This window comes from Ralstonia sp. UNC404CL21Col, from assembly GCF_000620465.1.
Classification (GTDB): domain Bacteria; phylum Pseudomonadota; class Gammaproteobacteria; order Burkholderiales; family Burkholderiaceae; genus Ralstonia; species Ralstonia flatus.
This window is the reverse complement of sequence record NZ_JIBE01000008.1, coordinates 57,672-113,303: the sequence shown is the minus strand read 5'-3', so window position 1 is coordinate 113,303 and position 55,632 is coordinate 57,672. Positions and strand designations below refer to the sequence as shown.

The following is a 55,632-nucleotide window of genomic DNA, read 5'->3' as shown; positions in this document are numbered from 1 at the left end:
TCCGCCTCATGATGTCTTCCACTCCCTTCCCGCCTTCCAACCCGCCGGGCCAAGCTGAAACCGTCGTCCTCGAGGCGGGCCAGACCGCGCAGGTGCGGCGCCCGACCGCGCGGTTCATGTTCGCGCATCCGGCACGCATCCTCGCGTTGGGCTTCGGCTCGGGCCTGTCGCCTATCCTGCCCGGCACGGTCGGCACGCTCTACGCGTGGCTGATCTACGTGGTGCTGGCTCCCTGGATTTCAGGGCCGATTTGGCTGCTGATCGCGGCGGTTGGCTTCGTGATCGGTATCTGGGCATGCGCCCGCACCGCGCGCGACCTTGGCGTGGCAGACCACGGCGCCATGGTGTGGGACGAAATGGTGGCGTTTTGGATCGTGCTGGCGTTTGTCACGCCCACCACGCTGGGCGGGCAGTTCGCCGCCTTCCTGTGGTTCCGCTTCTTCGATATGGTCAAGCCGGCACCCATCCGGTATTACGACCGCACGCTCAAGGGCTTCGGCGTGCGCGGCGGCTACGGCGTGATGGTCGATGACATTCTGGCGGCGTCCTACACGCTGCTGGTGTTCGCGCTGTGGCGCTCGTTTTGACGTTTGACGACCGAAGCTTCAAAGGTATCGCAATGGCTGAATCCCGCGCCCTGGCCCAACTGGCCGAACTCGTCGCTGACACGCTGCACAAGCGCAGCCTGATGATGGCGTCCGCTGAATCGTGCACAGGCGGGCTGGTGTCCGCCGCCATTACCGACGTATCGGGATCGTCCGCGTGGTTTGAACGGGGCTTCGTCGTCTATTCCAACGAAGCGAAATCGCAGATGTTGGGCGTGCCGGCGGCGCTGATCCGCGAACATGGCGCCGTCAGCGAACCCGTGGCGCACGCCATGGCCGAGGGCGCGGTGCTCAACAGCCGCGCGCAAGTGGCGGTGGCGATTACCGGCGTGGCGGGCCCGACCGGTGGCACGCCCGACAAGCCCGTCGGCATGGTCTGCTTTGGGTGGAGCAACCGCCTGCAAACCCGCGTGGAAACGCGCCACTTCAAAGGCGACCGCAAACAGGTCCGCCTGCAGGCTGCCGAGCACGCCCTGCGCGGCCTGCTCGACTTCCTCGACTCAGCAGAGTCTTGACTTAGATTTCGCTGGGATGATCCGGCCGGCGACGATCTCCGTGATCGTGTTCCGGCTGGTGCTCGTGGTCGTGCTCGTGGCGACGGTCGCGATCATGATCGCGCCGCGTCGTCTCGTGCTGGTGGGTGTCGTCGCGCTCTTTCTCGACCTTGCGGTCTGGGTCCTTGCCGGTCTCTTCCCGATGCGTGCCGGCGACGGGGCGGTGCGGATGCGTGATCATGGCGTCCTCGCTCTCGCCGCAACCGGACCGACAGTGCGATCAGTTGCGGAACTGGTTGATCTGGTTGCGTGTGGCCTCGGCCACGCGGCGGGCCGCATCGGCGAAATCGCTGTCGGTGCTGGCGTAGAGAATGGCCCGCGACGAGTTGATCATCATGCCCGTGCCGTCGGCCGTGCGGCCTGCGCGGACCGTGGCTTCAACGTCGCCACCCTGGGCGCCAACACCCGGAATCAGCAGCGGCATGTCGCCGACAATCTCGCGCACCTTGGCAATCTCTTCCGGGAAGGTCGCGCCCACCACCAGGCCCATCTGGCCGCTGGTGTTCCATACGTCGCGCGCACGTTCTGCCACGACCTGGTAGACGGGCCGGCCGTCGGTTTCCAGAAACTGCACATCGCTGCCGCCAGCGTTGGAGGTGCGGCACAGCACGATGACGCCCTTGTCGGCATGCGCCAGATACGGCTGCATCGAGTCGAAACCCATGTACGGGCTGACGGTGATGGCATCGGCCTGGTAGCGCTCGAAAGCTTCCTTGGCGTAGTGCTCGGCGGTCGAGCCGATGTCGCCGCGCTTGGCATCGAGAATGACGGGGATACCCGGATAGGCTTCGTGAATGTAGCTGATGAGCTGCTCGAGCTGATCTTCGGCGCGCTGCGAGGCGAAGTAGGCGATCTGCGGCTTGAAGGCGCAGACCAGATCGGCGGTGGCGTCCACAATGGCGCGGCAGAACGAGAAGATTGCTCCGCCCGTGCCGGTCAGCGATGCCGGCAGGCGTGCCGGGTCAGGATCGAGGCCAACGCACAGCAGGGAGTTGTTGCGTTGCCAGGCGGCAGCGAGTTGTTCGGTAAATCGCATGGTGTCGGGAATGTGAGGGCGACCGGATGGCCGCAAGACTTGTCTGCATTTTACCCGTCGGGCGGCCCGGTGGCGGCATCTTCCGGACGTGGCGCCGGCCCCACGCGTGCGCACCAAGCCATCGCTTGTGGCTGAACCCGCCGCCTCTTTAGGCTACACTCGGCGCGATTTTTCGCCGCCCGTTCAACACCTGCTTCAAGGAAACATCCATGATCAACCTGTTCGTCGTGCAAAAAGGTCGTCTCGCGCAGGAACAGGTCGAAGAACGCAGCGAACTGCTGCAGCACAAGCCGATCTGGATCGACGTGATCGACCCCGACGACGAAGAACTGGCGTGGATCAAGGAAGCCTATGGCGTGGTCCTCCCGGAACTCGAGCAATTGGGGGACCTGGAGGCTTCCGCCCGCTACTTTGAAGGCGAAGACGGCCACATCCACATCCGCACCGATTTCCTGCTCGACGAAGAAACCACCTCGCGCAACGTGCGCGTGGCCTTCGTGCTGACCAAGGATGTGCTCTTCTCCATCCACGACGAAGATCTGCCCGCGTTCCGGCTGGTGCGCATGCGTGCGCGGCTGCGCCCGGGCTCGGTGCGCAACGCCAAGGATGTGCTGATGGATCTGTACGCCACCGACGCGGAATACTCGGCGGACTCCATCGAAGAAGTTTACGAACGTCTCGAAGACGCCAGCAAGCGCGTGCTGGCCGACGAGGTGACCGATGCCGCCGCCGCCGATGTGCTGGAGATCATCGCGCGCGTGGAAGACTTGAACGGCCGAATCCGCCGCAACGTGATGGATACGCGCCGCGCCGTGTCGTTCCTGCTGCGCAGCCAGTTGCTCTCGGCCGATCAGCAAGACGAAGCGCGCCAGGTGCTGCGCGACATCGATTCCATCGAGAACCACACGGCGTTTCTGTCGGACAAGGTCAACTTCCTGATGGATGCCACGGTCGGCTTCATCAACATCAACCAGAACAAGATCATCAAGCTGTTCTCGGTGGTGTCGGTGGCGCTGATGCCGCCCACGCTGATCGCCTCGATCTACGGCATGAACTTCAAGGTGATGCCGGAGCTGGACTGGGCTGAAGGCTACCCGTACGCGATCGTGATGATGGTGGTGTCGGCGGCGATTCCGCTGGTGTACTTCCGCCGCAAGGGCTGGCTGAAGTAGCCCTGCGCCAGGTCAATCCGGCAGCGTGGCCGAGCCCATGCGGTTGGCGATCACGGTGGCCTTGCGCGTGAAGTTTACGTGCACGTTGGCGCAATAGCTCTTCTTGTCGAAGCACTTCGGCGCCGGCAGCGCCGCCGCCAGTCGCGCTGCCTGACCTACCGTGAGTTGCGAGGCCGGCCGCTTGAAGTAATGCTGCGCTGCTGCTTCCGCGCCGAACACGCCCTCGCCCCACTCCACCGAGTTCAGATAGATCTCGAGAATGCGCTCCTTGTCGAGCCAGAACTCGAGCATCCACGTGATGACCAGTTCTTCGCCCTTGCGCAGGTAGTGGCGTTCGCCCGAGAGGAACAGGTTCTTGGCCAGTTGCTGCGTGATGGTCGAGCCGCCCGCGACCACGTGGCCGCGCCGCTTGTTCTTCTCCCACGCGTCGAGCATGGCGTCGACTTCCCAGCCGCTGTGCGAGACGAAATCGGCGTCTTCGCTGGCGATGACCGCGCGTTTGAGGTTGCGCGAGATCTGGTCGTAATTGACCCAGCGGTGGTCGACTTTGCAGGTGAAGACATTGGCACCGCACAGGCGCATGCGCTCGGCGCGCATGAAACTCGTGGACGACGGATCGAACACCTGCCAGCTCGCGATGGCAGCGAAGAAGTACAGGTTGAGCGCGACCACGCCCGCAACGAAGCAGCCGATCACGTAGCCGAACCAACGCATCATCGCAGGGCTGCGCTCCAGGTTCAGCGGGGCGCGCGTGCCGCGACTGCGGCTTCGCCCTGCAGCCCTTCGCGCATGGCGAGCAGCACGGGAGCGGTGTCCGGGCGCACGTCGCGCCAGACGAAGAACGATTCCGCCGCCTGCTCCACCAGCATGCCCAGGCCGTCCCATGCGCGGGCCCCGTTGCGCCGGGCAAACTCCATGAACACCGTCGGCCGCTGGCCGTACATCATGTCGTAGGCCAGCGCGTTGGGGCCGAACACGGTGGTCGGGATTGGCGGCACTTCGGCCTGCAGGCTGCTCGCCGTGGCGTTGATGATGACGTCGAAAACATCGTCCGCAGCAAGCTCGTCATAGCCGCCGCCCACGAGTTCGACCTCGTGCAGCTTCGCCGAGACCTCGAAGCGATCAACCAGCTTGTTGGCGCGATCCGCCGTGCGGTTGGCGAGGAACACGCGCGCCGGCTTGTGCTCCAGCAACGGCAGCAGCACGCCGCGCGCAGCACCGCCGGCGCCGAGCAGCAGCACGCGTTCGCCTGCGAGCGCGTTGCCGATGTTGTGGGTGATGTCGCGCATCAGGCCGACGCCGTCGGTGTTGTCGCCAAAGATCTCTTCGCCGTCGAACTTGAGCGTGTTGACCGCACCGGCCGATTCCGCCCGCAACGACAACGACGTCGACATGGCATACGCATCGAGCTTGAACGGCACGGTCACGTTGAGCCCGCGTCCGCCTTCGCGCACGAACGTCATCACGGTTTCGTCAAACGCAATCAGCTCGGCGTAGATGCGGTCGTAGCGGATGAGCTGCCCCGTCTGCTGCGCAAACGCGGCATGGATGGTGGGCGACTTGCTGTGCGCGATCGGGTTGCCGATCACACCATAGCGATCTGTGGGCGGCGCGCTCGCAGCTGCGAGGATGGCCTCTTGAAACGACGACGGCATGGGCGACGAAATCAGCGGGTCTGCAGGTGGGTTTCCAGACCTGCGCGGGTGAACTTGAACGTGGCGACCACATCCTGGATGTCGACGCGCTTGCGCATCTCGGCCGGGAAGCCGCCAAACGGTGAAGACGAACGCACGATGGCCACGGCCTGGCGATCCAGCGCGGGGTTGCCCGAGCTTTTGGCGATCTCGATGCCTTCGATCTTGTAGCCGTCCTGGTTGTAGCCGAGCTGGCCATCGCGGTTGATGCTGATCACGACGATCAACTCGCCATACAGCGGGCGGCCGTTCTGGCTCGGGAAGTTTGCGGTGCCGCGGGCTTCGATCTTGCGGCGCACGGCATCGTAGTAGCGGGCGTAATCGACCTGACGCGCGCTGGCGGCCGTCAGCACATTGCGGCGCGGGCGCTTGGCGTAGTTCTCCAGGTTGCGGTCGATCTCGGCTTGCAGGCGGGCGATTTCGTCTTGCGTGGTGCGGTCGTCGGTACCGTTGGTGGGCGACGGCTGCGGACGCTCGCCGGGCTTGACCTGACGATCGTTGACCAACGGCGCACGCTCGGTCGATTGCGTAAGCAGGCGGCGCTGCTCCTGCTCGAGATATTCGACGCGGCGCTCCGTGAGCTTGATGGCGTCGCCGGTCTGCTCATTGGTGTCGGCGGGCAGCGGCGTGGTGGCGCGCTGCTGGTCGTATTCGCCACCGCCGTTCAGGTTGACCTGCGCCACGGCCGTCGCCTTGGACGGCGCCGTCGAAGATTTGGCGTTGACGAGCACCACATCGAGGCCCGGATCTTCGCGCTTGATATCGAACGCCTCGGGCGCCACCACACGCACGAACAGCAGCAAGACATGCACGGCCAACGACACCACCAGAGCCTTGGTGAGCGTGCTGCTGCCGGACCAGTCCGGACGGTTTGCGAGGGCGGCCATGGGGCGATTCCTGGTCGATGCGCGAAGAATGAAGGTCAGACTGCGATTGTAGTTAGGCAGCGGTAGGCGTTCCACCGGTCTCGCCGTCCTGCGGCGGCGGCGCCACAGCAGCGCCGGCTTCGGCGCGCGCCTCTTCCCCATCAGCGGCCGGTTGTGGTTCAGCGGGCACATCGGCTTCGGTCTCTGCCTCGGCCAGTTCTTCTTCGATGGCCTCCGCTTCAGCTTGCGCGTCCGCAGCCGGGGCGAGAATCTCGACCACGCGGCACGACACTTCCAGGCTGATCTCGTCGGTCTCCAGGATATCGAGCACAACATGCGTGCCGCGCGCCGTTTGGGCCAGCTCGGGCACCTTCGTCACCAGCGGAATGTCGGCGAAGCGCACGGCGCCTTCCTTGAGCACCACGGCCTGCATGCGCGTGCGGTTTTCCTGCTTGAGCCAGCGCAGGCACCAGTAGCGCTCCATGGTCGACTGGTGGTCGGCGTAGGCGGCGTAGGTGGCTTCGAAGTCGGCAACGGCGGCCAGCAGGTCGGCATCTTTGGGCTTGAACGGTGCAATCAGCTTGGCCGTCACGCCGTGCTGTGCCACCGCTGCGATCTGCCATTGATTCACCAGATCGACATAGCGGCGCAGCGGCGAGGTGCTCCACGCGTACTGCGCCACGCCCAGACCTTCATGCGGCGCCGGATACGTCTGCATGCGCGTGCGGTGCATCCCCCACGCCTTCTGCGTGCGGTAGATGCCCGGCACACCGGCGTCAGCCAGCATGCGGCCCCACGTGCTGTTGGCCAGGATCATCAGCTCGGCCACGATCTTGTCCAGCGGCGAACCGCGTTTGCGCTGTTCGATCCGCACGCGCTCGCCACCGCCTTCCTCCTCGGGAATCGGATCGATGTAGAACGAGTAATCGCCCTTCTGCGCGCCCTCCGGCTTCAGGCCGCTGGCGATGCGGGCCTGCTGGCGGCCGTCATACAACGCGCACACAAACGGCCACAGCACCGCCAGCTCGGCCTTGAACGGATAGTCGCCCGAGCCATCGGCGAGCGCGTCGGCGGTGATCACATCGTCGAGCAGGTTGTGGCGCAGGTTGGCGGCCACGGTCACGGATTCGCAGCGCGTTTCGCTGGCGGTGACCGCCCACGTGGCGCGGTCGACCGTCACATACAGCGACAGCGCCGGGCATGCGCGCCCTTCCTGCAGCGTGTAACGGTCCACCACCGACTCCGGCAGCATCGTGATCTTGTCGCCGGGGAAATACACGGTGGACAAACGCTGACGCGCAATCACGTCCAGCGGTTCGCCGCGCTGGATGCCAAAGCCCGGCGCGGCAATATGGATGCCAATGCGCACGGTGGCGTCATCAATGGGCGTGACGGAGATGGCGTCGTCGATTTCCGTGGTGGTCACGTCGTCGATCGAGAAAGCGCGCACGTCGGCGGCCGGCAGCTCCATCACCGGTTCCGGCACGGTCACGTCCGGGAAGCCGGTGCCCTTCGGGAAACATTCCGAGAGGAAGCGGGCCTCGTGCAGCGCGCGGGCGTTGGCGATGCCGCCGACCGCCACCATCAGGCGCATCGGCGACAGGCCCAGCGCGGTGCACGCCGCATCGAGCGCCTTGTATTCGAGGCTGTTCTTGTCCGGCTTGAACAGCAGTTGCAGCGTCTTGCCGCGGAAGGCCTCGGGCAGGCGCATCGCTTTCAGCTCGGCTTCGTATTCGGCCTGCAGGGCGGCTTGCTGCTTCTTGCGCTCCAAACCTGCAAGCGCGGCCTTCAGCTGATCTTCGGGCGCGCGCTGATAGCGGCCGCGGCCCTTGCGGCGGAAGTAGATCGGCGAGCCATGCAGCGCGATGGCCAGCGCGGCCTGCTGCGTGGCATTGGCGCCGGCGCCAAAATATTCGCCGGCCAAATCGGTAAAGCCGAATTCTTCGGCCGAAGCGCATTCCCAGAGGAAATCCAGGTCGATCTCTGCCGACAGCGCCTGGGCCGCCTGCGACAACTCGCCGGCGGACGGCTGCGCGAATTGCAGCAACACGTCGCGCGACTTGACCTTGGTGCGCTTGGCGCTCGGCAACTCGACCTGATAGGCCTCGCCCTGTTGGGACAAGACGGTGCCCGCGCGGATCTCGCCGCCTTCTTCAAACAGCAACTGCATGGATTTGTATGGATTGCGGCACTCGCACGAGCGAGCGTCACTTTGAATGAGGTGGAATGGCCGCGCCGCCCGACGTTACAACGTCACGCGCGGCGATCAAAAGTTGGGGGCGATGATACCGCACTGGCCCGCCGCCCGGCCCGCGAAAATACGCTTAGCGCGGCGGGTCGAAGTCAGCCAGCGCGGGCAGGAAAACCTCCGTCACCAGCATCGCGCTTGCACCGCGCCGGAACACCGACCGGCGGGCCGGCAGCCGTGACGTGCCGGAGACAGGCGGATCGCCCAGCGCGTCGTGCGCGCGGCGCACCAGCGGGTGGCGCGCGTCCAGCAAGGCAAATTCGAAGTCTCCGCGCTGCACACGCGGATCGGCAAACAGAGAATGCCCCAGCGGCTGCGTCCCCAGCGCTTTGAGGAACGGCCAGTCGAGCGCCACGCTGCGCGGGTGGACGATGGTGTGGGCATACACCACCGGAATCTCGTCGCAGATCAGCAAAACTTCGCGGACGAGCGTCTCGGCGGCACGTGACATGCCAAGGCAACGCCACTCGTCGCGTAACGGCATCGCGCGCTGCTGGCCGAGCAATTGGACGCGAAAGCGCGACGATGCCGCACGAAGCCGTGCCGTCAGCGAGTCTGCGCCCAGGGCCCAACGCGCCCAATGCCGGTCATAAACGACAGCCGGGGGCAACGCGCTGCGCCACAGGCTGCGCGGATACGACGGTGAATCGGTCATGCGGCGTCGAATGGATGTGCGGCCAGCAAATCCGCAGGAATACCGCAAAAGACGAGCACTTCGTCCATGTAATGCGCAAAATCGCTGATGCCGTGGTCGCTGCCGTCGATGACGTGGGTGGCCGCCTGCGGGAAATGAGCAAGCATTTCGCGGTAGTCGAGCACCTCGTCACGCGTCGCCGCGAGCAGGTAATAACGCTCGGGTTGCGTGATAGCGGGGACGGCGAGCGCGCGCAGCTCGTCCAGATGGCGCGGCTCGACGCGGATCGTGCCGCCGCCATGCCAGAGCGGCTGCTCCCCGACATATTTGGCGAGATCCCGCTCCGGACGGGTGGCTGGATTGAGCATCGCCGCGCGGAGCCCGTGGCGTTCTGCCAGCCAGGTCGCATAAAAGCCCCCCAGGGAGGAGCCAATGAGCACCGGTTGCGTGCCGTCGCGCTGGCTCAATTCGGCAATCAGCGCCTCGGTTTCCGTCATTGCCTCGCGCGGCGAGACGGGCAATGCCGGGCAAACGTACTGATCCGCCAGCCCGACGGAAGCCATCCGCTTGCCCAGCAACTGGGCTTTGAACGAGCGCGGCGACGAACGGAATCCGTGCAGATAAACAATGGATGCCGACATATCGGATCAGTTTGCCGCGTTGCCCTGCTCTGCCAACGCGTCGAGCAGCTTCTGGTGGACACCGCCGAAGCCGCCATTGCTCATGACAAGCACATGGTCGCCCGGGCGAGCCGCAGCGGTGACAGCGTCCACCAACGCGGTCAGGTCAGAGAACGTGTTTGCACGCGCGCCCAACGGCGCCAACGCGCCAGCCAAGTCCCAGCCGATGGCATCGCGGCCGTTGGCGGCGCCGTAAGCGAAGACTTGGTCCGCGCCGGACAGACTCTCGGGAAGCGCTTGCTTCATCACACCGAGCTTCATGGTGTTGGAACGCGGCTCCAGCACAGCAAGAATGCGGCCTTGGCCGACATGCCGGCGCAGCCCATCGATCGTGGTCCGAATGGCCGTGGGGTGGTGGGCGAAATCGTCGTAGACCGTGACGCCGTTGACCGTGCCGCGCACTTCCATCCGGCGTTTCACATTTTCGAAACGGGCCAGGCTTTCAATGGCTTGGGCGGGTGGCACACCAACGTGGCGTGCAGCGGCAATGGCGGCGACGGCATTCATACGGTTATGGTCGCCCTGCAGCGCCCAGCGGACGCGACCCTGCGCTTGGCCGTTGAAAACAACGTCAAAGCTGTCGTCCTCGCCAAGGTTGGCGATTTTCCAGCCTTCGCCGTCTTCTGTGCCGAATCGCTCGACTTCGGACCAGCATCCGCGCTCAAGTACGCGGGTGAGGCTGTCTTCGCGACCATTGACGAGCAGCCGCCCTTGGCCGGGCACGGTACGCACAAGATGGTGGAATTGCGTTTCGATCGCAGCGAGATCCAGGAAGATGTCGGCGTGATCGAATTCCAGGTTATTCAATATGGCCGTGCGAGGGCGGTAATGGACGAACTTGCTGCGTTTGTCGAAGAAGGCGGTGTCGTACTCGTCGGCCTCAATGACGAAGAAGTCGGATTCGGTCAGCCGCGCCGACAGCCCGAAGTTGCGCGGCACGCCACCCACCAGGAAGCTCGGATTGTAGCCGGCGTCCTGCAGAATCCAGGCGAGCATCGACGTGGTTGTCGTCTTGCCGTGCGTGCCGGCGACGGCGAGCACCCATTTCTGGCGCAGCACATTGTCCCCCAGCCATTGCGGGCCCGAAATGTAGGGCAGATTGCGATCCAGGATAGCTTCCATCAGCGGATTGCCCCGGGAGATCACGTTGCCGATCACGTACAGATCGGCGCCGACGGAGAGTTGCTCCGGGTCGAAACCTTCAATCAGTTCGATGCCCTGCGCTTCAAGCTGGGTGCTCATCGGCGGGTAGACGTTGGCGTCGCAACCGGTGACGCGGTGACCAGCCTGGCGGGCGATCAGGGCAATGCCGCCCATGAAGGTGCCGCAGATTCCAAGGATGTGGATATGCATGGGTGCCGTCTCAACTTCGTAGCGCCGCATTGTACCTGCGGCTTCGGGCCGGTCCGCGCGCTTCAGTAAAATAGAGCCATGTCAAAACGCCCCACCCTCGATCCCGCCCGCGTGCGGGAGGAAATTGCCGTCACCGCCGCCCGCATGATCGCGGAAGACGGTGCCGATTACGCCACCGCCAAACGCAAGGCCGCGCGCCACGTGCTTGGCACGGAATCCCGCGCGCCGGGGGAATGGCTGCCGGACAACGAACAGGTCGAGACGGAAGTCCGCGAATATCAGGCGCTGTTCCAGGCCGAATCCCAGCCGCGGGTGCTGGCGTTGCTGCGCCGCATTGCGCTGCTGTTGATGGAAGGGCTGGCCGTCCACAACCCATATCTTGCGGGCGCCGTCTTCAATGGCACCGCGAGCGAGCACTCGGACATCCACCTGCAGGTCTTCTGTGACAGCCCCAAGGATGTGGCGATCTTCCTGCTCAACGCCGGCGTGGAGTTCGACACCACGGAAAGCGCCCACTTCGCCGGCCGCGACGAGGTGGAAACGCTCAGCTTCCTGTGGCGGGGCCAATGGCCCGCCGGGCCCGAATCCCGCGAACTCGCGCGCGAACTGCGCGCTGAAACGGGCACGCCGGTCGGCGTCCATATTGCCCTCTATGACATGAACGATGTGCGCGGTGCGCGGCGCGCCGACGCCACCGGCAAGACGCAGCGGGGCGACGCCGCCGCCGTGCGTGCCCTCCTGTCGCAGGGGTGATCCGCCGACAGGAGTACAATCCGCCACGCTTCGCCTCTGTCTATATATAGAGACCCCCGCCAACCATGTCGCGCCGCACCACCTTGATTGCCCTGTTGATCGCCGGCCTGATTGCCGCGGCGGCGGGCGTCTATTTCGGACATCGCGCCACCGAGCCAAAAACCCCCGCAAGCAGCGCCGTGGCTGCGTTTTACGACAGCAAGCTGCCCGACGCCAATGGGGCGCCGCTGGATCTGGCAGCGTTTCGCGGCCAGCCGGTGGTGATCAATTTCTGGGCGCCGTGGTGCGGTCCTTGCGTGGAGGAAATGCCTGAACTGTCTGCCCTGGCGCAGGAACAGAAGTCCAAGGCAAAGTTCGTCGGCATCGGCATTGACTCGGCCGCCAATATCCAGACGTTCCTGGGTAAGGTCCACGTCACATATCCGGTCGCGGTGGCAGGCTTTGGCGGGACGGAACTGGGGCGGCAGTTCGGCAACGACGTCGGCGGCCTGCCGTTTACTGTGATCCTTAATTCACAAGGCGAAATCACTTTCCGGAAGATGGGCCGGGTGCACGCCGATGAACTGCGAGCAGCCCTGCAGCGCACGTGAATATGGAAAACGTCATATGACGTTCATGTGCACGCAACTCCCCTTCTTCTTCGGCAAAAGCGCAGACCGGACGCACAAGATCGGTGAAAACACCGATTTGTTGAGAGTTTTTCAGCAAAAACTAGACAAAGCATTCTAAGTTGCTGTAAATTGCGCCCAACTTCGCTCAACCGGTCAAACCGTGGCTGATAAACCCATCGCCAAAGCGCTTCGCAACGTGCTCGTGCTGCACGGCCCGAACCTCAATTTGCTGGGGACGCGCGAGCCGGAAGTCTATGGTGCAACGACCCTCGCCGACATCAATGCCGCCTTGGCCGAACGCGCCACAGCGCGCGGCGTGACGTTGGCGCACTTCCAGTCGAACCACGAAGGGGCGCTGGTGGATCGCATCCATGCCGCCAAGAGCGAAGGCGTTGAATTCATCATCATCAATCCGGCCGCCTACACCCACACGAGTGTGGCGCTGCGCGATGCGCTGGCCGGCGTGGTGATCCCGTATATCGAAGTCCACTTGTCCAACGTGCATCGCCGCGAGCCGTTCCGCCACCATTCGTACCTGGCGGACCAGGCCGTGGGCGTGATTTGCGGGCTGGGCTGGCGCGGCTATCTGGCGGCGCTGGACTTCGCAATCGATCAACACGGCGGCTGATCAGCCGTCTTCTTCCTTTTATTTCAACCACTTAACCAACGCAACGACGCCAGCGCCTGGAGCGCCTTTGACCGATGCGCGGCTGAAGAGCCATTCGCGCGCATCGACCGCCCAGACCGCCGACGCTGCAGGAGAACGCTCATGGATTTGCGCAAGCTGAAAACGCTGATCGACCTGGTGGCCGAATCGGGCATTTCGGAACTCGAAGTGACCGAGGGCGAAGGCAAGGTCCGCATCGTCAAATCGGCACCGCAAGTGGTGGCCCCGATGCAATATGCGCCGATGCAGATGCAGGCCGCACCGGCTGTCAGCGCGCCCGCCGCAGCAGCGCCGGCCGCGGTTGGCGCCGAAGCAGCGTCGCCCGCCCTGCCGGCTGGCCACATCGTGACGTCGCCGATGGTCGGTACGTTCTACCGCTCGCCGTCGCCGGGCGCAGCGGAGTTCGTCAAGGTGGGCGACACCGTCAAGGAAGGCCAGACGATCTGCATCATCGAAGCGATGAAGCTGCTCAACGAGATCGAAGCGGACAAGGCCGGCGTCATCAAGGAAATCCTGATCGAAAACGGCCAGGCTGTGGAATACGGCCAACCGCTGTTCGTGATCGGCTGATCTCCCGGCATCCGACCCTCATCGTGCGGCGCGCAGCGTGCCGCATCCGAGCGCGAGCCGGCGCACAAGGGCTGCCACTGAGCGCAGCCCGGCCACAGCGCCCTCGCCTCTCCTTTTTGTAGCGAGAACACGATGTTCGACAAGATCCTGATCGCGAATCGCGGCGAGATCGCTCTTCGCATCCAGCGCGCCTGCCGCGAACTCGGCATCAAGACCGTGGTGGTCTATTCCGAGGCGGACAAGGAAGCCAAATACGTCAAGCTGGCCGACGAAGCCGTGTGTATCGGCCCGGCACCGTCGCCGCTGTCGTACCTCAACATGCCGGCCATCATCTCAGCCGCCGAGGTGACCGACGCCCAAGCCATCCACCCCGGCTACGGCTTCCTGTCGGAAAACGCCGACTTTGCCGAGCGTGTGGAGCAATCCGGCTTCACCTTCATCGGCCCGACGCCCGAATCGATCCGCCTGATGGGCGACAAGGTCTCGGCCAAGCAGGCGATGATCAAGTCCGGCGTGCCGTGCGTGCCGGGCTCGGAAGGCGCTCTCTCGGACGACCCGAAGGAAATCCTGGCAACGGCCAAGAAGGTCGGCTATCCGGTGATCATCAAGGCCGCTGGCGGTGGCGGTGGCCGTGGCATGCGCGTGGTGCACACCGAGGCCGCGCTGATCAACGCCGTCAACATGACGCGCGAAGAAGCCGGCCGCGCCTTCGGCAATCCGGAAGTCTATATGGAGAAGTTCCTGGAGCATCCGCGCCACGTGGAAATCCAGGTTCTGGCCGACCAGCACCGCAACGCCATCTGGCTGGGCGAGCGCGACTGCTCCATGCAGCGCCGCCACCAGAAGGTGATCGAGGAAGCGCCGGCACCGCACATTCCGCGCCGCCTGATCGAACGCATTGGCGACCGCTGCGCCGAGGCCTGCAAGAAGATCGGCTACCGCGGCGCCGGCACGTTCGAGTTCCTGTATGAGAACGGCGAGTTCTACTTCATCGAAATGAACACGCGCGTGCAGGTCGAACACCCGGTCACGGAAATGATCACGGGCGTCGACATCGTGCAGGAGCAGATTCGCGTGGCGGCCGGCGAAAAGCTGCGCTTCCGTCAGAAAGACATCACGCTCAAGGGCCACGCCATCGAGTGCCGCATCAACGCGGAAGATCCGTTCAAGTTCACGCCGTCGCCGGGCCGCATCACGTCGTGGCACGTGCCGGGTGGCCCGGGCGTCCGCGTGGATTCGCACGCCTACAACGGCTACTTCGTGCCGCCCAATTACGACTCGATGATTGGCAAGGTCATCACGTACGGCGCCACGCGCGAGCAGGCCATCGCCCGCATGCGCATCGCCCTGTCGGAAATGGTGGTGGAAGGCATCCAGACCAACGTGCCGCTGCACCGCGACCTGATGCTCGACGCCAACTTCGTTGAAGGCGGCACCGACATCCACTACCTGGAGCACCGTCTGGCGCAACAGGAAGTGGCCAAGGGTGGCGGCAAGTGACGTACCGCGAATGCGTGCTCGAAGTGGCGCGTGACGACGCTGAAGCGTTGTCCGAAGCCCTGTTTGATCTCGGCGCGCTGTCGGTCTCGGTGGAAGACGCCGATGCCGACACGCCTGAAGAGCAACCGCTCTTTGGCGAGCCCGGCCACGAACCGACACGCCTGGCGTGGAACCGCTCGCGCGTGGTTGCGCTGCTCGCCGACGATGCCGATCCGGCGTTGCTGGTGGCAGCCGCAGCCAACGAGATCAACCTCTCGCCGCTGCCCGCGTACACCGTGCGCGAAGTCGAAGAGCAGGACTGGGTGCGCGTGACGCAATCGCAGTTCGAGCCGATCCATATTGGTGAGCACATCTGGGTCGTGCCGTCCTGGCACGACGCGCCGGAACCCGACGCCGTGGTGCTGGAACTGGACCCCGGCCTCGCGTTCGGCACCGGCAGCCACCCGACCACGCGCCTGTGCATGGAATGGCTGGAACAGCACGTGCAACCTGGCGAACGCACCCTCGACTACGGTTGCGGCTCAGGCATTCTGGCCATCGTCGCCAAGAAGCTCGGCGCCGGAGAAACCGTCGGTGTCGACATCGACCCGAATGCGGTCGAAGCCTCGCGCTACAACGCCGAGCGCAACCACGTCGAAGCCACGTTTGCCCTGCCCGACGACGCACCGGAAGGCACGTTCGATCTGGTCGTCGCCAACATCCTGTCGAACCCGCTCAAGCTGATGTCGGCCATGCTGTGTGCCCGCGTGCGCCCGGGCGGCCGGTTGATCCTGTCTGGCGTGCTCGAGCGCCAAGCCGAAGAAGTGGCGGCCGCGTATGCCTCCGCCATTCCGCTCACGGTGTGGCGTGCACGTGACGGCTGGGTCTGCCTGCATGGTGTGAAGCCCGCGTAATTCCACGGTATTGCGCGCCGGCGCCCCCTGCAAAGGTCGACGCTGGCGCCGCTGTCTGCAATACTCGCGCGGTCGGCTTTTTTCTCCTCGTCCCGCATGGCAACTGCGCCACAAGCTGCGCCACGTTTGGCTGCCCGCTGTCCCAACTGTCAAACCGCGTTCCGCGTTGTCGCCGATCAACTGCGGCTGCGCGGCGGGCTCGTTCGTTGCGGGCGCTGCAATCACGTCTTCGATGGCCGCGATCATCTGATCGAACTAGGCGCCGTAGTCACGCCTGCGGCGCCGACGGCCGAGGCACCGCAGCCTCCGCAATCGCCGGAACCCGCCGCCCGCGTTGCCCCACTCGCCCCGTCAGCCGCTCCTGAACCCGAAGCGCCCGCAGCATCTCCGGCTGCGGAGGACGACCACGGCTTCGGCATGACGCTGATCTGGGAAGAAGACGTTCCTGAAGAAGGCGTCGCGGAAGTCCATCTGGGGGAAGTTGAAGGCGCAACACCGGTGCCTGACGTGCCATCCACCGCACCCGACACGCGTCCACTCCCCGACGAAGTACCGATCGAGCCCGAGGTAGAGCCAGCCGCTGAACCGACGCAGGAAACACGACCGCCGGAACCGCCAGCGCCGCCCGCCGATCCATTCCACGGCCTGCCGCCCATTCGCGACCTCGACGACGAGGAAGACGCGTTCGCGGCAGCCGTACCCAAGCAGCCGTCAGCTGACTTGCCGGTGGAACCGGCAATCACGCCCGCGGCGGCTCCGGCGGCTCCGGCAGTGACGACCGCCGCGGCGGCAGCGGTCTCGGCCCCTGCAAAGCTAGAGGCGGAGAAGCACGACTCGGTCTGGATGCGTCACGAAACCGATCCGCATACGCTTTTTGCACCGGTGCCGCGCCGTCATGGCCTCGCACGCCGCACGCAAGCCGAGCCGGCGGGCCCGACGCCGCAGCGCACGGTGACTGGCGCGCCGCGTCCGCGCAAGGTGCGGGGGCCGAACCACGGTGTGTCTGCCGCGACGCTGGATTTCTTGCGCGCCGCGCAAGCCCGCGAGCAAACACGCAAAACGACGGGACGCCGCGCACTGGCGCGCGTTGCGATCGGGCTGCTCGCGGTGGCGGCCGTGCTGCAACTGCTCTTCCTGGCACGGGCCGAGATCGCGCGCCGCGTGCCCTCCACACGGCCGATGTTGGAGGCGATGTGCCAACCGTTGCATTGCACGATTGCGCCACCGCGTGACCTCGATGCACTGCAGATCGAATCGTCGCAACTGCAGCGGCAGGAAGGCGACGCGTCCGACCAGTACGTGCTGACGGCTACGCTGCGCAACCGCGCCGGCGGCCCCATCGCCCTGCCCGCCATCGAACTCGTCACGACCGATCTGCAAGACCAGCTGCTCTCGCGCCGCGCGCTGCTGCCCAGCGACTACCTCAACCCGAGCGACAGTGCATACAGCAAGTCAGGGCTGCCCGCCCGCGCTGAACTACCGATTCGGGTACGATTCCAGTCCCAGCGCCCGACGGCCAACTACCGGGTCCTGATTTTTTACCCCTGAGTTTTCATCCTGGCTTAGAGCCGCTAACAAGAACCTGCCGGCCCGGCGTGCCGACGCAGATGCCACGAGGATCTTGTTAGCGGCTTTTCCCCAACACGCATCAAAGGAAGGAGTAACACCATGGCAAACGTGACCCTTGGCGGCAACCCGATCGAAGTCGGCGGCCAATTCCCGACCGCAGGCTCGAAGGCCCCGGCATTCACGCTGGTCGGCGCAGACCTGAAAGACGTCTCGCTCGCTGACTTTGCCGGCAAGCGCAAGGTTCTGAACATCGTGCCGAGCCTGGACACCCCGGTGTGCGCCACCTCCACGCGCAAGTTCAACGAAGCCGCCGCCAAGCTGGATAACACGGTCGTGCTGTCCATCTCCGCCGACCTGCCGTTCGCAGCTGGCCGCTTCTGCACCACCGAAGGCATCGCAAACGTGAAGCCGCTGTCGACCTTCCGCGACAAGGGTTTCAAGCAAGCCTACGGCGTCGACATCACGTCGGGCCCGCTGGCTGGCGTGACCGCCCGCGCCGTGGTCGTGCTCGACGCCAACGACACCGTCCTGTACTCGCAACTCGTGCCCGAGATCAAGGACGAGCCGAACTACGACGCGGCCCTGGCTGCGCTGAAGTAAGCTGAACTGACTGCATCGAGACCGGCTTCCGGTCTCTCGTTCATCACACGGCCGTCCACTGGGCGGCCGTGTCATATCTGGAGTGCTTCAATATGGCCAGCGTGATCTGCGGCTCGGTTGCCTACGACACCATCATGACGTTCGACGGACACTTCCGCGAACACATCCTGCCCGACAAAATCCACATCCTGAACGTCTCGTTTCTGGTGCCGACCATGCGCCGCGAGTTCGGTGGCTGCGCAGGCAACATCGCCTACACGCTGAAGATGCTCGGCGGCGAGCCCATCATCATGGGCACCGTCGGCCAGGATGCGGGCCCGTATCTGGACTACCTGAAAAAGCTCGGCATCTCGACCGCGCATATCACGGAGGTGCCGGACACGTTCACCGCGCAAGCGATGATCACGACCGACCGCGACAACAACCAGATCACCGCCTTCCACCCTGGCGCGATGAGCCATTCGAGCATCAATTCGGTCAAGAATGCCCTGCCGGCAAGGCTCGGCCTGGTGGGCCCAGACAGCCGCGAAGGCATGCTGCACCACGCCACCCAATTTGCCGAATCGGGCGTGCCTTTCATCTTCGATTTGGGCCAGGCAATGCCGCTGTTTGACGGCGCCGACCTGCGCCACTTCGTTGAACTCGCCAGCTACGTGGTGGTCAATGACTACGAAGCGCAGGTCATGCTGTCACGCACGGGCTACAGTGCGGCAGAACTTGCGCAGCGCGTCGAGGCTTACATCGTCACGCGCGGGGAAGAAGGGGCGGAGATTTACGCCGGCGGCAAGCAGTACACTATTCCGGTCGTGCCGGCCGAACGTGTGGTCGACCCGACCGGTTGCGGCGACGCCTTCCGCGGCGGCCTGCTCTACGGCATCGAAAATGGCCTGGACTGGGATACCACCGGCCGCCTCGCCAGCCTGATGGGCTCACTCAAGATCGCTTGCCAAGGCCCGCAGAATTACGGCCTGCCCGTCGACGAGATTGCGCGACGCTTTGAATCCGCTTTCGGGTACCGGTATCAATAAGGAACGAACATGAAACCCATCTATCGCATCGGCGCCGCGACTCTGCTGGTCGCCGCCCTTGGCCTGCAAGGCTGCGCCATGGGCACCAACTCCAACAGCGCCTATACCTCGGGGCAGGCGCAACGTGAGCAGACCGTGCGCTTCGGTACGGTAGATTCCGTGCGCAATGTCGTGATCGATCGTGAGCAGACCGGCGTTGGCACCATTGCCGGCGGCGCGATCGGCGGCATCGGTTCGGCTGCAGCCATCGGGCGCGGCAACGGCTCGGTGGCGGCGGGTGTGCTCGGTGCGATTCTCGGTGGCGTTGCAGGCAGCGCGCTCGAAGGTCAGATGAACAAGCGGCCTGGCCTCGAAATCACCGTCAAGCTCGACAACGGCGAATACCGCGCCATCACGCAGGATGCCGACGAGGCGTTCCGCCCTGGCGAGCGCGTGCGCCTGCTGTCATCGGGCGGCGTGACGCGCGTCACGCACTGATCAAACGCGCTCGGCTGATACGCCGAGGGGTTCATCGGAAAACCGCATCGGCACCGCGCCGGTGCGGTTTTTTTATGCTCGCGAGAAACGTATGCGCAACGCGCGGGCAAGAAAAAGCCCGCCGGGGCGTGAGCCGATCGGCGGGCGGTGCAAGACACCAAGGCCTTGCGGACCGGATACGCAGTATCCGATCAGGTGGGCGCGACCTGCGCGCCGCTGTGGTCCCGGAGGATCACCGTCGTCAGAATGACTTACGGACGGTTGCCGGTCGGGAACGGCCATGCCGCAGCCGGGTTCAGCGCGGTCTTGGCAGCGGGTGCAGCAGGTGCAGCGGCCGGAGCAGCAGCGGGCTTGGCGACAGCCTTCTTGGCCGGAGCCTTCTTCGCAGCAGGCTTGGCGGCAGCCTTCTTGGCAGCCGGGGCCTTCTTCGCTGCAGCCTTCTTCGCAGCAGGCTTGGCAGCAGCCTTCTTGGCAGCCGGGGCCTTCTTCGCTGCAACCTTCTTCACTGCGGCTTTCTTGGCCGGAGCCTTCTTGGCTGCAACCTTCTTCACTGCAGCTTTCTTGGCCGGGGCCTTCTTGGCTGCAACCTTCTTCACTGCAGCTTTCTTGGCCGGAGCCTTCTTGGCTGCAACCTTCTTCACTGCGGCCTTCTTGGCGGGTGCCTTCTTGGCAGCGACCTTCTTAGCTGCAACCTTCTTGGCCGGGGCCTTCTTAGCGGCCGGAGCAGCCTTCTTTGCAGCAGCCTTCTTGGCGGCCGGAGCCTTCTTTGCAGCGGCCTTCTTGGCCGGGGCCTTGGCGGCCGGTTTCTTCTTAGCAGCAGTTGCCATGGGAAACTCCTTCAAGATTGGGTATCGAACTATCGAGATTGAGCAACCCGACCGGCCCGATCCCACGATGCATTGGCACCGCCAGACCAACCGAGCGAGCGATTCATCGGCGCGCCACCAAACGGCAGTCGCACGCTAATGAATTCGGTACGAAGATCTGCGACTTGCGCGGTGAACACACGCAGCAAGTTGCACGCCCCGGTTGCGCGCACGAGCGCAGCCGCAGTCGGCCGGACAGAATGCATCCGGCGAGTCTTCATCAATTGAGAGGACCGGGGCATCGTGGCCACACCGGTCGAAATCTGATCTTGCGCGAATCGCTGCGTAGACCGCAAAGCCGCTTGCAGCGTGACTTTGCGGACAGCGAAAAACTGGAGAGCGCGCGTTTTCTTTTGGGGGTAGTACGCCCATCCCGACGGGGGGATCGCAGAGACGGCACCGAGTTCAAACAGCCCTGTCGGCGTGGCGTGCATCAAAGTGGTTACGCTCCTCGACTACCTTTCACTTGCCGCTTGGAACTTCATCGTCGTTGATCGCGCGAAGGTCCCTTGCATCGAAGTCAACGTCTTGTCAAGGCGAATCATAATTCGTTTGCGCGGTGATGTTAAGAGATTTATGCAAAAAGCGCGGCGAGTTTTGGTGAAGGATTGCGCTGCGTCTGTGCGTCGCTGCGATTCGCATCGCGCATGCGCGCAGATCGCTGTCGCGAATGCGCATTTTCTTGCGTCGTGACATCACGTTGCGACGTTGCTCCACGTTGACACACGCGTCCCGCAAACCCAGTGTTCATGCCGGTTTACAGCAACACGCAATGTTGTGCGCGTGTGCATCATGAACTCGTGCGCGCGGCTCGTGCGCATTCGGCATCGTCGTGCGCGACGACGCGCGAGCTGCGCGATGCGCGTCGAAAAAAACGATGCGTAGATGCGACAACGCGCGCGAATTTTCCGCACTCAACACGTCGATACGCGTGCGATCGGTGCGATCGACGCGTGCATATCGACGTGCGGAGGATGTCGATCGACGCTGCTGACACATCGCGCTCACCTTCGATCGGCACCGCGCGATGTCGATGCGATTGCGAAGACCGACTGCATGCATGCAGCACCCGCAAATCGCGTGCCGCGCATCCGATGCGCGAGGTCGCTGCGATGGGCCGAAGCATCGACGCATGCATGCGCGCGACATCGATCCGCGCACGCCGGATGGATGCCGATGCATGCGACGCTGACATCGGATCGTGACAATGCCGAACTGCATGCGCGCACGACATCGATAGCGCGACCCGCACGATGCTCATCCGAGCGTCGATCGCCGGAAAACCCTGCTCAGCAACCGCTGAAAACTTCACGCAATCGCGTTTGAAACGACGCTGTTTTACGACGATAGAAGGATTGTTCTACGGCAATCCACGGGCCATTTTTGCTGCACCCCTGTCGTCCGAAGAATGGCTTGCAGCGACGTTTTATTCGGGATCGATCTCGCAAATTGCTGCGACCGCAAATCCGGGTGTCAGGTTGGCGCTGATTGTCATGCCATTCGGTTTCACTTCACGATCCGCTCACCACATCAGCACGGCATCGATCGCGCGGTGTGGCACGGGCCTGCGCGTGGCCCGTGACAAGACAGGGAGGTCGTCGCCAACCCTGCATGGCTGACGACGACAAACCCGACGAGCAAAGAGCGCAAGACAGAAGGGGTCCAACAAGCGTTCTGTTCTGAGTAGTGGAGGCACAAGATGCGCGATCGAGCGTTCTTGTCGAAATCGAATCCGCCGAAGTGCGGACTGTTCGTGCAGTGCATGCTGGCGACGGCATCGCTCGCCATGTTGGCCGGTTGCGCGAATTCGGGCAGCGGCGACATGGGCACCTCGCTTGGCGGCGGCGGCGATTCGCAATCCAAGCCGGCGATCGCGGCATCGAGTTCGCCCACGTGGTCGAACGGCAGCAGCAACGGCAGCAATGCAACGGGTGACACCGGCTCGACCGGCAACACGCCCATCGCGACGCTGACCGGCCCTGTCGAACAACTGACGACCACCACCATCACCGCCATCGTGCCGCTCACCAGCGCGTTGACTTCCACCACGCGAGCCGTGGGGGCCGCAACAGGATTGGGGGCTCCGGTCAGCAACGTGTTGGCGACGCTGGGTGGTGCGCTCGGCAGCGAGGGACGCACGATCACGACGGCCGGCAAGGGCGATGCGCTGGTGTCGACGCTGGGCAACACGGTCGGCGCGCTCGGATCGCTCACCAGTGGGCTAGCGACGGTGGTCGCACCGGCGACGCCATCGGCAACGGGTAGTGCTCCGGCAGGTGCGTTGACCGGTGCGCTCGGTGGTGCGCTGGCGCCGGTCACGACGGCTGTCGGTTCGTTGACAGCGGGGTTGCCTGGTGCTGGCGCGCTCAGCTCCGTTGGCGCAGTCGGCAGCAGCGGCGCCGCGGCAGGTCCGCTGGGCGGATTGAGCGGCGTCAGTACAACGGTGGGCGGTTTGGTTGGCGGTGTGCTGTCGGGTGTGACATCCGGCGCGCATCACTAGCCATCGCTCAGTAGAACTTTCTTTGCATTCGACGGCAAACGCAGGCGGATGCTACCCGCTGGACGCCAGATGCGCGTTCTTCTGACCCGGCGGTGATACGCGGTACGGGCCGCGCTTACAAGGAGACTCACCATGAAGATTCAGAACCCGCTCCACGCTTCTTCCTCCGATTCGCTGTCGGTGGTTTCAGCATCGCGCACGCTGCTGGCGGCAGCTGCAGTGGCCGTGCTGACGCTGGCCGGTTGCGCTTCGGGCGGCAACCCGAACGGTGATACGACACCGTCGTCGTCGGCCAACAACGACCCCGGCGCGGTGCCGGTCGGCAACGTCGCGGGCGGCGGCGGCAACGTCGTCACGCAGACCGGCAAGACGGTCAGCGATCTCGGCACGACCATCGGCACGGCGTCGGTGCCCGTCATCGGCGGCACGGCGGCGCAGAAGGATCTGGGTGCGACCGTCACCTCGGCCGGCAACACGGTGCAGACATTGGGCGGCGGCATCAGCAATGGGCTCGGCAAGATCGGCTCGACACCCGACCCGGTCGGCACCACGGTGCAAAGCTCGGGTGACGTGATCCGCTCCGCCGGGGTGACGGTCGGCAACGCGGGGCAGACCGTCTCGGATCTGGGTGCCGCCGGCAGCCCGCTGGCGCCGCTGAATCCGGTGACGTCGCCGGTGGGCAGCGGTGTGTCTGCGCTGGGCCAGGTGATGCAGGGTGCTGGCGGGCTCGTCACGATTGGCACGTCGAGCGGCCCGGTGCAGCAGATCACGCAGCAGACCAGCAACGCGATCGTGCCGCTGTCGTCGCAGCTCGTGAACGGCACGCAGACGGTCGGCAGCGCGACGATGCTCGGCGGCCCGCTGGCCGGTGCACTGAATACGGTTGGCGGCGGCCTGCAGAGTGCCGGCGCGCAAGTCGGCGCAGCCGGCGGCAACCCGCTCACGCGTGACGTGGGCGGTGTGGTCGGCGCTGTTGGCGGCACGGTGGCGAGCGCCGGCGGCCTGGTCAATGGCGGCAGCGGCGGCTCGACGAATCCGCTGGCGCCGATCACCAGCGCGCTCGGCGGTGGCCTCGGCGGTGGCAGCAATCCGCTCGCCCCGGTGACGGGTGCGCTGTCGGGTGGCGGCAGCAATCCGCTGGCGCCGGTCACGAGCGCACTGACCGGCGCCGCGGGCAGCGGCAACCCGCTCGCCCCGATCACGAATGCGCTGGGTGGCGTCACGAACGCCGCCGGCGGCTCCGGCAGCAATCCGCTGTCACCCCTGACCGGTGCGTTGAGCGCGCATTGATCCCTGCGCCGGCATCACCGATCAGCCCTCACCGATTCTTTTGACTGACAACAAGGAGACTCCACGATGCAACATACCCCCCACGCTCTCGCGCGCCTGGCTGGCGCACTGGCCCTCGCACTGGCAGCTGGCAGCGCCTTCGCGCAAGCCACCCCCGCCGGTACCTGGAAGACCATCGACGACAACACGGGCAAACAGAAAGGCGAAGTGACGATCGTCGACAACGGCGGCACGTTCACGGGCAAGGTCACCAAGATCCTGGTGCCTGGCGACGAGAACAAGACCTGCACCAAGTGCACGGACGACCGCAAGGACCAGCCGATCAAAGGCCTGACGATCCTGACGGGCCTGAAGGCGAACGGCAACAACAACTGGGATGGCGGTCAGATCCTGGATCCGGAAAACGGCAAGGTCTACAGCGCGAAGATGTCGCTGTCGGAAGACGGTCAGAAACTGAACGTGCGCGGCTTCCTGGGCATCAGCCTGCTGGGCCGTACGCAGACCTGGATTCGCGAGCAGTGATCGCCCGCCGATAGCGAAAGCTAGCAAGACATCCCAACGCGCGGCGGTGCCCTCCCTCTGGGCGGGCGCCGTCTCTTCAGGCGCCGGTGCAAGCCGGCGCCTTCTTTTTTACGGAAATCCGCACAGCGCGCGCACGGCATCGCCATTAAAGAAGCCCTGCCCATCGCCGTTACACCGGTGTGGAGTCGCGAACCCGCGCGGCCCTGACCGCCGAGATTTCACGCCTGATTCCCCAACGAGGGGAGGGGCGCCGTGCCGTTCTCTGACGTGTCGCATGGTGCTATGCTGCGCGCCAGAGAACCGATAAAACCAAGTTGGAATAGCCATGCCCGAGCGCAACCGGCCGCCATTGAGGGGCCTTTTTGGCGCGATTGCCGGGTCGACCACCAGCGTCTATGCCGGAGCAGGAGACACCGCCGGCGGCGCCCATGAGCCGATGTCCGGCGGCCGCTCCACTGCGGTGCGCGATGTCGCTGCACACGATCTGGCCAGCGATACCGCGCTGTGGCGCTTTGCGCTGGCCGCAGAGCACGGCGGCCGCGCGCCCCACCCCGATGCCACGTTGCGCGACGATCTTTCCGTCCTGCGCATCCTGCGCCACCCCGACGGCCTACGCTTGCTCCGGCAAGGACTGCGCGGTGCGTTCCCGGGATCGGCCCTGCGCCTGACCACTTTCTGGCCTGAAGAGCAACCGCATGCGTATCCCGCGCGCGCCGAATCGCGCCCAGCGGAATTCGGCGATCTGCTCGTGCTGATGCGCGTGCGCGGCGCGGTGCCGACGCTCGATTGCCGCGCGCTGTTTCTCACCAGCCGCCGCATCGACCAGCCCGACGATGCGCTCGACAAGCACCACGCCCTGCCGCAGATCAACCTGTATGAAGGCTGGCCCGATTTCAACGTCTATGCGCGCTCGCCGATCAAGTCGCGCAACGCAACCTTCCTCGGCAAGTTCGATTTGTCGGCCGAGCTGGACCCGCTGCGCCGCGTCGGCCGCGACCAGCGCCAATGGCGCTACCTGACGCCCTGCACGGGCCTGCAGCAGCACGCGCAATGGCCGGGCGCACGTCCGGCTTCGCCGCTGCAATGGCGCTGGCCTTCCGGCCCGCAAGCGGCCGGTGCTCCCACCTCTGGTTCGTTCACCGGCCTGCTGCGCCAGCTCGCACGGCCAGAAGGTCCCGGCGAAGACTGCTCCGCCGGCACCGATGTGCCGACGTGGGGCCGCCTCATCAACAAGCTGCTCGACCACAGCTGGGAAGTCGCCCCGAGCCACGCGCTCAAGAGCGGCAACATCAGTTCGCTGGCGTTCTGGACGCGGCTGCGCGGCTTCCTGACGGCGGAATACCTGCTCGGCTCGCACTCGCTGCAGAAAGGCTTTGGCGCGTCGTTGCAGTTCGAGATGGCCAACGGCCTGCAGGACATCGCCCGCGACGACTGGACGGCCACCACCGGCTTCGACCCCGAAGACCTCGACGTGCCCGGCGTGCGCGGCACGCTGCAGCGTATTGCGGCGTCCAAGCTGGCCGTCTTCGGCATGAGCGCCGAAGATCCGGCACCGCTCGCTGCCCCGCGCCCGCAACGTGGCGTGACCCCGCGCCCCGACGGCGAACGCGAAGGCCAGCGCGTGTTGCTGATCGACGTGATCCGCCCCAGCGCTGCCGCCCTGTAAGCCTGCCAATTCGATAAAAAGCGACGCCCACGCCGCCGAGAACGCAACGATTTCTCGGCGGTGCGCGGCTATGCTGTGGCGTTCTCTGCCGCGCCTCCGCTGTCGCTCATGTCTTCCGCTGCTTCCGCCTCCGCCACTTCCACGACGACCACCTCCCCCTGGATGCCCATCCTCGCGCTGATGGGCTCGATGGCCTCCGTGTGCCTCGGCAACTCGTTTGCCAAGACGCTGTTTCCGGTGCTGGGCGCCGCGGGCACTGTCACGTATCGGGTGACGATCGGCGCGGTGATCCTGCTGGCGTTCTGGCGGCCGTGGCGCCTGCACCTGAGCCGCGCAGATGCCGGCCGCATCGCGCTGTACGGCGTCACGCTGGCGAGCATGAACCTGCTGTTCTACCTGTCGCTGCAGCGGCTGCCGATCGGCATCGCGATCGCCATCGAGTTCACGGGGCCGCTGGTGCTGGCCGTGCTGCTGTCGCGCCGCGCGCTGGATTTCGTGTGGATCGGGCTGGCGGTGGCCGGCCTGCTGATGCTGACGGTGGCCGACAAGTCGGTCGGGCAGGTCGACCACCTGGGCGCTATTTATGCGCTGGCCGCCGGCGTGTGCTGGGCGCTCTACATCCTGACGGGCAAGAACCTCGGTGGCCTGCATGCGGGCCAGGCGACGTCGATCGGCATGGTGGTCGGTGCGCTGTTTGCGATTCCATTTGGCGTGGCGCAGGCGGGGTCGGCGTTGCTCGCACCTTCGCTCATTCTGGCGGGACTCGGGATCGGACTGCTGTCGAGCGCGATTCCGTATTCGCTCGAGATGGTGGCGCTCAAGCATCTGCCGGGCAAGACGTTTTCCGTGCTGCTGAGCCTCGAGCCCGCCATCGGCGCGCTGGCGGGAGCGATCGTGCTGCAGGAGCAACTGACCGGCCGCCAGTGGGTGGCGATCCTGGCCATCATCGCTGCGTCGGCCGGATGCGCGCTGACGGTGCGGGCACCCAAGCCCGTCCAAAGCTAGCCGGAACACCGCGCCACGGCTTGCAATACAGCCATGCGCGTCTGCGCGTAGATCATCCCCTTCCATTCCGGCACGTCGCAATAGAACGCATCACGTAGCGCTTGGCGGATGCCGGCCCGCAGCGCGGCGCCCTGCTCCGGATGGCGATGCAGCCAGTGGTCCGCCCGGAGCGCCTGCAGCACGTCCAGCGGCGCGAGCGTGCCGAACTCCAGCGTGACGCAGGTCTTTTCGATGCCGGGCAGCAGTTCGTAGGCGATGCCGACCAAATCGCCCTTGACCACCGAAGAGACCGAACCGGCGGCGGCAATCGGCCGGACATCGGCGCCCCACGTGCGCATGGCGCGCTCAAGTTCGGCGGGATCTGGGCTGTTGAAGATCTTCTCGCCGTGGCCGTAGTGGCCGAGCCCGGTATGCAGATCGATCCACACCAGCTGCGACATGGCTGCCGCATGCCGCGACACGATCCCGCGCATCTGCAGCGTGCTCCAGCACGGCGCGCTGCCGCCGTAGAACATGCCGTCCGGCACGCGGTATTGGCCGCTCGTTGCGGCGTCTTGCAGGGCTTTCTCGCCGCGGGTGACCATGTAGTGCTGCAGCGCTGCCTGGTCGGCCTGGCTGGGCGGCCACGTGTGCGGCAGCAGGAGCGGATCGACTTCAAGGTAGGCCGGATTGGCGGAAGCGGCCTCCGCAAAGTCGACGCTGTTGCGGTTCAGGTCAACGTTCTCTTCATTCACGCGCCGCAAGTGCGCAAACCCATACGGATTGACCGCGTGCACCAGCAACAGCGCGACCTTGGCGGCCGCCAGCCGCGCGAAGAGTTCGTCGTCTTGCAGCAGGCCGGTCTGGCAACCGGAGCCGCAGAACCCCTCCACGCCATGGACGCCGGAGGTGACGATCAGCAGCGCTTCAGCCTGCGCGGGCGCAAGCAGCGCGGTGTCGATGGAAAGCTGCTCGCCGGATGGCCCGACCGCATCCGGATGCAGATGGCGCTCGATGCGGAGCCCCCGGGCCTGCGCAGCAGCGAGGAACTTGCCGCGAGCTTCATCGTAGGTCTGCGAGAAGAAGGCTTCGACCGTCATGACGGGATCCGGTGCAGTGATTGCCGCAGCCTGCCATGTCTGACAGGCGCGGCGCAATCGCACGCACGTGAATCGATCGCCCCAAATGCAAACAGGCGACGCGTGGTGCATCGCCTGTCTACGTTGATGCCGGGTCGAACAAGCGTCGAGCGGCTAGCTCAGATCACTCCCAGGACAGCGCGCCGCCGGTCTGGTACTCGATCACGCGCGTCTCGAAGAAGTTGCGCTCCTTCTTCAGGTCGATCATTTCGCTCATCCACGGGAACGGGTTTTCTTCGTTCGGGAACAGCGCGTCCAGGCCGATCTGCTGGCAGCGGCGGTTGCAGATGAAGCGCAGGTAGCCCTTGAACATCGGTGCGTTCAGGCCCAGCACGCCGCGCGGCATGGTGTCTTCTGCGTAGCGGTATTCCAGGTCGACGGCCTTCTTGAACAGCTCCGTGATCTCGGCCTTGAACTCGGCCGTCCACAGGTGCGGGTTCTCCAGCTTGATCTGGTTGATCAGGTCGATACCGAAATTGCAGTGCAGCGACTCGTCGCGCAGGATGTACTGGTACTGCTCGGCAGCGCCGGTCATCTTGTTCTGACGGCCCATCGCCAGGATCTGCGTGAAGCCGACGTAGAAGAACAGGCCTTCCATGATGCAGGCGAAGACGATGAGCGACTTCAGCAGCTTCTGGTCGTTCTCGGGCGTGCCGGTCTTGAACGACGGATCGGTCAGCGTGTCGATGAACGGGATCAGGAACTCGTCCTTGTCGCGGATCGACTGCACTTCGTGGTACGCGTTGAAGATCTCGGCCTCGTTCAGGCCCAGCGATTCAACGATGTACTGATACGCGTGCGTGTGGATCGCCTCTTCAAACGCCTGGCGCAGCAGGTACTGGCGGCATTCCGGCGCGGTGATCTGGCGGTACGTGCCCAGCACGATGTTGTTGGCGGCCAGCGAGTCGGCCGTCACGAAAAAGCCCAGGTTGCGCTTGATGATGCGGCGCTCGTCTTCGGTCAGACCGTTCGGATCTTTCCACAGGGCGATGTCGCGGGACATGTTGATTTCCTGCGGCATCCAGTGGTTCGCGCAGCCGGCCAGGTACTTTTCCCAGGCCCACTTGTACTTGAACGGCACCAACTGGTTGACGTCGGTGGCGCCATTGATGACGCGCTTGTCGGCAGCGTTCACACGGCGGTTGCTCTGTGCGGCAGCGGCGTTCGGATTGTTGCCGAGGATGCCCGTGCCGGCGGCCTGCGTGGCCGACGGGGGCAGCACGCCGCCCTGATCGGCGGTGGCCGTTTGCAGCTGCGGCTGCGGTTGATACGCCGGCTGCGGTGCAGCCGAAGGTTGTGCGGCAGGTTTGACGTCGTCGTCCCAGCTCAGCATATGTGTTTCTCCTAATTCTTTGCGCGTCGCTCCCGCTCTTTCGGAGCGCGAGTCCAGTGTCGTGCAGATCCCGGCGCCCCCGCTTGCGCGGGAGCAACCTCAGACACTGTTTTGACTTATTGGCAGGCTTCGCATTCCTCGAAACCGGGGTCGCCCGGGCGCATCGTGCACACGGCGCCTTCGGCTTCCGGCATCGCCTGGGCGGTGGCGGCAGCGGCATCCAGCGCGCTGGTCGGCGCGGCCGATGTCACGCCGGACGCACCCGCCGCCGATACACCGCCCACGTCGCTACCCGACGACACCGCATTGAGCGTGCCGCGCGACACGGTCGACTTCTCGACGTGCGTGGCGCCGATCGTGCGCAGGTAATACGTGGTCTTCAGGCCACGCAGCCACGCCAGCTTGTACGTGTCGTCCAGCTTCTTGCCCGACGCGCCGGCCATGTAGATGTTCAGCGACTGCGCCTGATCGATCCACTTCTGGCGGCGCGATGCCGCTTCCACCAGCCATTGCGGTTCCACTTCGAAGGCCGTTGCGTACAGATCGCGCAGGTCTTGCGGGATGCGGTCGATGCGGGCCAGCGAGCCGTCGAAGTACTTCAGGTCGGCCACCATCACTTCGTCCCACAGGCCGCGTGCCTTCAGGTCGCGCACCAGATAGTCGTTGACCACCGTGAATTCGCCCGACAGGTTCGACTTGACGTACAGGTTCTGGTACGTCGGCTCGATGCAAGCAGACACGCCGATGATGTTGGAGATCGTTGCCGTCGGCGCGATCGCCACGCAGTTCGAATTGCGCATGCCGTACTGCTTGATGCGGCCGCGCAGGCTGTCCCAGTCCATCGTCGACGACATGTCGGCTTCCAGGTAGCCGCCGCGCTCTTCGGCCAGCAGCTTGAGCGAGTCTTGCGGCAGGATGCCGCGATCCCACAGCGAGCCCTTGTAGCTGCTGTAGCGGCCACGCTCTTCGGCCAACTCGGTCGACGCCCAGTAGGCGTAGTAGCACACGGCTTCCATCGACGTGTCGGCAAACTGCACCGCTGCTTCGCTGGCGTACGGCACGCGCAGCACATGCAGCGCGTCCTGGAAGCCCATGATGCCCATGCCGACCGGACGGTGGCGCAGGTTGGAATCACGTGCCTTCTTGACCGCGTAGTAGTTGATGTCGATCACGTTGTCGAGCATGCGCATGGCGGTGCGCACGGTCTTCTTCAGCTTCTCGTGATCGAGCACGACGCTGCCGTCGGCCTGCTTGACCAGGTGGGCAACCAGGTTCACCGAACCGAGGTTGCACACGGCGATTTCGCTGTCGTTGGTGTTCAGCGTGATTTCCGTGCACAGGTTGGAGCTGTGCACCACGCCCACGTGCTGCTGCGGGCTGCGGATGTTGCACGGATCCTTGAACGTGATCCACGGGTGGCCGGTTTCGAACAGCATGCCCAGCATCTTGCGCCACAGTTGCAGCGCCGGCATCTTCTTGAAGAGCTTGATCTCGCCGCGCGCGACCTTGTCTTCGTAGGCCAGGTAGGCCTGCTCGAACGCCTTGCCGACCTTGTCGTGCAGGTCCGGGCAGGTGGACGGCGAGAACAGCGTCCACTCGCCACCTTCCATCACGCGCTTCATGAACAGGTCCGGAATCCAGTTGGCCGTGTTCATGTCGTGCGTGCGGCGGCGGTCGTCGCCGGTGTTCTTGCGCAGTTCCAGGAATTCTTCGATGTCCAGGTGCCACGTTTCCAGGTATGCGCAGACGGCGCCCTTGCGCTTGCCGCCCTGGTTCACGGCCACAGCCGTGTCATTGACCACCTTCAGGAACGGCACCACGCCTTGCGACTTGCCGTTGGTGCCCTTGATGTGCGAGCCGAGTGCGCGCACATTGGTCCAGTCGTTGCCCAGGCCGCCGGCAAACTTGGAGAGCAGCGCGTTTTCCTTCAGCGCTTCGTAGATGCCGTCCAGGTCATCCGACACGGTGGTCAGGTAGCACGACGACAGCTGGGAGCGACGCGTGCCCGAGTTGAACAGCGTCGGCGTGCTCGACATGAAGTCGAACGACGACAGCAGCTGGTAGAACTCGATGGCGCGGGCTTCGCGGTCGATTTCGTTCAGCGCCAGGCCCATCGCCACACGCATGAAGAACGCCTGCGGCATCTCGATGCGGGTTTCGTTGATGTGCAGGAAGTAGCGGTCGTACAGCGTCTGCAGGCCGAGGTAGTTGAACTGGAAGTCGCGCGAGGCGTCCAGCGCCGCGCCCAGGCGGGCCAGGTCGAACTGCGCCAGCTTGTCGTCCAGCAGCTCGGCGTTGATGCCGCGCTTGATGAACTGCGGGAAGTAATCGACGTAGCGCGTACTCATTTCCGCTTGCGTGACTTCTTCGCCGAGGATTTCGCGGCGGATCGTGTGCAGCAGGATGCGCGCCGTGACCTGGCTGTACGCCGGGTCTTTTTCGATCAGGGTACGCGAGGCCAGGATGGCCGAGTCGTACACCTGCGTCATCGGCACGCCTTCATACAGGTTCTTGACCGTTTCCTTGAGGATCGGCTCCGGGTCCACCGCTTCGCCCAGACCTTCGCAGGCCGAGACGATCACGTTGCGCAGCGCTGCCATGTCCAGCGGGCGGGTGATGCCGCCGTCGGTCACGTTCAGGCCGATGAAGGCCGGTTGCTGCTGGGTTTCACCGGCTTGTGCGCGCTCCTGGGCGCGGCGCTCGCGGTACAGCACGTAGGCGCGGGCCACGTCGTGTTCGCCCGAGCGCATCAGGGCCAGTTCGACCTGGTCCTGCACGTCTTCGATATGGAACGTGCCGCCGTTCGGGCGGCTGCGCAGCAGTGCGCGCACGACGTTCTGCGTTTGTTGGTCGACCAGCTCGCGCACACGCGCGGAAGCAGCACCCTGCCCACCATTCACGGCGAGGAAAGCCTTGGTCATGGCCACGGCGATCTTCGAAGGCTCGAAGCTGACCACGGCGCCGTTGCGGCGAATGATCTTGTAGTCGGCAAGATTGACGCCGGAAGCGGTGCCGGGGGCCACGGCCGTGCCGCCAGCGCTTTGCGCAAATTGCGAAGGATTGGCGGTGCCGGAGTGGATTTCGGATTGGGCCGTCTGCATGTGGACTCCTGTTGAACCGTTCGTTTTATTGGCTCGCCGATGGTGAAGCACCCTGGGCGAATCCTTGCGCTACGCGGAGAAATGAGACGGAAAAGACCCCTGCCTTTCCTCAGCCCCCAAGCGCCGGCTCGACCTGCCGTACGCCCGCCCCCGCGTGGCGCTGAAATAAGAATCCCGGAAAGCGACCACTACATCTAGTGTTCAACTCCGGGATTGACGCTAAGTATAGTGGCCCAATCGAATTTGCCTAGACTTGACAGGTGGGGGCGGAGGGCTATTTTTCACCCGCCAATGCAGTGCCGCAAACCCGCGACGCCAGTCTGCACAAAGGGTCGGCGGGACTGGCGTGCGGCGTCGCAATGACCGTCTCTTCAGAATAATTCTTTCTATCGACGTCGCAAGTTCAATAGACGTCACCTCATCTACGGTAGGGGTATGTGTGCGGCGCACTGCACCGGTGCACGCGTGCCGCGCCCCGGGGCATTCCTCGACATCCCCCCGCTCAAGAAATCCGAATAGCCGCATCAGCATTCTTGCCGCGGCTGTCACTTGAGCGACAGCCCCCCACCCTACGCTTCGGTCGCATTGCAGGGAGCGCAATCACAGCGGCGAGACACCGAGCGCCGCGCACAACGACCGAGGAAATCGACATGGCTTGGAATCACCCCGCCCGCCGCCTGCTAACGGCCGCGCTGAGCACGACCGTGGCAGCGACGCTGGCGACTACATTGACCGCATGCGGCGGTGGCGACAGCAGCCCCGTCGCCAACCAGGGCAGCACGGACGCGCCCTCCGCCAGCGCCAGCAAGAAGGTGCTGATGGTCGGCGTGGACGGCGCCACCTATGCGCAGGTACAGAGCGCGCTCTTGCAGCGCAGCCTGCCGAACCTGGCCGCGCTGGCAGTGATGCCGGCATCGACCGGCGGCACGCTCGGCACCACCACCGCCCAGCCGCCGCTGGACACACCGAGCTGGGCCACCGTGCTGACCGGCGCTTGGCAAAACCGCCATGGCGTGACCGACGACACGGTCACCACCCTGGCCGCCCCAAGCGTGTTCAGCTACGCGCGCAGCGCCGCCAAGGCAGCCGGCACCACGCAACGGCTGGGCGCCGCCGTCAGCTCGGCCGCGCTGCCGGCGCTGCTCAAGGCGGATCAGCAAGCCGGCAATCTCGACACGCTGGTCGACTGCGCCGAGGTGGACTCCTGCGTGACGCAGAACAGCGTGAAGCTCGTGCAGTCCGGCTACGACGTCGTCTTCGCGCAATACACCGCGCCGGCCGCCGCCGCGCTGGCCTCGGGCCTGCAGAGCGATGCGTACACCGCTGCGCTGGCCAACGTCGACCAGGCGCTCGGCACGCTGCAGGCCGCCATCGCCCAGCGCCGCACCGCCCACCCGAACGAAGACTGGCTCGTTGTCGTCACCACCAGCCACGGCCTGGATGCCACGGGGGCCACCACGTCGGCGCCAACGCTGGAAAACCGTACCGCCTTCATCGCCCTGAACAAGCCGGTCAACGCCGTGCTCGGCAAGATCGGCATGGCGGCGCCCACGTCGGAAGCCACGCTGGCCGCGCTGCCGAGCGAGGCCGACATCGTGCCGACCGTACTGGCGCAGCTGAACGCCGCCGTACCGGCTACGGCGCATCAGCTCGACGGTGCAGCGCTCACGGCAAGTGCCGTCGGCGTGCGCAACGTCCAGAGCACGGTCGGCGCGTACAACGCCTCGCTGGTGCTGAACTGGCAGAACCCGACCCCGGCCAGCGGCCCGATCACCGTGCTGCGCGACGGCAAGCCGGTCGCCACGCTGCCCGCCACGGCCACGCAGTACACCGACAGCAACATCGCTGCCGCCAGCGGCATCTACCGCATCAACTACACGCTGGTGCGCAACAACGTGCCGGTGTCGATGCTCGCGCAGATCGCCTACGTTGCGCCAACACCGCTGGCCACCTCGCTCACCAACGGCCTGGCGGCGTATTACAGCTTCGACCCGCTGCCCCCCACCGACCGCAAAGCCAGTTCGACGATCGGCCCCTGGGTGGCCGGCACCGACGGCGGCTCCGCAACAGCCGACCCGTTTGGCGGCACGGCCCTGTCGGTCGATTCGCGCATCGACGCCTACAAGCTCACGCAGAACGGCGCCGACATCGCACAGAGCCCGCAATTCACCATCGGCTTCTGGTTCAAGTCGGATTGCACGCAGGGCAACGGCACCGGCGAGCCGATCCTCTCCAACAAGAACTACACGTCCGGCGCGAATGCGGGCATCGCGTTCGGCCTGTTCGGCGGCTGCGAGGTGCGCTTCAACCTGGGCAGCGGCGGCAAACGCGACGACATCCAGGGCATGAAGTTCAGCGCCAACCAGTGGGCGTATCTCGCCCTGTCGGTGGACACGCAGGCCAAGCGCTTCAGCGCCTACATCCTCGATCCGGTGCTCGGCGTGCAGAAGGTGGAAGACAAGGCCATCGCCAATACCGACGTCACGAAGCTCAACGGCCTGGCCACCAAGGTCTGGGGCCTGAACGACGACGCCACGCACAACTACGTGCCCAACAACCCGGGCGCGCTCAAGGGCGTGATGGCCTACGACGACCTCGCCATGTGGACGCGCCGGCTGACGCTGGACGAACTCAAGACGATCAACGGTTCGCACCAGCCGCTGTCGTCGCTGAACCCCTGATCCCCTCCCCCAACCCGAACGAGACCGCTCATGAAGCCCTTCATCCACCCTCTCGCGCGGCCGCACCGGCTGGCCGCCGTGCTGCTGTGCGCCGTCACCTTGTCGCTGTCGGCCTGCGGCGGCGATTCGAACGACGGCACGCCCGGCACCGGTACCGGCCCTGGCACCGCCCAGCCCGATCAACCCGGCCAGCCGCCGGCCAACAAGCCGACCCTGCACTGCGCTCCGTAACGCGCGGCTTCCCATCGACTTGCGTTTGAGACCGACATGACTTCCGACACGAACCACGCCAACAACGGCAGCCGCCGCAACTTCCTCAAGATGGCCAGCACGGGGGCGATTTCCGCCGCTGCGCTCGCCGCCTTCCCGCCGTCGATCCGCCGTGCGCTGGCGATTCCCGCCAACAACGCCACCGGCACGATGCGCGACGTTGAACACGTGGTGATCCTGATGCAGGAGAACCGCTCGTTCGACAACTACTTCGGCACGCTGCAAGGTGTGCGCGGCTTTGGCGACCGCTTCCCCATCCCGCTGGCGGGCGGCCTGAACGTCTGGCAGCAGACCTACGTGCCAAGCAGCGGACCGAGCCGCACGGTGCTGCCGTATTACCTCGACAGCAGCGCCGGCAACGCGCAGCGCGTGTCCGGCACGCCGCACAGCTACCCCGATGCGCAGAACGCGTGGGACCTGGGCCGCATGAGCAAGTGGCCGACGTACAAGCAGACGCAGTCGATGGGCTATTACAAGCAGGCCGAGCTGGACTTCCAGTTCGCGCTCGCCAACGCCTTCACGCTGTGCGATGCGTACCACTGCTCGTTCCACGGCGGCACCAACACCAACCGGCTGTTTCACTGGACGGGCACGAACGATCCGACGGGCGCGGCGGGCGGCCCCGTCATCGACAACAGCGGCGATCACCTCGACGCCAGCGTCACCTACAACTGGACGACCTACCCCGAGCGCCTGCAGGCGGCCGGCGTGTCGTGGAAGGTCTACCAGAACATGCCGGACAACTTCACCGACAACCCGCTCGCCGGCTTCAAGGCCTACCGCGATGCCAACGCCGCGCGCGGCAACCTGGCCGACGGCAGCCCGTTCCCGCCGTACACGCCGGCCGACGAAACCGTCAGCCCGCTCATCAAGGGTGTCGGCAACACCATGCCCGACGGCGGCTTCCTGCAGGCCTTGAAGGACGACATTGCCGCCGGCCAGCTGCCGCAGGTGTCGTGGATCGTCGCGCCGGCCACGTATTCCGAACACCCCGGTCCGTCGAGCCCCGTGCAGGGCGCGTGGTACACGCAGGAAGTGCTCAACGCGCTGACCGCCAACCCGGCCGTGTGGAGCAAGACCGTGCTGTTCATCAACTTCGATGAGAACGACGGCTTCTTCGACCACGTGCCGCCGCCCGCAGCCCCGGCCTATGACAACGGCGTGCTGGCCGGCAAATCGACGGTGAGCACGGCCGGCGAATACCACACGGACCAACACCCCTATGGCCCCGGCCCGCGCGTGCCGATGTACATCGTTTCGCCGTGGAGCCGCGGCGGCTGGGTCAACTCGCAGGCGTTCGATCACACCTCGGTGCTGCGCTTCCTGGAACTGCGCTTCAACGTCAAGGAGCCGAACATCAGCGCGTACCGCCGCGCGGTGCTGGGCGACCTGACCAGCGCCTTCAACTTCGTCAACCCGAACACCGAAACGCTGCCGACGCTGCCCAGCCGCGACAAGGCAACCGCCGACTCGATCCGCACCGCGCAAGGGTTGAAGCCGCAGGTGCCGCTGCCCTCCGTCACGGCGCAGCAGATGCCCACGCAAGCCACCGGCACCCGCCCCTCGCGCGCCTTGCCGTACGAACTGCACGTCAGCGCGCGCGAAGACGCCACCAACCGCGCGCTGCGTCTGATCTTCAGCAACACCGGCACGGCGGCCGCCGTCTTCCACGTGTACGACCGCCTGCATCTGGACCGCGTGCCGCGCCGCTATGCGGTCGAGCCCGGCAAGATGCTCGACGACATCTGGGACGTGTTCACCGCCGACAAGGGCAAATACGACCTGTGGGTGCTGGGTCCGAACGGCTTCCACCGCGCATTCTCTGGCGATGTGAGCGCCGTGTCGGCCGCGGGCTCAAGCGCGCCGGAAATCCGCGTGTGCTACGACCTGGCCAACGCCGAGGTCTACGTGACGATGATGAACACCGGCACCGCCGGCTGCACCTTCACCGTCAAGCCGAACGCGTACCGCAATGACGGCCCGTGGACGTTCGACATCCCGGCCGGCAAGCAGCTCGACCAGCACTGGCCGATCGCGCGCCAGGGCAACTGGTACGACTTCACGGTGACGGTGCCGCAAGGCGGTTTCACGCGGCGCTTTGCCGGCCGCATGGAAACGGGCAAAGACGGCGTGTCCGACCCGGCGATGGGCACTTGAGGTAGGGCTCTGAAGTAGAAAGCTCAGCAGGGAAAACGCGGGCGGCCTTCGAAAGCGGGCTGCCCGCTTGCGTTTCGTCGTCCGCAGGGAGTGACTTGCGGCATGCCGGCGTCGAAGGGGCGAACGCCACGGTTTCACCCCGACGCTTGAGCCTCACATCCTGACGGTCAAGGCTTTTATCCGCACGCGTGGGGCTCAGACCGCCGTGTTCCGAGGTTCGACCGTCATGCGCGAGCCTCCGACGCTGGAATCGTTCACGGATGGATCGACGAAATGACCCTCGGACGGTCGCGCTCCACGGTTTCACACTCGCACGCGAGCCTCGGACCGTGACGCTCCACGGTTTGACCGTCGTGCGTGAGCCTCAAACAGTGGAGATCGACAGTTTTACCCTCGTGCGCGACCCTCGGACTGTGGCGTTCCACGGTTTTAGGCTCGCGTGCGATGCCTGGACATCGACGTTCCACAGTTTCACCCTCGCGCCCGAGTCTTGGAGGGTGACACTCCAGGGTTTTACCGTCGCACGTGAGCCGCAGACGGTGAAGCGTCAGAGGGTTGTCGCGTCAGAGCGCGTGCTGATAGGGGAACAACGCCGCATTGAATCCACCGAGCGCGCGCAGATGTGCCCAGTCGAAATGCGGTCCGGGGTCCGTCTTGCGGCCCGGGGCAATGTCCGAATGACCGGCGATCGCCGCAATCGGATACGCCGCGCAGATCGCCCGCACAAGCGATGCCGTGGTGGCGTATTGCTCGGACGTGAAGGCCAGATCGTCCGTGCCCTCGATTTCGATGCCGACCGAGAAATCGTTGCAGCGCGTGCGCCCGAAAAAATCCGACGCACCGGCATGCCAGGCGCGCGCGTCGCACGATGCAAATTGCACGCATTCGCCCGTGCGACGGATGAAGAAATGCGCCGACACGCGCACGCTGCGCAGCTGGTCGAAGTACGGATGTGCGTCGCAGTCGAGCGTGTTGGTGAAGAAATCGAGCACGTGGTCGGTGCCGAAGTCAGCCGCGGATTGCGCAGGCGGCAGGCTGATGTTGTGCAGCACGATCAGGTCGATCGGCATGCCTGCGGGTCGCGCGTCGATATTCGGCGAGGGATGGCGGCGCGCGCCATCCACCCATCCGTCCGCGCCGATGTGCAACCGTTCAGGCATCGCCGTTCAGCCCATTTCCGGCCGGTTCGCCGACGCTGCCCGGCGACGCTTCAACGTCACGCGGATCGCGAATGCCCAGCTGCTGCATGCGATAGCGCAACTGGCGGAATGACAGCCCAAGCAGCTTGGCGGCGGCCGTGCGGTTAAAGCCCGTCTGGTCCAGCGCGGCAAGGATCACGTTGCGCTCGACCGACTCCAGGTAAGCCGGCAGATCGATCGGCAGCGCAACGCTCGGCAGGGCGGGCTCGGCCGGCCGCGCAACCGGTGCCGGCTCGGGCGATGCCAGCGGTTGCGGCATCCCCATCGGGCTTGGCACGGGCGCGGGCATATAGACGGCATCAGGCCAGCCGGCCATCGGCGACGGGGTCAAGGGGTGATTGCCTGCCGCGGCAGCCTGGGCCTCGCGCGTGCGGTGGAACAGCGGCGAGCGCTCGATCTCGGCACCGAGAGCGCCAAGGTCATCCACGTCGATCGACTCGCCTTCCGCAAATGCGTACGCACGCTCCAGCAGGTTCTCCAGTTCGCGCACATTGCCCGGGAACGGATACGCGCACAGTTGCTGCAGCGCCGGTCGCGTCAGGCGCTTGGGGCGCGGATCGCCGTAGCGGCTGGCGAGCTGCTCGAGCAGCACACCGGCCAGCACGGGCACGTCTTCGGCGCGCTCGCGCAGCGTGGGCATGCGCAGTTCCAGCACGTTCAGGCGGTAGAACAAATCTTCGCGGAAACGGCCAGCGGCCACCAGCCGCGCAAGGTTCTGGTGGCTCGCGCACACGACGCGCACGTCGACCGGATCTTCGCGGCTTTCGCCGATCTTGCGCACGCGGCGCTCCTGCAACGCGCGCAGCAATTTCACCTGCATCGTGAGCGGCAGGTCGGCCACTTCATCGAGCATGAGCGTGCCGCCGTTAGCGGCCTGGAAGAAGCCTTGGCGATCGCTGTCGGCGCCGGTAAAGGCGCCCTTCACGTAGCCGAAAAACTCGGCTTCCATCAGGTTCTCGGGAATCGCGCCGCAGTTGACCGCCACGAACGGCCGCGCCGCGCGCGACGACAACGCATGGATGGCGCGCGCCGCACGCTCCTTGCCGCTGCCCGATTCGCCGCTGATCACCACCGGCGCCATGCTGCGCGCGAGGCGCATCAGCGAGCGGCGCACTTCCTGCATCGCGGCGGAATGGCCCGGCAGCAGATCGTTGGTGCGCTCGGCCAGATCGGCGTTGCCCGGATCGGGGTCGCGCTGCTGACGGCCCAGCGCATTCAGCACGAGGCTGCGCAGCTGGTCGAGCGAAAGCGGCTTGGCGATGTAATCGAATGCGCCGGCCTTGAGCGCTTCCACCGCGTTTTCGGCGCTCCCATAGGCGGTGATGACGGCCACGGGCGTGCGATCGGCCGTGGCAGAAAGCTGGCGCACGAGTTCAATGCCCAGGCCATCTCCCAGGCGCATGTCGGTCAGCACCAGCGCAAAGCGCTGGCGGGAAAGGGCCTCGCGCGCCTCGGCCAGCCCGCTGGCGAGCACGACGTCGTGCCCCATGCGGCGCAGGGAAATTTCCAGCAGCTCGCGCAGGTCGGCTTCGTCATCGACGACGAGAATGGGTTCGCGAACGATGGCGGCTTTGGACATGGATCAGCAGAAGATCGGCGGAAATGCGCGGCCGGCGGACTATTCCGTTACGGCCAAGGCAGGTTGGTCAAACATCAGGGTGATAACGAAGGCGCGGCGCGGCAACGTGTCGCGCGCCTCCATGGTCAACGCTCCGGTGCGATCGAGCAAGGACTCCAGCGCGATGGCGCCGTAGCGGATCTGCGCATCGTTGGCGCTACACAACTCGCGCGCCATGTAGAGGCCCAGGCCAGTGCCTTGGGCGTCATTCGTGAAGAACGGCTCGAACAGGCTGCGTTGCTGCTCGGTAGGCACTTCGGGCCCGTCGTTCCAGATCACGAGTTCAGCGTGGGTGTCGTCCAGCGCGTAGGCCGCGAGTTGGATCGAGCCGGGAACGCGGCGGCAATAACGCAGCGCGTTGTCGAGCATGTTGCCCACCACCTGCTGCAACTGCGCCGGGTCGAACAGCACTGGCTTGTCCAGGTCGACCGCCACGCGCACGAGGTTCGGGTTGATCTCGGTGGCTTCGCCTGCCCGGCGCAGGGCCTCGGCACGCCAGCGGTCGACGACCTCCGGCAACACCTGCGCCAGTTGCACGCGCACGCGTTCGCCGCGCGGGCGGCGCGAGAGCATCAGCACGTCGGCAACCACCTGGTCGAGCCGCCGCACGTTGTCGCGGATGATGCGCAGCAGGCGCGTCTCTACGCCGCCGCTTTCCGGCCGCATGTGTGCGCCGCCCTCCTGACCGTCGCCCGGATCGTCCAGCAGTTCGGCGGCCTGGCTGATTGCCGCCAGCGGATTGCGGATCTGATGCGCGACGCTCGCCACCAGCCGCCCCATCGACGCCAGCTTTTCCTGCTGCGCCTGCTCCGCCACACGCTCCCAGCTTTCCACGTGGACCAGCACGGTGTCGTGCAACTCGTGGCGCAAGAACGCTTCGTCATCCACCGACCAGCCCTGCGTGATCGCGTCGGCCGATGGAATGCGCGCACGCATCTCGCCGCCCTCGCCCGGCAGGCCCAGACCGATCGAGCTGACCAGGCTGTCCATGTAGACGCTGCGCAGGTTGGCCAGGCTCGGCAGGATGAAGCGCAGGCGCAGGCGGGCGCTCAACATGGCGCGGCCTGCGCGGCCGCCCGCAGCGATGGGCAGCAGGTCCAGGATGCGCGGTGCATCGTCGTCGCCGGTGCCATCGGCGGGACGGCTCTTGCGGCGCAGCCACTGGCGCAGCGTTTCGAGCAACGGGCGCAGGTGCGGCACGTCCTTCAGGTCGAACAACATCGCGCCGCTGCCGACAAAGGCGCTCTGCGGCACACCGAGCAGCATGGCTGCGGCCGGGTTCGCCGCAACGACGCGGCCATCGGCGCGCACGAGCATCACGCCGTCCTGCATGTCGTAGACCATCAGGCGATTGACGAGCTGCTGCAGGCGCAGCTCGCGCTCGCGGGCCATCGTCAACCGTTCCTGAGCGATCTGGCGATGCGACAGGCCGTACATCATCGACGCGGCCATCATGTAGACCAGGCCGTACAGCCCAGCGGATGCCAGGCCCGGCGCAATCACGCCGTCGTTGAGCATCTGCAGGAACGGATCGGCCAGCACCACGATGGACGCCACGGCCGCGGTGAACAGCGCAAACAGCAGGCTGGTGAGCGCGCCGGCAGCCAGCACCGGCATCAGCAGCACCATCGCCACGCTGGCCGACAGGCGCGAGAGCGTGGCATACGCCAGCCCGAGGAACAGCAGATCGAGCACGACATCCAGCCGCACCCGGAATTGGAAGCGGGTGCGCCACCAGCCGGCTGCAGCCAGGATCAGCAAGGCCATCGCCAGATAGGGCAGCGTCAGGCTGAGGAGCGTGTCGCCATTGGGCAGGCCCACTGCCTCGTTGTGCTCGCGCGGCACCATGACGAACAGCAACAGCACCAGGGCCACGGCGGCGCGGCTGAAGGCGAAATAGCGCAGCAGGCGCCACTGGAATTCAGGCGGATCGGGCTCCAGCCAGACCGATCGCAAGGCACGCCAGGCGTTCAGGCGCGAGAGCAGGCTGCGCGCGCCGGACGGCGTTGCCCGCGCGGCACCCGACGCTTCGGGCGTCATGCGTTGCCCCGGTCAGCATGCTCGGGGCAGCGATAGCGGCCGCCCGCCAGCGCGATCATGCCGGTGCGCGGCGCGTGCACGCCGCATACCGCGCATTGCTCGATCGGTTGGGAGGCCTGAGGCTCAGGCGTGCGCTTGGCCGTGCGCTGTTCACGCGGGGCGCCCTGCTCCTGCCCCGAAGCGCGGGACGAACGCGTCCCCAGGCGGCTCAACCACCACCAGCCGGCGAGCAGCATCAGGATCAGCAGGACAGGACGGGACATGGAGAACAGACAGGGACAAGTAACGGCGCAGGCGCCAGGATTGCGCTAGGCGCGATGCAGGATGACTTCGAGCACGAACCGGCTGCCGACGTACGCCAGCAGCAGAACCGCAAAGGCGGCCATCACCCAGCGCAGCGCCACGCGGCCGCGCCAGCCGCGGAAACGCCGACCGACCAGGATGCCGCCGAACATGGCCCATGACAACACGGCGAAGATGTTCTTGTGATCGAAATGGAAGGCGCTGTGGAACAGCTGTTCGGAGAACAGCACGCCCGACGCGATCGTCAGCGTCAACAGGACAAACCCCGCGCCGATCAGGCGGAACAGGAGTTTTTCGAGCGTCAGCAGCGGTGGCAGCAGATCCAGCCAGCGGCTGAACCAGCTTGCCTGGGCGGGGCGGTTGATGGTGTGCAGGCGGCGCTCGGCGGCCAGCATGAGGATGGCGTGGAATGCCGCCAGCGTGAACAGGCCGTAGGCGACGTTGGCGATGGCGAAGTGCAGCTTGAACAGCGCGCTGGCTGCATAGCCGAGAATCTGCGTGCCCGGAAAGGCCAAGGGCAACAGGCTGCCGACCAGCGCCACGGGCATCACCAGCAGCCCGAGGCCCGCCAGTGAAAAGAACAGGCTTTCGATCCAGAAAATGCCGACACCAAGCCAGAGCATGGCCGACAGCGCATAGGCAAAGCCGAACACCATGGCGCTGGCCGGGAAAATCGTCTCGTGCAGCAAGAGCCCGTGCGCGACCAGGGCCGCCAGCAAGCCCCAACGCCACCAGCTCGGGACGGTATCGGCGGCGCCCGGAGGCGGCGGCACGAGCACCGTCGAGCCCGGCAACTGACCACCCGCCGCCATGGCTCCCGCTGCGGCCTGGGTACCCAACCCACCGCGTCGCGCCCACGCTACCGAAGCGAGGATGCCGTAGAGAAGCGCCGTCAGCGCATACAGTACAATTGCCATTTGCACAGTTTACCGCAGCGCACCCCGGTTTTGGCTGGGGCCCGCCCCCGCCGAAAGCCTCGTCGGGCGGCAACGCAACATGCGCGCATTAAGCACATTCCCAGCCGGTGCGAGCCAAACGCGCGCCGGCCGTCTCTTCATCCCGTCCCCAATTCCGGATTCCTGTCACTGTCATGCTGGATAACCTGACCCAACGGCTCGCGCGCGTGGTCAAGACCATGCGCGGCGAAGCGCGCCTGACCGAAGCCAACACCGCCGAGATGCTGCGCGAAGTTCGCATGGCACTGCTCGAAGCCGACGTGGCGCTGCCGGTCGTGCGCGAGTTCATTGCCCGCGTCAAGGAAAAGGCGCTCGGCGAAGACGTCATCACCAGCCTTTCGCCAGGCCAGGCGCTGGTCGGCATCGTGCAGCGCGAGCTGACGGCCATCATCGGCGGCCAGGAAGCGCTGGAAGGCGTCGGCAGCAACATCATGGGCGGCCGCGCGGCCGAGCTGAACCTCAACGTCACGCCGCCCGCAATCATCCTGATGGCCGGCCTGCAGGGCGCCGGCAAGACCACCACGGTCGGCAAGCTCGCCAAGTGGCTCAAAGAGAACAAAAAGAAGAAAGTGCTGACGGTGTCGTGCGACGTGTATCGCCCCGCCGCCATCGCGCAGTTGAAGACCGTTTCCGAGCAGGTCGGCGCAGACTTCTTCCCCTCGCAGCCCGACCAGAAGCCGGTAGACATTGCCGCCGCAGCGCTGGACTGGGCCAAGAAGCATTATCACGACGTGCTGATCGTCGATACGGCCGGCCGCCTCGGTATCGACGAGGCGATGATGCAGGAGATCGCCGCGCTGCACGCCCGGCTGAAGCCGGCCGAAACGCTGTTCGTGGTCGACGCGATGCTCGGCCAGGATGCCGTCAACACCGCCAAGGCGTTCAACGACACCCTGCCGCTGACCGGCGTGGTGCTGACCAAGCTCGACGGCGATGCGCGCGGTGGCGCGGCGCTGTCGGTGCGTCACATCACGGGTAAGCCGATCAAGTTCGTCGGTGTGGCCGAAAAGCTCGACGGGCTGGAGCCGTTCTACCCCGACCGCATGGCCCAGCGGATTCTGGGCATGGGCGACATCCTCGCGCTGGTGGAAGAAGCCCAGCGCGGTGTCGACATGGAAGAGGCGCAGAAGCTTGCCGCCAAGATCAAGAAGACCGGCGGCTTCGACCTCGAAGATTTCAAGGCGCAGATCGGCCAGATGAAAAAGATGGGCGGCCTGGGCAGCCTGATGGACAAGCTGCCGGCGCAGCTCGCGCAGCAGGCGCAAGGTGCCAACATGGATCAGGCCGAAAAGCAGGTCCGCCGCATGGAAGGCATCATCAACAGCATGACGGCTGCCGAGCGCGCCAAGCCTGAACTCATCAAGGCTAGCCGCAAGCGCCGCATTGCCGCGGGCGCGGGCGTCCAGGTGCAGGAAGTCAACCGTCTGCTCAACCAATTCGAGCAGATGCAAGGCATGATGAAAAAGCTCAAAGGCGGCGGCATGATGAAGATGATGCGCGCCATGGGCGGCATGAAAGGCGGCATGAAGGGGCTGTTCGGCGGCCGCTGAGCGGGCTACCCTCGTTCCTGAATCGCACTTTTGATCGACACACCGAACCGTTTCACCGAACTGACACGATGCTGAGCGCAGAACAGGCCCGCGAACTCTGGGCCAACTCCGAAGAAATCGTCAGCGAAGACGCCGTGCGCGGCTCGCTGGACCGCATGGCCGAAGAGATCACCGAGAAGATCGGCGACACGTTCCCGATGGTGCTGTCGGTGATGGGCGGCGCGGCCGTCTTTACCGGCATGCTGCTGCCCAAGCTGGCCTTCCCGCTGGAGTTCGACTACATCCACCTCTCGCGCTACAACAACACGACGGTGGGCGGCGAGATGCAGTGGCGCGTGGCGCCGCGCGAGTCGGTCAAGGGCCGTACGGTGCTGGTGCTCGACGACATCCTCGACGAAGGCGAGACGATGGCCGCCATCCGCTCGCGCATCATCGACATGGGTGCCGCCGAGTTCTACTCCGCCGTGCTGTGCGAGAAGACGCTCAGCAAGTCCAAGCCGCTGTACCCCGACTTCTGCGGCTTCAACGTGCCTGACCGCTACGTGTTCGGCTGCGGCATGGACGCCAAGGGCTACTGGCGCAACCTGCCGACCATCCGCGCGCTCAAGAACACCTGACGCAGCACCGCGGCAAGCAAAAAGGGCGACACCTCAGTCGCCCTTTTTTGTTGCCCGCGCGTGGTTCAGAGTTGATGCGCGAAGGTGCGGATGCCCTTCAGGAGCATCTCCACCGAGATCGCCACCAGGATCAGCCCCATCAGCCGCTCGAACGCCATCACCGTGCGCTCCCCCACGAGGCGCTGGATGTGCGTGGCGCTCAGCAACACCACCGCGCACACGGCCATCGTCGCGCATAGCGAGCCGACCCAGGTCCACATGCGGCCCGGCGCCTGCGACACCAGCAGCATCACCGTGGCCATCGCCGACGGCCCCGCGATGGCCGGAATCGCCAGCGGCACGATGAAGGGCTCGCCCGTGGGCTGCGACTCGGCAGCGCCTTCACGCGGAAAGATCATCCGCAGCGCGATCAGGAAGAGCACGATGCCGCCTGCAATCTGCAGCGACATGTCGGTCAGGCTCATCATGCGCAGAAAGCTCTCGCCGAAGAACATGAAGACGAGCAGCAGCACGAACGCAATGCCGACCTCGCGCAGCACGACGCGGTTGCGGCGCTCGGGGGCGACCGGCCGCAGCGCCGAGATGAAGATCGGAATGTTGCCGAGCGGATCGGTGATCAGCACCAGCAGGACGGTCGCCGAGAGAAACGTGTACTCCATCGCCGACGTCGATCAGGCGCCGCGACGATAGGGACGTTCACGCAGCCATTTGGTGGCGATCCACTTCTCGCCACGCTCGACCGGCAGGCCGGCGTGCAGCGTGTCTTCATCCAGCGTGCCGTCGGGCCGCTTGTAGACGAAGAAGACGGCGTTGCCCTTGACCGGCGCCACCTCCAGCCCGAGCTTCGGAAAGCCCGTCGCGCCGCCCGCCTGCACGCTGTTGAGGTAGATGACCATGGTCGCCACGCGCTGACCGCCCACTTCGAGCTGGCGCGCCTCGCCGCTGCGGCCCGGGTTGAAGAAATCGAAGTGCGGCTGATATTCGCCGCCGGGCTGGTAGTTCAGCACCTGAAAGCCCTCGCCGTGCTCGACCGGCACGCCCACGGCCTGCGCGATGCGCGCTTCAATCTTGGCAATCAGCGGATGCTCGCCGACCTGGAACATCCCGCCCTGGCTTGTCCGGGCCGAGATCAGATTTTCCTCGCCCGTATCCGGATTCACGACGGGCGAACGCTTGAGGCGATTGCGCCCGATCGCGATCAGCTCGTCACACTCCTGGTCCGACAGAAAGTGCTGAAACAGCACGATGCGCGGCGTCTCGATTGCGAACAGGATCGGAATGTCGCCATCGGCGGTATGCACAGCATTGCTGTTTTCGACCGCCTGATCGGCAGCCGGCGTCGGCGCGGGCACCACCACGGGGGCGGGTGCGCGAGCAGTCAGCGCCTCATCGACGACACGGCGCGCGAAAGCGCGGTCGTAGCCGGATTGCACCATCGAAGCCACCAGGGATTCGGCCTCGAAACCTTCGGTCACGTGACGCTGCAGCCAGTCGCGCAGCGCGTCAGACATGGTCGCGTACGGTTGGGTGGTGGACATGCGGGATGGAGATGCGGGCGAGCGAGAGATGGCCCTATTGTAGGCCGACCGCCCGCCGACTGAAGATCACGAACCGCCAGCCGGACCGCCAGCAATACGCAGCGGCGAGAACGGATTGCGCGCCGGCACTTCCGGCAACGCCTTGGCACGCGGTGCGGGCACGGAAGGCTCGGCAGGCACCGGCGCCGACACCGTCATCGCACTCGACTCCTGATATTGCCAGCGCTTCCACGCAGCAAGCACGGCATTCGGATACTGCGGCTGGCCACGGCTACCGTTGTAGCGACCCAGCGCCAGGTACAGATTGCCGCCTTCCATGTCGAGGTAATGACGCAGGATCGTGCAGCCGTAGCGCAGGTTGCTCTGCAGATGGAAGAGCTTGCGGGAGTCGTTGTCGCCGATGCTGCGCGTCCAGAACGGCATGACCTGCATCAGGCCCATCGCACCGGCGCTGCTGATGGCGTATTTGCGAAAGCCGCTTTCCACCTGGATGAGCCCGAGCACCAGCGCCGGGTCCAGGCCAGCGCGCTTGGCCTCGTAATACGCCGTCTCGATCAGTTCGACGCGTACCGACGCCTGCGGAATCTTGCCCGACATGCGCACCGACATCTCGGCCAGCCAGCGCAGGTAGCCGAGTTGCTCGTCGTTGCTGGCAAATACCGGGCGCAGCGGGCGGCTGTCGGCCACCGCAGCAGACAATGCGCTGCGCACGGAATCCGCCAGATATTCCTCTTTCTGGGCGCCTGCCCACGCCGCCTGCGTGCCTGCGAGCAACGCCCCGGCGCACAGCGCAGTGGCGATCCGGCGGGCAGAGAAGAAGCGGCGCATGCAGGTCGGTCCTGTTGTTGCGTTATTGCGCGAGACGCGCCTTCAGCGTGGCCAGCACGTCGGCCGGTGCCACGGCGGTCGCGGCTTCGTCGCGGCGGCCCTGGAATTCCAGCTTGCCTTCTTTGAGGCCGCGGTCGCCCACCACCACGCGGAACGGCACGCCGATCAGTTCCCAGTCGGCAAACATCGCGCCGGGGCGCTCGCCGCGGTCGTCCAGCATCACGTCGATGCCGGCGGCCACGAGTTCGGCGTGCAGGCGGTCGGCTTCTTCTCGCACGGCGTCGGAGCGGTCGTAGCCCACGGGGCAGATCACCACCTGGAACGGCGCGATCGACGCCGGCCAGATGATCCCGCGCGCATCGTAGTTCTGCTCGATGGCCGCCCCCAGGATGCGCGTGATGCCGATGCCGTAGCAGCCCATCACCATCGGCTGCGTCTTGCCGTTTTCATCGAGGAAGGTCGCGTTCATCGCCTCGGAGTAACGCGTGCCCAGCATGAAGACGTGACCGACTTCGATGCCGCGGCAGATCGCCAGCGTGCCCTTGCCGTCCGGTGAGGGATCGCCGGCCACCACGTTGCGCAGGTCGTAGACCTCCGGCTCGGGCAGGTCGCGGCCCCAGTTCACACCGGTGAAGTGGTAGTCCTCTTCGTTGGCGCCGACCACGAAATCGCTCATGGCAGCCGCCGTGCGATCGGCCACCACCTTCACGGGCACCTTGGTGCCGATCGGGCCGAGATAGCCAGGGCGCGTGCCGAATGCGCGCAGGATTTCGCCTTCGGTGGCGAAGCGGAAGTCGGCCAGGCCGGGCACCTTCGATGCCTTGACCTCGTTGAGTTCATGGTCCCCGCGCAGCAGCAGCAGCCAGATCTGGGGCTCGCCGCCCTCGACTTCGGTGGCCAGCACGATGGACTTGATCGTGCGCTGCAGCGGAATCCCCAGTTGCTCGGCAACGGCCTCGCACTTGGAGCGCCCAGGCGTGTGCGTCTTGGTGAGCGCCTCGGCGGCGGCACCACGCGGTGCGGCCGGGGCGACGGCTTCCGCGGCCTCGATGTTGGCGGCGTAGTCCGAATCCGGGCAATAGATGATGGCGTCTTCGCCCGTGTCGGCAATCACGTGGAATTCGTGCGAGCCCGACCCGCCGATGGCGCCGTTATCGGCGGCCACGGCGCGGAATTCCAGGCCGAAGCGCTGGAAGATGCGCGTGTAGGCGTCGTACATCTTCTGATACGACAGCTTCAGGCCTTCGGCGTCGCGGTCGAAGGAATATGCGTCCTTCATGGTGAATTCGCGGCCGCGCATGATGCCGAAACGCGGACGGCGCTCGTCACGGAACTTGGTCTGGATCTGGTAGAAATTGACCGGCAGCTGCTTGTACGAGCGGATTTCGGTGCGAGCGATGTCGGTCACCACCTCCTCCGACGTCGGCTGCATGACGAAGTCGCGCTCGTGGCGGTCCTTGAAGCGCAGCAGTTCGTCACCCATCTTGTCCCAGCGGCCGGTCTCCTGCCACAGTTCGCCCGGCTGCACGACCGGCATCAGCACCTCCACCGCACCGGCGGCATTCATTTCCTCACGCACGATCTGCTCGACCTTGCGGATCACGCGCAGACCCACGGGCATATACGTATAGAGGCCCGCGCCGAGCTTCTTGATCATGCCGGCACGCATCATCAACTTGTGCGAGACGATCTCCGCGTCAGCGGGCGCTTCCTTGAGCGTGGAAATGAAGAATTGGGACGCTTTCATGCGACTGACAATAAGGGATGACGCGGCCAACCAAAGCCGCGAAAACAAGGGCAAAAGCCACCGGAATCAGGAGATGAGACGAGGCGCCAGGCGCACATTCGCGCAATCGGCACCCCTCCCCCAGGAGGCGCGAGTGAGCGGCAACATTTCGGCTTCTGTGACAGCCGAGCGACGGGCCGCTCTATAATCGGCGTAATTCTAAAGTATTCGAGGTGCAGTCATGCTCGATCGTGAAGGCTTCCGCCCGAACGTCGGCATCATCCTCATCAACGCAAGAAACGAGGTGTTCTGGGGCAAGCGCATTGGCGAGCACTCCTGGCAGTTTCCACAAGGCGGCATCAAGTACGGCGAAACGCCCGAACAAGCGATGTTCCGCGAACTGCACGAAGAAGTCGGCCTGTTGCCAGAACACGTCCGGATCGTCGGTCGCACGCGCGACTGGCTGCGGTATGAGGTGCCGGACAAGTTCATCCGCCGCGAAATACGCGGCCACTATCGGGGCCAGAAACAGATCTGGTTCCTGCTGCGCATGGTCGGTCGCGACTGCGACATCCAGCTGCGCGCCACCGAGCATCCGGAATTCGATGCGTGGCGGTGGAGTCAGTACTGGGTACCGCTCGAGGCCGTCATCGAGTTCAAGCGCGAGGTGTATCAGCTGGCGTTGTCGGAGCTTTCGCGCTTCGTGCAGCGTCAGACCCGCGCGCCGCTCTCGCCCTACGGGCGGGGCGGCCAACACCGCGAGCGCGACGGACGTGATGGGCGCGATAGCCGTGAACGGTCCGGCCAGAGCGGCCGGAACGAGCAGTACGCCCAGCCGGCCCTGACCGTCACCACCACCACGACGGTCATCGTCGAGACGGTGAGCGTATCCGCGCCGGCCCCCTCCTCTCCCAACCCTGACGACACGGCTTCCAAGGACAATTCGTGAATCTGATGACGACGACACGTGGAGCGCACCGCGCTCTCGTGCCGCTCGCGCTGGCGGCTGCGCTGGCGCTGACGGCATGTGGCCATAACCGCACCGGTGACCTCGAAGACCGGCTGTTGATGGACCCGTTCAACGACAAGCCCTTCAAGGAAGACGCTGTCACGTTCCCGGCCCCGCCGGTCGACCGTGATGCCGTGCCGTTCGATGTGGGCGGCCGCGATGACTCGCCACTGCGCTTTGCGATCGATCCGAAATCGGTGTCGATCGGCAAGGACAACGTGGTTCGCTACACCGTGCTGATCACCAGCAAGACCGGCGCGCGCAACGTGAACTACGAAGGCCTGCGCTGCGACACGGCGGAACGACGCATCTACGCGACATTGCGCAACGACTCGAACCAGTGGGTCGGCAACCGCGCGGTCGACATGAACGAAACGGCGAATGCCGAATCGGCAAGCATGAACGCCTACAAGCCCGCGACGGATTGGCAACGCGTTGGCAATGGCGGGCCGACGGACTATGCGTCGGCGCTGATGCGCTCGTACTTCTGCGACGTGCGGTCCGTTGCCGGCGACGGGAAAGCGTCTACGCTGGTGCGCCGTCTCGGCGGGCAGGGCGGACGTTTTTACGGGCCCTAAGCAGCGCGCACCGGCGTGCCGTATGTGCGCCCCAAACACAAAGGCCAACCTCGCGAGGTTGGCCTTTGTGTTTGCATGCTCACTGAACGGCTGGATCAGAGCAGCACCAGGTTATCCCGGTGCACCAGCTCCGCGGCGCTGACGTAGCCAAGCACCGCCTCGATCTCCGACGATGCCTTGCGTGCGATCAGCCGCGCCTCGGCAGACGAATAGTTCGTCAGCCCGCGCGCCACTTCACGGCCCGCCGCGTCGACGCAAGAAATCACCTCGCCGCGCGCGAATTCGCCCTGCACTTCCGTCACGCCGATCGGCAGCAACGACTTGCCGCCGGCCGTGAGTTTTTCCACAGCACCGGCATCCAGCACCACGCGACCGCGCAACTGCAGGTGGTCGATCATCCACTGCTTGCGCGCCGCCATCCGCCCGGTCGGTGCGCGGAGTTGCGTGCCAATGGCCTCGCCGCTCGCCAGTCGCGCAAGCACATCAGCCTCACGACCGGACGCGATGATGGTGTGCGCGCCCGACTTGGCCGCACGCTTGGCAGCAAGAATCTTCGTCAGCATGCCGCCCTTGCCGATGCTCGAACCAGCGCCGCCGGCCATCTGTTCAAGGTCGGGCGTGCCGGCCTGCGCCTCGTCGACAAACCGGGCGCCAGGCTCCTTGCGCGGGTCGGCCGTATACAAGCCGCGCTGGTCTGTCAGGATGATGAGCGCATCGCCTTCGATCAGGTTGGTGACGAGCGCGCCCAGCGTGTCGTTGTCGCCGAACTTGATTTCATCGGTGACGACCGTGTCGTTCTCGTTGATGATCGGCACGACACCGAGGCTCAGCAGCGTGAGCAGCGTAGAACGTGCATTGAGATAGCGCTCGCGATCGGCCAGGTCACCATGCGTGAGCAGCACCTGCGCCGTGCGAATGCTGTGCCGCGCGAACTCGGATTCGTACACCTGCGCGAGCCCCATCTGCCCGACAGCGGCGGCGGCCTGCAGCTCGTGGATTTCCTTCGGACGCTTGGCCCAGCCCAAGCGCTGCATGCCCTCGGCGATGGCGCCTGAACTGACCAGCACGACTTCCTTGCCAGCCGCCCGTAGCGCCGCGATCTGCGCGGCCCAGCGGGCAATGGCAGCTTGGTCGAGGCCACGGCCGTCGTTGGTAACCAGGCTGGAACCGACCTTGACGACAAGGCGGCGCGCATCGGCAATCAGCGAATGCAGGGCCATGGTGGGCGTGTCTCCGAAGGATGTTTGTTGTGTTTACGCTTGATCGTCGTGGTCGACGTTGTGCAGGCTCGGGTCCAGACGCTGGTCAGGCGCGGCGGCGGCGGCATCTTCTTCGGCGCGCAGCTCGTCGAGGTATTCCTGAATCGCGTGGACAAGCGCCTGCGTGCCGTCGTGCGTCAACGCAGAAATGCGGTGCACCGGGCCCTTCCACTTGAAGCGCTTCACGAAGTCCTTCACGCGCGCTTCGCGTTCGTCCTCAGGCACCATGTCGAGCTTGTTGAGCACGAGCCAGCGCGGCTTGTCGAAGAGTTCAGCGTCGTATTTCTTCAGCTCGCCGACAATCGCCTTGGCTTCGGCCACCGGGTCGACGCTCTCGTCGAACGGGGCAAGATCGACCACATGCAGCAGCACGCGCGTGCGTTGCAGGTGCCGCAGGAACTGATGCCCCAGACCGGCACCTTCGGCTGCGCCCTCGATCAGGCCAGGAATGTCGGCCACCACGAACGATTTCGACGGGCCTGTCCGGACCACGCCCAGGTTCGGGTGCAGCGTCGTGAACGGGTAGTCGGCAATCTTCGGCCGCGCATTGGAAATGGCGGTGATCAGCGTCGACTTGCCGGCATTCGGCATGCCGAGCAGACCCACGTCGGCCAGCACCTTCAACTCCAGGCGCAGGTTGCGGCGCTCTCCGGCCTTGCCGTCGGTCTTCTGGCGCGGCGCACGGTTGGTGCTCGACTTGAAATGGATGTTGCCCCAGCCGCCCTCGCCGCCCTGCGCCAGGCACAGGCGCTGGCCGTCGACGGTCAGGTCGGCGATCAACTCTTCCGTGTCGGCATCGTAGATGGCCGTGCCCACAGGCATGCGCAGCGTGATGTCGTCGCCTGCAGCGCCGTAGCAGTCGGCACCACGGCCGTTTTCGCCGTTGCGCGCGAGATGCTTCTTTGCAAAGCGGTAGTCGATCAGGGTGTTGATGTTGCGGTCAGCCACGGCCCACACGCTGCCGCCCCGCCCACCGTCGCCGCCGTCCGGCCCGCCGAACGGGACGAATTTCTCGCGGCGCATCGAGGCGCTGCCGTTGCCGCCGTCACCAGCGATCACTTCAATCCGGGCTTCGTCGATGAACTTCATGGAGGTCTCCGCCCGTGCGGCGTGCGCACGGCAGGTAAAAAAGAAATCGGCGCCACTCGCGCCATTGCTAACAGAACGCGCCTGGAAACACACGCCAAGACCCAGCGTACCGCCCAGGATCAGGGTCGCGTTTTGTTAGCAGCCAGAAACGAAAAAGCCCCGCACGGGTGCGGGGCCTTTCTACTACAAGGCTGAATTAGGCCGCCGGAACAACATCGACGAACTGCTTCTTGCCTTCGCCGCGGGTGGCGAACTTCACGTGGCCATCGACCAGCGCGAAGAGGGTGTGGTCCTTGCCCATGCCCACGTTCACACCAGCGTGCGTGCGGGTGCCGCGTTGGCGAACGATGATGCCGCCAGCGTTGATGGCTTGGCCGCCGTACACCTTCACGCCCAGGCGCTTCGACTCGGAATCGCGGCCGTTCCGTGTGGAACCGCCGCCTTTTTTCTGTGCCATGACTGAACTCCTATCCGGTTACGTAGACGACGCAGCCTTAGGCCACGATCGAGTCGATACGCAACTCGGTGTAATTTTGACGATGCCCTTGGCGCTTTTGATAGTGCTTACGACGGCGCATCTTGAAGATGTGCACTTTGTCGTGACGACCGTGGGAGATGACGGTGGCTTTGACGGCAGCCCCGCTCACCAGCGGCGCACCAACCTTGAGTTGGTCGCCGGCGCCCACTGCGAGCACCTGGTCAAGCGTGATTTCTGCGCCAACGTCCGCCGGTATCTGTTCTACTTTCAGTTTTTCGCCAGCAGCAACCTTGTATTGCTTACCGCCGGTTTTTACGACCGCGTACATTGTCGGACCTCGATAAAAGAACTAAAACGTGACTCTTGTGCCACTCGCCGCCTGCATGCGCAGACAACGGACACAGAGAACTCGCAACTATACAAGAAAACTCAAGCAAATCAAAGACTAATCGCACGGCCGGGGTGCGGCGCCCGCGCAACGGGCCGTCCCGCCATGCGCGTTCCAGCCTGTCGGCTGGCAAACCGTGCTTGCTCTATAATCTCGCGGCTTTTTGCGCAGCAACGATTGCGCGCAAGTCGACTATCAGCCACACGTTTCTGCCGGAATTCGCCTTGACCCAGACCTCCGCCTCCGTCCTGCTCGCCCCTGTCGCTGAAGACATGCGCGCCGTCGATGCCGTGATCCGCCGCCGCCTGGGCTCGGAGGTGGTGCTGATCAACCAGATCGGCGAATACATCATCAGCGCCGGCGGCAAGCGGCTGCGCCCCGTCATTCTGCTGCTGGTGGCGAATGCGCTCGGTTACAAGGGCGAGCATCAGCACGAA

Annotated in this window: 54 protein-coding genes (2 of these 54 running past the window's edge); 28 read left to right on the top strand and 26 right to left on the bottom strand. The window is 65.3% G+C overall.

The window, feature by feature from the left end:
* The 3 genes in view from thiL to N511_RS0116965 are tightly spaced (at most 32 nt apart) and all read left to right on the top strand, a layout consistent with a single transcriptional unit that may run on beyond the window.
* On the top strand, positions 1–12 hold the end of the coding sequence (gene thiL / locus N511_RS0116975) for a thiamine-phosphate kinase (protein ID WP_037027100.1). 1,074 nt of this gene lie to the left of the window's left edge; the window shows 12 of its 1,086 coding nt (coding positions 1,075–1,086); its start codon lies off the left edge, out of view; its stop codon occupies positions 10–12.
* Positions 9–587, top strand: a complete 579-nt coding sequence (locus tag N511_RS0116970) for a phosphatidylglycerophosphatase A family protein (RefSeq protein ID WP_027680374.1) — start codon at positions 9–11, stop codon at positions 585–587. The genes thiL and N511_RS0116970 overlap by 4 nt, the downstream gene beginning before the upstream one ends.
* 32 nt (positions 588–619) lie before the next feature.
* Entirely contained in the window at positions 620–1,120 is a 501-nt protein-coding gene (locus tag N511_RS0116965) for a CinA family protein (protein ID WP_027680373.1), read from the top strand.
* A 1-nt stretch (position 1,121) separates the two neighbouring features.
* Here N511_RS0116965 and N511_RS0116960 read toward each other — a convergent pair whose 3' ends face one another.
* Positions 1,122–1,340 (bottom strand): hypothetical protein, encoded by a 219-nt coding sequence (locus N511_RS0116960; RefSeq protein ID WP_027680372.1) that lies wholly within the window; start codon positions 1,338–1,340, stop codon positions 1,122–1,124.
* A 39-nt stretch (positions 1,341–1,379) separates the two neighbouring features.
* On the bottom strand, positions 1,380–2,195 hold the full coding sequence (gene pyrF / locus N511_RS0116955) for an orotidine-5'-phosphate decarboxylase (protein ID WP_027680371.1): 816 nt from the start codon (positions 2,193–2,195) through the stop codon (positions 1,380–1,382).
* 209 nt (positions 2,196–2,404) lie between these two features.
* On the opposite strand from pyrF, the gene corA reads away from it, so the two are divergent.
* Positions 2,405–3,367: a magnesium/cobalt transporter CorA gene (gene corA, locus N511_RS0116950; protein WP_024972131.1), complete on the top strand. Its 963-nt coding sequence runs from the start codon at positions 2,405–2,407 to the stop codon at positions 3,365–3,367.
* 12 nt (positions 3,368–3,379) lie between these two features.
* On the opposite strand, the gene mtgA is transcribed toward corA, so the two are convergent.
* The 7 genes from mtgA to mpl all read right to left on the bottom strand — a co-directional run bounded on the left by mtgA (position 3,380) and on the right by mpl (position 10,842).
* Entirely contained in the window at positions 3,380–4,084 is a 705-nt protein-coding gene (gene mtgA / locus N511_RS0116945; protein ID WP_012436427.1) for a monofunctional biosynthetic peptidoglycan transglycosylase, read from the bottom strand.
* A gap of 20 nt (positions 4,085–4,104) precedes the next feature.
* Complete coding sequence (gene aroE / locus N511_RS0116940; protein WP_037027097.1) at positions 4,105–5,022, bottom strand: shikimate dehydrogenase; 918 nt, start codon at positions 5,020–5,022, stop codon at positions 4,105–4,107.
* Positions 5,023–5,033: 11 nt separating this feature from the next.
* Positions 5,034–5,948: an energy transducer TonB family protein gene (locus N511_RS0116935; RefSeq protein WP_027680369.1), complete on the bottom strand. Its 915-nt coding sequence runs from the start codon at positions 5,946–5,948 to the stop codon at positions 5,034–5,036.
* Between the two features lie 52 nt (positions 5,949–6,000).
* Positions 6,001–8,097 carry a ribonuclease catalytic domain-containing protein gene (locus N511_RS0116930; protein WP_027680368.1) on the bottom strand — a complete coding sequence of 699 codons (2,097 nt, stop codon included), beginning with the start codon at positions 8,095–8,097 and terminating at the stop codon, positions 6,001–6,003.
* 154 nt (positions 8,098–8,251) lie between these two features.
* Positions 8,252–8,830: a chorismate--pyruvate lyase family protein gene (locus N511_RS0116925; protein WP_027680367.1), complete on the bottom strand. Its 579-nt coding sequence runs from the start codon at positions 8,828–8,830 to the stop codon at positions 8,252–8,254.
* Complete coding sequence (locus N511_RS0116920; protein WP_027680366.1) at positions 8,827–9,450, bottom strand: YqiA/YcfP family alpha/beta fold hydrolase; 624 nt, start codon at positions 9,448–9,450, stop codon at positions 8,827–8,829. The genes N511_RS0116925 and N511_RS0116920 overlap by 4 nt, the downstream gene beginning before the upstream one ends.
* Positions 9,451–9,456: 6 nt before the next feature.
* Positions 9,457–10,842 (bottom strand): UDP-N-acetylmuramate:L-alanyl-gamma-D-glutamyl-meso-diaminopimelate ligase, encoded by a 1,386-nt coding sequence (gene mpl, locus N511_RS0116915; protein WP_027680365.1) that lies wholly within the window; start codon positions 10,840–10,842, stop codon positions 9,457–9,459.
* A gap of 78 nt (positions 10,843–10,920) precedes the next feature.
* On the opposite strand from mpl, the gene N511_RS0116910 reads away from it, so the two are divergent.
* The 10 genes from N511_RS0116910 to N511_RS0116860 all read left to right on the top strand — a co-directional run bounded on the left by N511_RS0116910 (position 10,921) and on the right by N511_RS0116860 (position 19,510).
* Positions 10,921–11,595: a hypothetical protein gene (locus N511_RS0116910; protein ID WP_027680364.1), complete on the top strand. Its 675-nt coding sequence runs from the start codon at positions 10,921–10,923 to the stop codon at positions 11,593–11,595.
* Positions 11,596–11,660: 65 nt separating this feature from the next.
* A complete protein-coding gene (locus N511_RS0116905; RefSeq protein ID WP_027680363.1) occupies positions 11,661–12,185 on the top strand; it encodes a TlpA family protein disulfide reductase in 525 nt (174 codons plus the stop codon).
* 181 nt (positions 12,186–12,366) lie between these two features.
* Positions 12,367–12,834, top strand: a complete 468-nt coding sequence (aroQ, locus tag N511_RS0116895; protein ID WP_027680362.1) for a type II 3-dehydroquinate dehydratase — start codon at positions 12,367–12,369, stop codon at positions 12,832–12,834.
* A gap of 141 nt (positions 12,835–12,975) precedes the next feature.
* On the top strand, positions 12,976–13,443 hold the full coding sequence (gene accB / locus N511_RS0116890) for an acetyl-CoA carboxylase biotin carboxyl carrier protein (protein WP_027680361.1): 468 nt from the start codon (positions 12,976–12,978) through the stop codon (positions 13,441–13,443).
* 132 nt (positions 13,444–13,575) lie between these two features.
* Positions 13,576–14,943, top strand: a complete 1,368-nt coding sequence (gene accC / locus N511_RS0116885; protein WP_027680360.1) for an acetyl-CoA carboxylase biotin carboxylase subunit — start codon at positions 13,576–13,578, stop codon at positions 14,941–14,943.
* Positions 14,940–15,836 (top strand): 50S ribosomal protein L11 methyltransferase, encoded by an 897-nt coding sequence (gene prmA / locus N511_RS0116880; RefSeq protein ID WP_027680359.1) that lies wholly within the window; start codon positions 14,940–14,942, stop codon positions 15,834–15,836. Before accC ends, prmA begins: the two co-directional genes overlap by 4 nt.
* Before the next feature lie 96 nt (positions 15,837–15,932).
* Positions 15,933–17,384, top strand: coding sequence for a DUF3426 domain-containing protein (locus N511_RS24325; RefSeq protein WP_081785390.1), 1,452 nt, complete (start codon positions 15,933–15,935; stop codon positions 17,382–17,384).
* Between the two features lie 120 nt (positions 17,385–17,504).
* Positions 17,505–18,005: a thiol peroxidase gene (tpx, locus tag N511_RS0116870; protein ID WP_027680357.1), complete on the top strand. Its 501-nt coding sequence runs from the start codon at positions 17,505–17,507 to the stop codon at positions 18,003–18,005.
* A 92-nt stretch (positions 18,006–18,097) separates the two neighbouring features.
* On the top strand, positions 18,098–19,033 hold the full coding sequence (locus N511_RS0116865) for a carbohydrate kinase family protein (RefSeq protein ID WP_027680356.1): 936 nt from the start codon (positions 18,098–18,100) through the stop codon (positions 19,031–19,033).
* A gap of 9 nt (positions 19,034–19,042) precedes the next feature.
* Positions 19,043–19,510, top strand: a complete 468-nt coding sequence (locus tag N511_RS0116860) for a membrane protein (protein WP_009241557.1) — start codon at positions 19,043–19,045, stop codon at positions 19,508–19,510.
* Between the two features lie 251 nt (positions 19,511–19,761).
* On the opposite strand, the gene N511_RS0116855 is transcribed toward N511_RS0116860, so the two are convergent.
* A complete protein-coding gene (locus N511_RS0116855; RefSeq protein ID WP_004632965.1) occupies positions 19,762–20,337 on the bottom strand; it encodes a histone H1-like DNA-binding protein in 576 nt (191 codons plus the stop codon).
* A 1,292-nt stretch (positions 20,338–21,629) separates the two neighbouring features.
* Here N511_RS0116855 and N511_RS25275 point away from each other — a divergent pair.
* From N511_RS25275 to N511_RS0116820, 6 genes are all read left to right on the top strand, one after another.
* On the top strand, positions 21,630–21,995 hold the full coding sequence (locus tag N511_RS25275) for a hypothetical protein (protein WP_155954065.1): 366 nt from the start codon (positions 21,630–21,632) through the stop codon (positions 21,993–21,995).
* Between the two features lie 80 nt (positions 21,996–22,075).
* The gene (locus N511_RS0116845; protein ID WP_027680354.1) at positions 22,076–22,876 is read left to right on the top strand and encodes a collagen-like triple helix repeat-containing protein; all 801 of its coding nucleotides are present in this window, start codon (positions 22,076–22,078) and stop codon (positions 22,874–22,876) included.
* Positions 22,877–23,008: 132 nt separating this feature from the next.
* Positions 23,009–24,166 (top strand): collagen-like triple helix repeat-containing protein, encoded by a 1,158-nt coding sequence (locus N511_RS0116840; RefSeq protein ID WP_027680353.1) that lies wholly within the window; start codon positions 23,009–23,011, stop codon positions 24,164–24,166.
* A 66-nt stretch (positions 24,167–24,232) separates the two neighbouring features.
* Positions 24,233–24,688, top strand: a complete 456-nt coding sequence (locus N511_RS0116835; RefSeq protein WP_027680352.1) for a DUF2147 domain-containing protein — start codon at positions 24,233–24,235, stop codon at positions 24,686–24,688.
* Positions 24,689–25,013: 325 nt separating this feature from the next.
* Positions 25,014–26,354, top strand: coding sequence for a hypothetical protein (locus N511_RS0116830; RefSeq protein ID WP_027680351.1), 1,341 nt, complete (start codon positions 25,014–25,016; stop codon positions 26,352–26,354).
* 108 nt (positions 26,355–26,462) lie between these two features.
* Positions 26,463–27,359 carry an EamA family transporter gene (locus N511_RS0116820; protein WP_155954064.1) on the top strand — a complete coding sequence of 299 codons (897 nt, stop codon included), beginning with the start codon at positions 26,463–26,465 and terminating at the stop codon, positions 27,357–27,359.
* On the opposite strand, the gene N511_RS0116815 is transcribed toward N511_RS0116820, so the two are convergent.
* The 3 genes from N511_RS0116815 to N511_RS0116805 form a co-directional block, all read right to left on the bottom strand.
* A complete protein-coding gene (locus N511_RS0116815; RefSeq protein WP_027680349.1) occupies positions 27,356–28,438 on the bottom strand; it encodes a M14 family metallopeptidase in 1,083 nt (360 codons plus the stop codon). The two genes, N511_RS0116820 and N511_RS0116815, sit on opposite strands and share 4 nt — an antisense overlap.
* 163 nt (positions 28,439–28,601) lie before the next feature.
* Entirely contained in the window at positions 28,602–29,810 is a 1,209-nt protein-coding gene (locus tag N511_RS0116810) for a ribonucleotide-diphosphate reductase subunit beta (RefSeq protein ID WP_027680348.1), read from the bottom strand.
* A gap of 116 nt (positions 29,811–29,926) precedes the next feature.
* Entirely contained in the window at positions 29,927–32,911 is a 2,985-nt protein-coding gene (locus N511_RS0116805) for a ribonucleoside-diphosphate reductase subunit alpha (RefSeq protein WP_027680347.1), read from the bottom strand.
* A 650-nt stretch (positions 32,912–33,561) separates the two neighbouring features.
* Between N511_RS0116805 and N511_RS0116800 the strand changes: the two genes are divergently transcribed.
* Genes N511_RS0116800 through N511_RS0116790 form a run of 3 tightly spaced genes read left to right on the top strand, consistent with a single transcriptional unit; the run spans position 33,562 to position 38,019 of the window.
* The gene (locus N511_RS0116800; RefSeq protein ID WP_027680346.1) at positions 33,562–35,592 is read left to right on the top strand and encodes an alkaline phosphatase family protein; all 2,031 of its coding nucleotides are present in this window, start codon (positions 33,562–33,564) and stop codon (positions 35,590–35,592) included.
* Between the two features lie 30 nt (positions 35,593–35,622).
* A complete protein-coding gene (locus tag N511_RS0116795) occupies positions 35,623–35,823 on the top strand; it encodes a hypothetical protein (RefSeq protein WP_027680345.1) in 201 nt (66 codons plus the stop codon).
* A gap of 36 nt (positions 35,824–35,859) precedes the next feature.
* Entirely contained in the window at positions 35,860–38,019 is a 2,160-nt protein-coding gene (locus N511_RS0116790) for a phosphocholine-specific phospholipase C (protein ID WP_027680344.1), read from the top strand.
* Between the two features lie 563 nt (positions 38,020–38,582).
* Here N511_RS0116790 and ampD read toward each other — a convergent pair.
* Genes ampD through N511_RS0116765 form a run of 5 tightly spaced genes read right to left on the bottom strand, consistent with a single transcriptional unit; the run spans position 38,583 to position 44,096 of the window.
* A complete protein-coding gene (gene ampD, locus N511_RS0116785) occupies positions 38,583–39,179 on the bottom strand; it encodes a 1,6-anhydro-N-acetylmuramyl-L-alanine amidase AmpD (protein WP_027680343.1) in 597 nt (198 codons plus the stop codon).
* Positions 39,172–40,797, bottom strand: coding sequence for a sigma-54-dependent transcriptional regulator (locus N511_RS0116780; protein WP_027680342.1), 1,626 nt, complete (start codon positions 40,795–40,797; stop codon positions 39,172–39,174). Before N511_RS0116780 ends, ampD begins: the two co-directional genes overlap by 8 nt.
* A gap of 39 nt (positions 40,798–40,836) precedes the next feature.
* On the bottom strand, positions 40,837–42,876 hold the full coding sequence (locus N511_RS0116775; protein ID WP_027680341.1) for an ATP-binding protein: 2,040 nt from the start codon (positions 42,874–42,876) through the stop codon (positions 40,837–40,839).
* A complete protein-coding gene (locus tag N511_RS0116770; RefSeq protein WP_027680340.1) occupies positions 42,873–43,139 on the bottom strand; it encodes a PP0621 family protein in 267 nt (88 codons plus the stop codon). Before N511_RS0116770 ends, N511_RS0116775 begins: the two co-directional genes overlap by 4 nt.
* 45 nt (positions 43,140–43,184) lie before the next feature.
* A complete protein-coding gene (locus tag N511_RS0116765) occupies positions 43,185–44,096 on the bottom strand; it encodes a cytochrome C assembly family protein (protein ID WP_027680339.1) in 912 nt (303 codons plus the stop codon).
* A 173-nt stretch (positions 44,097–44,269) separates the two neighbouring features.
* Here N511_RS0116765 and ffh point away from each other — a divergent pair, with 173 nt between their 5' ends.
* Positions 44,270–45,685 carry a signal recognition particle protein gene (ffh, locus tag N511_RS0116760; RefSeq protein ID WP_027680338.1) on the top strand — a complete coding sequence of 472 codons (1,416 nt, stop codon included), beginning with the start codon at positions 44,270–44,272 and terminating at the stop codon, positions 45,683–45,685.
* 68 nt (positions 45,686–45,753) lie between these two features.
* Positions 45,754–46,302, top strand: coding sequence for a hypoxanthine-guanine phosphoribosyltransferase (locus N511_RS0116755; RefSeq protein WP_012762948.1), 549 nt, complete (start codon positions 45,754–45,756; stop codon positions 46,300–46,302).
* A gap of 65 nt (positions 46,303–46,367) precedes the next feature.
* Here N511_RS0116755 and N511_RS0116750 read toward each other — a convergent pair whose 3' ends face one another.
* The 4 genes from N511_RS0116750 to N511_RS0116735 all read right to left on the bottom strand — a co-directional run bounded on the left by N511_RS0116750 (position 46,368) and on the right by N511_RS0116735 (position 50,415).
* Complete coding sequence (locus N511_RS0116750) at positions 46,368–46,961, bottom strand: MarC family protein (protein ID WP_012436452.1); 594 nt, start codon at positions 46,959–46,961, stop codon at positions 46,368–46,370.
* 12 nt (positions 46,962–46,973) lie between these two features.
* Complete coding sequence (locus N511_RS0116745) at positions 46,974–47,840, bottom strand: 2OG-Fe(II) oxygenase (protein WP_027680337.1); 867 nt, start codon at positions 47,838–47,840, stop codon at positions 46,974–46,976.
* Positions 47,841–47,906: 66 nt separating this feature from the next.
* On the bottom strand, positions 47,907–48,668 hold the full coding sequence (locus tag N511_RS0116740; protein WP_027680336.1) for a lytic transglycosylase domain-containing protein: 762 nt from the start codon (positions 48,666–48,668) through the stop codon (positions 47,907–47,909).
* Between the two features lie 22 nt (positions 48,669–48,690).
* Positions 48,691–50,415: a proline--tRNA ligase gene (locus tag N511_RS0116735; protein ID WP_027680335.1), complete on the bottom strand. Its 1,725-nt coding sequence runs from the start codon at positions 50,413–50,415 to the stop codon at positions 48,691–48,693.
* 220 nt (positions 50,416–50,635) lie between these two features.
* On the opposite strand from N511_RS0116735, the gene N511_RS0116730 reads away from it, so the two are divergent.
* Complete coding sequence (locus N511_RS0116730; protein WP_027680334.1) at positions 50,636–51,343, top strand: RNA pyrophosphohydrolase; 708 nt, start codon at positions 50,636–50,638, stop codon at positions 51,341–51,343.
* Positions 51,344–51,348: 5 nt separating this feature from the next.
* Positions 51,349–51,981 (top strand): CNP1-like family protein, encoded by a 633-nt coding sequence (locus N511_RS0116725; RefSeq protein ID WP_027680333.1) that lies wholly within the window; start codon positions 51,349–51,351, stop codon positions 51,979–51,981.
* 95 nt (positions 51,982–52,076) lie between these two features.
* On the opposite strand, the gene proB is transcribed toward N511_RS0116725, so the two are convergent.
* From proB to rplU, 4 genes are all read right to left on the bottom strand, one after another.
* Positions 52,077–53,201 carry a glutamate 5-kinase gene (proB, locus tag N511_RS0116720; protein WP_197032064.1) on the bottom strand — a complete coding sequence of 375 codons (1,125 nt, stop codon included), beginning with the start codon at positions 53,199–53,201 and terminating at the stop codon, positions 52,077–52,079.
* A gap of 33 nt (positions 53,202–53,234) precedes the next feature.
* On the bottom strand, positions 53,235–54,329 hold the full coding sequence (obgE, locus tag N511_RS0116715; RefSeq protein ID WP_027680331.1) for a GTPase ObgE: 1,095 nt from the start codon (positions 54,327–54,329) through the stop codon (positions 53,235–53,237).
* Between the two features lie 196 nt (positions 54,330–54,525).
* A complete protein-coding gene (gene rpmA / locus N511_RS0116710; protein WP_009241587.1) occupies positions 54,526–54,786 on the bottom strand; it encodes a 50S ribosomal protein L27 in 261 nt (86 codons plus the stop codon).
* A 37-nt stretch (positions 54,787–54,823) separates the two neighbouring features.
* The gene (gene rplU / locus N511_RS0116705) at positions 54,824–55,135 is read right to left on the bottom strand and encodes a 50S ribosomal protein L21 (RefSeq protein ID WP_004633023.1); all 312 of its coding nucleotides are present in this window, start codon (positions 55,133–55,135) and stop codon (positions 54,824–54,826) included.
* 332 nt (positions 55,136–55,467) lie between these two features.
* Between rplU and ispB the strand changes: the two genes are divergently transcribed.
* A protein-coding gene (ispB, locus tag N511_RS0116700; RefSeq protein WP_050775659.1) for an octaprenyl diphosphate synthase crosses the window boundary here: on the top strand, positions 55,468–55,632 show its beginning. The gene runs 765 nt beyond the window's last position; 165 of the gene's 930 nt are visible here — the first part of the coding sequence; its start codon is at positions 55,468–55,470; its stop codon lies off the right edge, out of view.

What these genes read in the sequence shown, in the direction of transcription:
- N511_RS0116725 (WP_027680333.1), top strand. Translation starts at nt 51,349, where the DNA reads ATGACGACGACACGTGGAGCGCACCGCGCTCTCGTGCCGCTCGCGCTG.
- N511_RS0116775 (WP_027680341.1), bottom strand. Translation starts at nt 42,876, where the DNA reads ATGACGCCCGAAGCGTCGGGTGCCGCGCGGGCAACGCCGTCCGGCGCG.
- N511_RS0116815 (WP_027680349.1), bottom strand. Translation starts at nt 28,438, where the DNA reads ATGACGGTCGAAGCCTTCTTCTCGCAGACCTACGATGAAGCTCGCGGC.
- N511_RS0116905 (WP_027680363.1), top strand. Translation starts at nt 11,661, where the DNA reads ATGTCGCGCCGCACCACCTTGATTGCCCTGTTGATCGCCGGCCTGATT.
- N511_RS0116830 (WP_027680351.1), top strand. Translation starts at nt 25,014, where the DNA reads ATGCCCGAGCGCAACCGGCCGCCATTGAGGGGCCTTTTTGGCGCGATT.
- N511_RS0116935 (WP_027680369.1), bottom strand. Translation starts at nt 5,948, where the DNA reads ATGGCCGCCCTCGCAAACCGTCCGGACTGGTCCGGCAGCAGCACGCTC.
- N511_RS0116810 (WP_027680348.1), bottom strand. Translation starts at nt 29,810, where the DNA reads ATGCTGAGCTGGGACGACGACGTCAAACCTGCCGCACAACCTTCGGCT.
- N511_RS0116755 (WP_012762948.1), top strand. Translation starts at nt 45,754, where the DNA reads ATGCTGAGCGCAGAACAGGCCCGCGAACTCTGGGCCAACTCCGAAGAA.
- N511_RS0116855 (WP_004632965.1), bottom strand. Translation starts at nt 20,337, where the DNA reads ATGGCAACTGCTGCTAAGAAGAAACCGGCCGCCAAGGCCCCGGCCAAG.
- N511_RS0116795 (WP_027680345.1), top strand. Translation starts at nt 35,623, where the DNA reads ATGAAGCCCTTCATCCACCCTCTCGCGCGGCCGCACCGGCTGGCCGCC.
- ampD (WP_027680343.1), bottom strand. Translation starts at nt 39,179, where the DNA reads ATGCCTGAACGGTTGCACATCGGCGCGGACGGATGGGTGGATGGCGCG.
- N511_RS0116740 (WP_027680336.1), bottom strand. Translation starts at nt 48,668, where the DNA reads ATGCGCCGCTTCTTCTCTGCCCGCCGGATCGCCACTGCGCTGTGCGCC.
- N511_RS0116970 (WP_027680374.1), top strand. Translation starts at nt 9, where the DNA reads ATGATGTCTTCCACTCCCTTCCCGCCTTCCAACCCGCCGGGCCAAGCT.
- N511_RS0116960 (WP_027680372.1), bottom strand. Translation starts at nt 1,340, where the DNA reads ATGATCACGCATCCGCACCGCCCCGTCGCCGGCACGCATCGGGAAGAG.
- N511_RS0116840 (WP_027680353.1), top strand. Translation starts at nt 23,009, where the DNA reads ATGAAGATTCAGAACCCGCTCCACGCTTCTTCCTCCGATTCGCTGTCG.
- N511_RS0116765 (WP_027680339.1), bottom strand. Translation starts at nt 44,096, where the DNA reads ATGGCAATTGTACTGTATGCGCTGACGGCGCTTCTCTACGGCATCCTC.
- N511_RS0116925 (WP_027680367.1), bottom strand. Translation starts at nt 8,830, where the DNA reads ATGACCGATTCACCGTCGTATCCGCGCAGCCTGTGGCGCAGCGCGTTG.
- accC (WP_027680360.1), top strand. Translation starts at nt 13,576, where the DNA reads ATGTTCGACAAGATCCTGATCGCGAATCGCGGCGAGATCGCTCTTCGC.
- N511_RS24325 (WP_081785390.1), top strand. Translation starts at nt 15,933, where the DNA reads ATGGCAACTGCGCCACAAGCTGCGCCACGTTTGGCTGCCCGCTGTCCC.
- N511_RS0116790 (WP_027680344.1), top strand. Translation starts at nt 35,860, where the DNA reads ATGACTTCCGACACGAACCACGCCAACAACGGCAGCCGCCGCAACTTC.
- N511_RS0116910 (WP_027680364.1), top strand. Translation starts at nt 10,921, where the DNA reads ATGTCAAAACGCCCCACCCTCGATCCCGCCCGCGTGCGGGAGGAAATT.
- N511_RS0116835 (WP_027680352.1), top strand. Translation starts at nt 24,233, where the DNA reads ATGCAACATACCCCCCACGCTCTCGCGCGCCTGGCTGGCGCACTGGCC.
- rplU (WP_004633023.1), bottom strand. Translation starts at nt 55,135, where the DNA reads ATGTACGCGGTCGTAAAAACCGGCGGTAAGCAATACAAGGTTGCTGCT.
- N511_RS0116860 (WP_009241557.1), top strand. Translation starts at nt 19,043, where the DNA reads ATGAAACCCATCTATCGCATCGGCGCCGCGACTCTGCTGGTCGCCGCC.
- pyrF (WP_027680371.1), bottom strand. Translation starts at nt 2,195, where the DNA reads ATGCGATTTACCGAACAACTCGCTGCCGCCTGGCAACGCAACAACTCC.
- accB (WP_027680361.1), top strand. Translation starts at nt 12,976, where the DNA reads ATGGATTTGCGCAAGCTGAAAACGCTGATCGACCTGGTGGCCGAATCG.
- N511_RS0116820 (WP_155954064.1), top strand. Translation starts at nt 26,463, where the DNA reads ATGTCTTCCGCTGCTTCCGCCTCCGCCACTTCCACGACGACCACCTCC.
- obgE (WP_027680331.1), bottom strand. Translation starts at nt 54,329, where the DNA reads ATGAAGTTCATCGACGAAGCCCGGATTGAAGTGATCGCTGGTGACGGC.
- N511_RS0116730 (WP_027680334.1), top strand. Translation starts at nt 50,636, where the DNA reads ATGCTCGATCGTGAAGGCTTCCGCCCGAACGTCGGCATCATCCTCATC.
- aroE (WP_037027097.1), bottom strand. Translation starts at nt 5,022, where the DNA reads ATGCCGTCGTCGTTTCAAGAGGCCATCCTCGCAGCTGCGAGCGCGCCG.
- rpmA (WP_009241587.1), bottom strand. Translation starts at nt 54,786, where the DNA reads ATGGCACAGAAAAAAGGCGGCGGTTCCACACGGAACGGCCGCGATTCC.
- N511_RS0116800 (WP_027680346.1), top strand. Translation starts at nt 33,562, where the DNA reads ATGGCTTGGAATCACCCCGCCCGCCGCCTGCTAACGGCCGCGCTGAGC.
- mpl (WP_027680365.1), bottom strand. Translation starts at nt 10,842, where the DNA reads ATGCATATCCACATCCTTGGAATCTGCGGCACCTTCATGGGCGGCATT.
- N511_RS0116865 (WP_027680356.1), top strand. Translation starts at nt 18,098, where the DNA reads ATGGCCAGCGTGATCTGCGGCTCGGTTGCCTACGACACCATCATGACG.
- N511_RS25275 (WP_155954065.1), top strand. Translation starts at nt 21,630, where the DNA reads ATGCTCATCCGAGCGTCGATCGCCGGAAAACCCTGCTCAGCAACCGCT.
- N511_RS0116750 (WP_012436452.1), bottom strand. Translation starts at nt 46,961, where the DNA reads ATGGAGTACACGTTTCTCTCGGCGACCGTCCTGCTGGTGCTGATCACC.
- proB (WP_197032064.1), bottom strand. Translation starts at nt 53,201, where the DNA reads ATGGCCCTGCATTCGCTGATTGCCGATGCGCGCCGCCTTGTCGTCAAG.
- mtgA (WP_012436427.1), bottom strand. Translation starts at nt 4,084, where the DNA reads ATGATGCGTTGGTTCGGCTACGTGATCGGCTGCTTCGTTGCGGGCGTG.
- ffh (WP_027680338.1), top strand. Translation starts at nt 44,270, where the DNA reads ATGCTGGATAACCTGACCCAACGGCTCGCGCGCGTGGTCAAGACCATG.
- N511_RS0116965 (WP_027680373.1), top strand. Translation starts at nt 620, where the DNA reads ATGGCTGAATCCCGCGCCCTGGCCCAACTGGCCGAACTCGTCGCTGAC.
- N511_RS0116735 (WP_027680335.1), bottom strand. Translation starts at nt 50,415, where the DNA reads ATGAAAGCGTCCCAATTCTTCATTTCCACGCTCAAGGAAGCGCCCGCT.
- corA (WP_024972131.1), top strand. Translation starts at nt 2,405, where the DNA reads ATGATCAACCTGTTCGTCGTGCAAAAAGGTCGTCTCGCGCAGGAACAG.
- N511_RS0116805 (WP_027680347.1), bottom strand. Translation starts at nt 32,911, where the DNA reads ATGCAGACGGCCCAATCCGAAATCCACTCCGGCACCGCCAATCCTTCG.
- N511_RS0116770 (WP_027680340.1), bottom strand. Translation starts at nt 43,139, where the DNA reads ATGTCCCGTCCTGTCCTGCTGATCCTGATGCTGCTCGCCGGCTGGTGG.
- N511_RS0116930 (WP_027680368.1), bottom strand. Translation starts at nt 8,097, where the DNA reads ATGCAGTTGCTGTTTGAAGAAGGCGGCGAGATCCGCGCGGGCACCGTC.
- N511_RS0116920 (WP_027680366.1), bottom strand. Translation starts at nt 9,450, where the DNA reads ATGTCGGCATCCATTGTTTATCTGCACGGATTCCGTTCGTCGCCGCGC.
- N511_RS0116745 (WP_027680337.1), bottom strand. Translation starts at nt 47,840, where the DNA reads ATGTCCACCACCCAACCGTACGCGACCATGTCTGACGCGCTGCGCGAC.
- N511_RS0116845 (WP_027680354.1), top strand. Translation starts at nt 22,076, where the DNA reads ATGCGCGATCGAGCGTTCTTGTCGAAATCGAATCCGCCGAAGTGCGGA.
- N511_RS0116780 (WP_027680342.1), bottom strand. Translation starts at nt 40,797, where the DNA reads ATGTCCAAAGCCGCCATCGTTCGCGAACCCATTCTCGTCGTCGATGAC.
- tpx (WP_027680357.1), top strand. Translation starts at nt 17,505, where the DNA reads ATGGCAAACGTGACCCTTGGCGGCAACCCGATCGAAGTCGGCGGCCAA.